At 42.4% G+C, this 57,671-nt stretch carries 58 protein-coding genes (1 of these 58 running past the window's edge); 36 read left to right on the top strand and 22 right to left on the bottom strand.

Annotation, left to right across the window (positions count from 1 at the left end):
• Positions 1-1,061, bottom strand: the 5' portion of a protein-coding gene (dnaN, locus tag ACE3G9_RS12230) for a DNA polymerase III subunit beta (RefSeq protein WP_449219263.1). It extends 40 nt beyond the left edge of the window; only the first 1,061 of its 1,101 coding nucleotides appear in the window; the start codon lies at positions 1,059-1,061; the stop codon falls past the left edge of the window.
• 62 nt (positions 1,062-1,123) lie between these two features.
• Complete coding sequence (gene dnaA / locus ACE3G9_RS12225) at positions 1,124-2,533, bottom strand: chromosomal replication initiator protein DnaA (RefSeq protein ID WP_417881369.1); 1,410 nt, start codon at positions 2,531-2,533, stop codon at positions 1,124-1,126.
• Positions 2,534-2,862: 329 nt separating this feature from the next.
• Between dnaA and ACE3G9_RS12220 the strand changes: the two genes are divergently transcribed.
• The 24 genes from ACE3G9_RS12220 to glmU all read left to right on the top strand — a co-directional run bounded on the left by ACE3G9_RS12220 (position 2,863) and on the right by glmU (position 24,973).
• A complete protein-coding gene (locus tag ACE3G9_RS12220) occupies positions 2,863-3,624 on the top strand; it encodes an amino acid ABC transporter substrate-binding protein (protein ID WP_417881370.1) in 762 nt (253 codons plus the stop codon).
• Between the two features lie 247 nt (positions 3,625-3,871).
• Positions 3,872-5,611, top strand: a complete 1,740-nt coding sequence (locus tag ACE3G9_RS12215) for an ABC transporter ATP-binding protein/permease (protein WP_449219262.1) — start codon at positions 3,872-3,874, stop codon at positions 5,609-5,611.
• 8 nt (positions 5,612-5,619) lie between these two features.
• Complete coding sequence (locus ACE3G9_RS12210; RefSeq protein WP_417881372.1) at positions 5,620-6,291, top strand: amino acid ABC transporter permease; 672 nt, start codon at positions 5,620-5,622, stop codon at positions 6,289-6,291.
• Positions 6,288-7,025 (top strand): amino acid ABC transporter ATP-binding protein, encoded by a 738-nt coding sequence (locus ACE3G9_RS12205; protein WP_417881373.1) that lies wholly within the window; start codon positions 6,288-6,290, stop codon positions 7,023-7,025. Before ACE3G9_RS12210 ends, ACE3G9_RS12205 begins: the two co-directional genes overlap by 4 nt.
• 221 nt (positions 7,026-7,246) lie before the next feature.
• A complete protein-coding gene (gene rpmH, locus ACE3G9_RS12200; protein WP_017024264.1) occupies positions 7,247-7,381 on the top strand; it encodes a 50S ribosomal protein L34 in 135 nt (44 codons plus the stop codon).
• A gap of 46 nt (positions 7,382-7,427) precedes the next feature.
• Positions 7,428-7,751, top strand: a complete 324-nt coding sequence (gene rnpA, locus ACE3G9_RS12195; RefSeq protein ID WP_417881374.1) for a ribonuclease P protein component — start codon at positions 7,428-7,430, stop codon at positions 7,749-7,751.
• A complete protein-coding gene (yidD, locus tag ACE3G9_RS12190; RefSeq protein ID WP_417881375.1) occupies positions 7,718-7,975 on the top strand; it encodes a membrane protein insertion efficiency factor YidD in 258 nt (85 codons plus the stop codon). The genes rnpA and yidD overlap by 34 nt, the downstream gene beginning before the upstream one ends.
• A 2-nt stretch (positions 7,976-7,977) precedes the next feature.
• Entirely contained in the window at positions 7,978-9,624 is a 1,647-nt protein-coding gene (yidC, locus tag ACE3G9_RS12185; RefSeq protein ID WP_417881376.1) for a membrane protein insertase YidC, read from the top strand.
• A gap of 122 nt (positions 9,625-9,746) precedes the next feature.
• The gene (mnmE, locus tag ACE3G9_RS12180) at positions 9,747-11,108 is read left to right on the top strand and encodes a tRNA uridine-5-carboxymethylaminomethyl(34) synthesis GTPase MnmE (protein WP_417881377.1); all 1,362 of its coding nucleotides are present in this window, start codon (positions 9,747-9,749) and stop codon (positions 11,106-11,108) included.
• A 13-nt stretch (positions 11,109-11,121) separates the two neighbouring features.
• Complete coding sequence (gene mioC, locus ACE3G9_RS12175; RefSeq protein ID WP_417881378.1) at positions 11,122-11,562, top strand: FMN-binding protein MioC; 441 nt, start codon at positions 11,122-11,124, stop codon at positions 11,560-11,562.
• Positions 11,563-12,100: 538 nt separating this feature from the next.
• Positions 12,101-13,996, top strand: a complete 1,896-nt coding sequence (gene mnmG / locus ACE3G9_RS12170) for a tRNA uridine-5-carboxymethylaminomethyl(34) synthesis enzyme MnmG (RefSeq protein ID WP_449219261.1) — start codon at positions 12,101-12,103, stop codon at positions 13,994-13,996.
• A complete protein-coding gene (gene rsmG, locus ACE3G9_RS12165) occupies positions 13,993-14,643 on the top strand; it encodes a 16S rRNA (guanine(527)-N(7))-methyltransferase RsmG (protein WP_417881380.1) in 651 nt (216 codons plus the stop codon). The genes mnmG and rsmG overlap by 4 nt, the downstream gene beginning before the upstream one ends.
• Positions 14,644-14,653: 10 nt before the next feature.
• The gene (locus ACE3G9_RS12160; protein ID WP_449219260.1) at positions 14,654-15,436 is read left to right on the top strand and encodes a ParA family protein; all 783 of its coding nucleotides are present in this window, start codon (positions 14,654-14,656) and stop codon (positions 15,434-15,436) included.
• 37 nt (positions 15,437-15,473) lie between these two features.
• Positions 15,474-16,358 (top strand): ParB/RepB/Spo0J family partition protein, encoded by an 885-nt coding sequence (locus ACE3G9_RS12155; protein WP_449219259.1) that lies wholly within the window; start codon positions 15,474-15,476, stop codon positions 16,356-16,358.
• A gap of 150 nt (positions 16,359-16,508) precedes the next feature.
• Positions 16,509-16,856: an ATP synthase subunit I gene (locus ACE3G9_RS12150; protein WP_417881383.1), complete on the top strand. Its 348-nt coding sequence runs from the start codon at positions 16,509-16,511 to the stop codon at positions 16,854-16,856.
• Between the two features lie 12 nt (positions 16,857-16,868).
• Complete coding sequence (gene atpB, locus ACE3G9_RS12145) at positions 16,869-17,645, top strand: F0F1 ATP synthase subunit A (RefSeq protein WP_417881384.1); 777 nt, start codon at positions 16,869-16,871, stop codon at positions 17,643-17,645.
• A 44-nt stretch (positions 17,646-17,689) separates the two neighbouring features.
• Entirely contained in the window at positions 17,690-17,932 is a 243-nt protein-coding gene (atpE, locus tag ACE3G9_RS12140) for a F0F1 ATP synthase subunit C (protein WP_017024253.1), read from the top strand.
• 50 nt (positions 17,933-17,982) lie between these two features.
• Complete coding sequence (gene atpF / locus ACE3G9_RS12135) at positions 17,983-18,453, top strand: F0F1 ATP synthase subunit B (protein ID WP_417881385.1); 471 nt, start codon at positions 17,983-17,985, stop codon at positions 18,451-18,453.
• 15 nt (positions 18,454-18,468) lie between these two features.
• Positions 18,469-18,999 carry a F0F1 ATP synthase subunit delta gene (gene atpH / locus ACE3G9_RS12130; protein ID WP_417881386.1) on the top strand — a complete coding sequence of 177 codons (531 nt, stop codon included), beginning with the start codon at positions 18,469-18,471 and terminating at the stop codon, positions 18,997-18,999.
• 13 nt (positions 19,000-19,012) lie between these two features.
• Positions 19,013-20,554, top strand: coding sequence for a F0F1 ATP synthase subunit alpha (gene atpA / locus ACE3G9_RS12125; RefSeq protein WP_417881387.1), 1,542 nt, complete (start codon positions 19,013-19,015; stop codon positions 20,552-20,554).
• An 82-nt stretch (positions 20,555-20,636) separates the two neighbouring features.
• On the top strand, positions 20,637-21,503 hold the full coding sequence (atpG, locus tag ACE3G9_RS12120; RefSeq protein ID WP_089138007.1) for a F0F1 ATP synthase subunit gamma: 867 nt from the start codon (positions 20,637-20,639) through the stop codon (positions 21,501-21,503).
• 69 nt (positions 21,504-21,572) lie between these two features.
• Positions 21,573-22,976: a F0F1 ATP synthase subunit beta gene (gene atpD / locus ACE3G9_RS12115; RefSeq protein WP_089138006.1), complete on the top strand. Its 1,404-nt coding sequence runs from the start codon at positions 21,573-21,575 to the stop codon at positions 22,974-22,976.
• Between the two features lie 69 nt (positions 22,977-23,045).
• Complete coding sequence (locus tag ACE3G9_RS12110; RefSeq protein ID WP_417881388.1) at positions 23,046-23,468, top strand: F0F1 ATP synthase subunit epsilon; 423 nt, start codon at positions 23,046-23,048, stop codon at positions 23,466-23,468.
• A 143-nt stretch (positions 23,469-23,611) separates the two neighbouring features.
• A complete protein-coding gene (glmU, locus tag ACE3G9_RS12105) occupies positions 23,612-24,973 on the top strand; it encodes a bifunctional UDP-N-acetylglucosamine diphosphorylase/glucosamine-1-phosphate N-acetyltransferase GlmU (RefSeq protein WP_417881389.1) in 1,362 nt (453 codons plus the stop codon).
• Positions 24,974-25,089: 116 nt separating this feature from the next.
• Here glmU and punC read toward each other — a convergent pair whose 3' ends face one another.
• Positions 25,090-26,277: a purine nucleoside transporter PunC gene (punC, locus tag ACE3G9_RS12100; protein ID WP_449219258.1), complete on the bottom strand. Its 1,188-nt coding sequence runs from the start codon at positions 26,275-26,277 to the stop codon at positions 25,090-25,092.
• A 146-nt stretch (positions 26,278-26,423) separates the two neighbouring features.
• On the opposite strand from punC, the gene punR reads away from it, so the two are divergent.
• Positions 26,424-27,323, top strand: coding sequence for a DNA-binding transcriptional activator PunR (gene punR / locus ACE3G9_RS12095; protein WP_449219257.1), 900 nt, complete (start codon positions 26,424-26,426; stop codon positions 27,321-27,323).
• 44 nt (positions 27,324-27,367) lie between these two features.
• On the opposite strand, the gene murQ is transcribed toward punR, so the two are convergent.
• The 6 genes from murQ to ilvG all read right to left on the bottom strand — a co-directional run bounded on the left by murQ (position 27,368) and on the right by ilvG (position 34,846).
• On the bottom strand, positions 27,368-28,267 hold the full coding sequence (gene murQ / locus ACE3G9_RS12090) for an N-acetylmuramic acid 6-phosphate etherase (RefSeq protein WP_417881392.1): 900 nt from the start codon (positions 28,265-28,267) through the stop codon (positions 27,368-27,370).
• Positions 28,268-28,382: 115 nt separating this feature from the next.
• The gene (ilvA, locus tag ACE3G9_RS12085) at positions 28,383-29,930 is read right to left on the bottom strand and encodes a threonine ammonia-lyase, biosynthetic (protein ID WP_417881393.1); all 1,548 of its coding nucleotides are present in this window, start codon (positions 29,928-29,930) and stop codon (positions 28,383-28,385) included.
• Positions 29,931-29,935: 5 nt separating this feature from the next.
• Positions 29,936-31,777 carry a dihydroxy-acid dehydratase gene (ilvD, locus tag ACE3G9_RS12080; RefSeq protein WP_449219256.1) on the bottom strand — a complete coding sequence of 614 codons (1,842 nt, stop codon included), beginning with the start codon at positions 31,775-31,777 and terminating at the stop codon, positions 29,936-29,938.
• Between the two features lie 201 nt (positions 31,778-31,978).
• Positions 31,979-32,914: a branched-chain-amino-acid transaminase gene (gene ilvE / locus ACE3G9_RS12075; protein ID WP_417881395.1), complete on the bottom strand. Its 936-nt coding sequence runs from the start codon at positions 32,912-32,914 to the stop codon at positions 31,979-31,981.
• A gap of 28 nt (positions 32,915-32,942) precedes the next feature.
• Positions 32,943-33,200 carry an acetolactate synthase 2 small subunit gene (gene ilvM / locus ACE3G9_RS12070; RefSeq protein ID WP_193000045.1) on the bottom strand — a complete coding sequence of 86 codons (258 nt, stop codon included), beginning with the start codon at positions 33,198-33,200 and terminating at the stop codon, positions 32,943-32,945.
• Positions 33,200-34,846, bottom strand: coding sequence for an acetolactate synthase 2 catalytic subunit (gene ilvG / locus ACE3G9_RS12065; protein WP_417881396.1), 1,647 nt, complete (start codon positions 34,844-34,846; stop codon positions 33,200-33,202). Before ilvG ends, ilvM begins: the two co-directional genes overlap by 1 nt.
• Before the next feature lie 438 nt (positions 34,847-35,284).
• On the opposite strand from ilvG, the gene ACE3G9_RS12060 reads away from it, so the two are divergent.
• Entirely contained in the window at positions 35,285-36,808 is a 1,524-nt protein-coding gene (locus ACE3G9_RS12060) for a YifB family Mg chelatase-like AAA ATPase (protein WP_417881397.1), read from the top strand.
• A 144-nt stretch (positions 36,809-36,952) separates the two neighbouring features.
• Here ACE3G9_RS12060 and ACE3G9_RS12055 read toward each other — a convergent pair whose 3' ends face one another.
• From ACE3G9_RS12055 to ACE3G9_RS12035, 5 genes are all read right to left on the bottom strand, one after another.
• Positions 36,953-37,552, bottom strand: coding sequence for a thiol:disulfide interchange protein DsbA/DsbL (locus tag ACE3G9_RS12055; protein ID WP_449219255.1), 600 nt, complete (start codon positions 37,550-37,552; stop codon positions 36,953-36,955).
• A gap of 32 nt (positions 37,553-37,584) precedes the next feature.
• Complete coding sequence (locus tag ACE3G9_RS12050) at positions 37,585-38,586, bottom strand: serine/threonine protein kinase (RefSeq protein ID WP_449219254.1); 1,002 nt, start codon at positions 38,584-38,586, stop codon at positions 37,585-37,587.
• A gap of 60 nt (positions 38,587-38,646) precedes the next feature.
• Entirely contained in the window at positions 38,647-40,029 is a 1,383-nt protein-coding gene (gene ccoG / locus ACE3G9_RS12045; RefSeq protein WP_449219253.1) for a cytochrome c oxidase accessory protein CcoG, read from the bottom strand.
• Between the two features lie 186 nt (positions 40,030-40,215).
• Complete coding sequence (locus ACE3G9_RS12040; protein ID WP_027695038.1) at positions 40,216-40,482, bottom strand: YihD family protein; 267 nt, start codon at positions 40,480-40,482, stop codon at positions 40,216-40,218.
• A gap of 109 nt (positions 40,483-40,591) precedes the next feature.
• Positions 40,592-40,717 carry a hypothetical protein gene (locus ACE3G9_RS12035; RefSeq protein WP_417881401.1) on the bottom strand — a complete coding sequence of 42 codons (126 nt, stop codon included), beginning with the start codon at positions 40,715-40,717 and terminating at the stop codon, positions 40,592-40,594.
• 207 nt (positions 40,718-40,924) lie between these two features.
• Between ACE3G9_RS12035 and ACE3G9_RS12030 the strand changes: the two genes are divergently transcribed.
• A complete protein-coding gene (locus ACE3G9_RS12030) occupies positions 40,925-41,710 on the top strand; it encodes a sporulation protein (RefSeq protein WP_449219252.1) in 786 nt (261 codons plus the stop codon).
• Positions 41,711-41,795: 85 nt separating this feature from the next.
• Positions 41,796-42,446 carry a PAQR family membrane homeostasis protein TrhA gene (gene trhA / locus ACE3G9_RS12025; RefSeq protein WP_417881403.1) on the top strand — a complete coding sequence of 217 codons (651 nt, stop codon included), beginning with the start codon at positions 41,796-41,798 and terminating at the stop codon, positions 42,444-42,446.
• A gap of 279 nt (positions 42,447-42,725) precedes the next feature.
• On the opposite strand, the gene ACE3G9_RS12020 is transcribed toward trhA, so the two are convergent.
• From ACE3G9_RS12020 to def, 5 genes are all read right to left on the bottom strand, one after another.
• Entirely contained in the window at positions 42,726-44,171 is a 1,446-nt protein-coding gene (locus ACE3G9_RS12020; RefSeq protein WP_417881404.1) for a TrkH family potassium uptake protein, read from the bottom strand.
• A gap of 15 nt (positions 44,172-44,186) precedes the next feature.
• Positions 44,187-45,608, bottom strand: coding sequence for a Trk system potassium transporter TrkA (trkA, locus tag ACE3G9_RS12015; RefSeq protein WP_417881418.1), 1,422 nt, complete (start codon positions 45,606-45,608; stop codon positions 44,187-44,189).
• 68 nt (positions 45,609-45,676) lie between these two features.
• Positions 45,677-46,957: a 16S rRNA (cytosine(967)-C(5))-methyltransferase RsmB gene (gene rsmB, locus ACE3G9_RS12010; protein WP_449219251.1), complete on the bottom strand. Its 1,281-nt coding sequence runs from the start codon at positions 46,955-46,957 to the stop codon at positions 45,677-45,679.
• A gap of 119 nt (positions 46,958-47,076) precedes the next feature.
• On the bottom strand, positions 47,077-48,057 hold the full coding sequence (fmt, locus tag ACE3G9_RS12005; RefSeq protein WP_449219250.1) for a methionyl-tRNA formyltransferase: 981 nt from the start codon (positions 48,055-48,057) through the stop codon (positions 47,077-47,079).
• 26 nt (positions 48,058-48,083) lie between these two features.
• Positions 48,084-48,596 (bottom strand): peptide deformylase, encoded by a 513-nt coding sequence (gene def, locus ACE3G9_RS12000; protein WP_417881407.1) that lies wholly within the window; start codon positions 48,594-48,596, stop codon positions 48,084-48,086.
• A 130-nt stretch (positions 48,597-48,726) separates the two neighbouring features.
• On the opposite strand from def, the gene ACE3G9_RS11995 reads away from it, so the two are divergent.
• Genes ACE3G9_RS11995 through ACE3G9_RS11980 form a run of 4 tightly spaced genes read left to right on the top strand, consistent with a single transcriptional unit; the run spans position 48,727 to position 52,179 of the window.
• Positions 48,727-49,878 carry a LysM peptidoglycan-binding domain-containing protein gene (locus ACE3G9_RS11995; RefSeq protein WP_449219249.1) on the top strand — a complete coding sequence of 384 codons (1,152 nt, stop codon included), beginning with the start codon at positions 48,727-48,729 and terminating at the stop codon, positions 49,876-49,878.
• A gap of 49 nt (positions 49,879-49,927) precedes the next feature.
• Positions 49,928-51,079 (top strand): DNA-processing protein DprA, encoded by a 1,152-nt coding sequence (gene dprA, locus ACE3G9_RS11990; protein ID WP_417881409.1) that lies wholly within the window; start codon positions 49,928-49,930, stop codon positions 51,077-51,079.
• A 24-nt stretch (positions 51,080-51,103) separates the two neighbouring features.
• Positions 51,104-51,574: a DUF494 family protein gene (locus tag ACE3G9_RS11985; RefSeq protein ID WP_027695029.1), complete on the top strand. Its 471-nt coding sequence runs from the start codon at positions 51,104-51,106 to the stop codon at positions 51,572-51,574.
• 14 nt (positions 51,575-51,588) lie between these two features.
• Positions 51,589-52,179 (top strand): DNA topoisomerase family protein, encoded by a 591-nt coding sequence (locus ACE3G9_RS11980; protein WP_449219248.1) that lies wholly within the window; start codon positions 51,589-51,591, stop codon positions 52,177-52,179.
• 98 nt (positions 52,180-52,277) lie between these two features.
• Here ACE3G9_RS11980 and ACE3G9_RS11975 read toward each other — a convergent pair whose 3' ends face one another.
• Together ACE3G9_RS11975 and purE are read right to left on the bottom strand one after the other, a co-directional pair.
• Positions 52,278-53,414, bottom strand: a complete 1,137-nt coding sequence (locus tag ACE3G9_RS11975; RefSeq protein ID WP_417881411.1) for a 5-(carboxyamino)imidazole ribonucleotide synthase — start codon at positions 53,412-53,414, stop codon at positions 52,278-52,280.
• 5 nt (positions 53,415-53,419) lie between these two features.
• Positions 53,420-53,905, bottom strand: coding sequence for a 5-(carboxyamino)imidazole ribonucleotide mutase (purE, locus tag ACE3G9_RS11970; RefSeq protein WP_417881412.1), 486 nt, complete (start codon positions 53,903-53,905; stop codon positions 53,420-53,422).
• Between the two features lie 202 nt (positions 53,906-54,107).
• On the opposite strand from purE, the gene ACE3G9_RS11965 reads away from it, so the two are divergent.
• From ACE3G9_RS11965 to ACE3G9_RS11950, 4 genes are read left to right on the top strand one after another with little or no spacing between them, the layout of a single operon-like run.
• On the top strand, positions 54,108-54,665 hold the full coding sequence (locus ACE3G9_RS11965) for a Sua5/YciO/YrdC/YwlC family protein (protein WP_417881413.1): 558 nt from the start codon (positions 54,108-54,110) through the stop codon (positions 54,663-54,665).
• A gap of 40 nt (positions 54,666-54,705) precedes the next feature.
• Positions 54,706-55,620 (top strand): oxygen-dependent coproporphyrinogen oxidase, encoded by a 915-nt coding sequence (gene hemF, locus ACE3G9_RS11960; protein ID WP_417881414.1) that lies wholly within the window; start codon positions 54,706-54,708, stop codon positions 55,618-55,620.
• A gap of 39 nt (positions 55,621-55,659) precedes the next feature.
• Positions 55,660-56,487: a shikimate dehydrogenase gene (aroE, locus tag ACE3G9_RS11955; protein ID WP_449219247.1), complete on the top strand. Its 828-nt coding sequence runs from the start codon at positions 55,660-55,662 to the stop codon at positions 56,485-56,487.
• 19 nt (positions 56,488-56,506) lie between these two features.
• Positions 56,507-56,767, top strand: a complete 261-nt coding sequence (locus ACE3G9_RS11950) for a DUF1488 family protein (protein ID WP_417881416.1) — start codon at positions 56,507-56,509, stop codon at positions 56,765-56,767.
• A gap of 11 nt (positions 56,768-56,778) precedes the next feature.
• Here the strand turns inward: ACE3G9_RS11950 and ACE3G9_RS11945 are convergent, their stop codons facing one another.
• Positions 56,779-57,318: a gamma carbonic anhydrase family protein gene (locus ACE3G9_RS11945; protein ID WP_417881417.1), complete on the bottom strand. Its 540-nt coding sequence runs from the start codon at positions 57,316-57,318 to the stop codon at positions 56,779-56,781.
• Between the last annotated feature and the right edge of the window lie 353 nt (positions 57,319-57,671).

Raw genomic sequence — 57,671 nt, 5'->3', positions numbered from 1 at the left:
TCTTCGATATTCTCAACCAATGCACTCGCATTAGCATCACTCATCGACATACGCACAGTTTGACATTTTAGAGTATTCAAAATATCCAACACGTAGCTCACGTTAAAACCAATTTCTAATGGCTCACCTTGGTAGTTCACATCAAGGTTTTCTTCTGCTTCTTCTTGCTCTGGGTTATTAGCAGTAATGCGCATTTCAGAGCCAGCTAAATTGACTCGTACACCACGGAATTTCTCATTTGATAAAATCGCCGCACGTGAGAATGACTGACGCAACGCTTCACAATCCGCTTCTAGCGTTTTATTACTTGATTGCGGCATGACGCGTCGATAATCAGGAAAACGACCATCCACAAGCTTAGAAGTGAAGGTAAATTCGTTTACATTGGCGCGAATATTAGAACTACCAATTTGTAATGTTACTTGCTCCTCAGGGCGGTCTAGTAGCTTAACTAACTCTAACACGCCTTTACGCGGTACGATCACTTGTTGTTGTGAGTACTCACCAACTAATGAGGTTTCAGCCACTGCCATTCGGTGACCATCGGTGGCTACTGAACGTAACGTAGTACCTTCAATTTCAAACAGCATGCCGTTTAGGTAGTAACGTACATCTTGGTTCGCCATTGAGAATTGGGTTTTTTCGACTAAATGGCGCAATTCACCTTGAGTCACGGTCACTTCGGCTTCACTAGTCCAGTCTTCAATATTTGGAAAATCAGACGCTGGCAATGTGGCTAATGAGAAACGACTACGGCCAGATTTAATCAATAAACGCTCATCATCCAGCGTAACATCAATCTGAGCGCTATCTGGTAGACCACGACAAATATCAAGGAACTTACGTGATGGAACGGTCGTGCTACCTGGTTCAAAGTTGCCTTCTAGTGCCAAGCGACAAACTAATTCCACTTCAAGATCGGTCGCAGTAATCGACAATTCACCATTATCAACTTTAATTAATAAGTTACCCAAAATAGGCAAACTTGAGCGACCACCAAGAGCACCAGACACCTGTTGCAAAGGCTTAATCAATTGAATACGTTCAATGGTAAATTTCATAATCTACTCTAAATAATCTAATTCTATTAAAAACACGGCCAAAACAGTACAAAGATAGCTGATTAAGAAGACAGGGTACGAATCAAGTTCGAGTAATCTTCTTTAATATCATGGCTTTCTTCTCGTAACTCTTTGATTTTACGACAAGCGTGTAACACCGTGGTATGGTCGCGACCACCAAAAGCATCACCAATTTCGGGTAAGCTGTGGTTGGTTAATTCTTTCGATAATGCCATCGCCAATTGACGAGGACGAGCAACTGAACGAGAGCGACGCTTAGATAATAAGTCAGCCACTTTAATTTTGTAATATTCAGCGACCGTTTTTTGAATATTATCGATAGTCACCAGCTTTTCTTGTAACGCTAGTAAATCACGCAGTGCTTCACGTACGAAATCGATGGTAATTGGACGCCCGGTAAAATTGGCATTGGCAATCACGCGGTTTAATGCACCTTCCAACTCACGTACGTTTGAACGTAGACGCTTAGCAATAAAGAATGCCACTTCATCAGCAAGGGTAATTTGGTGATCTTCAGCTTTTTTCATCAAGATCGCGACACGAGTTTCCAGTTCAGGAGGTTCTATCGCTACGGTAAGCCCCCAACCAAAACGTGATTTCAAACGATCTTCTACCCCGTTGATCTCTTTTGGATAACGGTCAGAAGTCAAAATGATTTGCTGGTTACCTTCTAACAAGGCATTGAAGGTATGGAAAAATTCTTCTTGCGAACGCTCTTTATTGGCGAAAAATTGAATATCATCGATCAGTAAAGCATCAAGACTACGGTAATAACGTTTAAATTCTTCAATCGCGTTATTTTGTAGTGCTTTTACCATATCTTGCACAAAACGCTCAGAGTGCATGTACACCACTCGAGCATCTGGCTTATTTTCAACAATCGCATTACCTACCGCATGTAATAAGTGAGTTTTACCTAGACCCGTACCACCATATAAAAACAGTGGATTATAAGAAACACCGGGGTTATCGGAAACTTGTTTTGCTGCCGCTAGACCTAACTGGTTCGATTTACCCTCTACAAAGTTATGAAACTTATGCTTAGGGTTAACATTAGAACGGTGATTAACATCTATTACCACTTCACGTTCACCGGTATCCCAAGATTTATCTAATGGGCGGCTTTTTTGTAATTGCGCGGGAGCGGATGATTCTGCAGCCACATCGGCAGCAGTTCTTTTCGGTAATTCAACCGTACTTTGAACAGGTTTACTACCCACTTCAAAATGAAGATTTGGCGTATCTGAACCACAAAACTCTTTCAATAAACGGTTAATACTATTGAGATACTTATCACGCACCCAATCCAATACAAAGCGATTAGGGGCAAATAAGGTGAGAGTATTGTCATTGAGTTCAGCTTGCAGCGGTCTTACCCACATGCTGAATTCAGTTGCGGGAAGCTCTTCTTGAAGCTGTTGCGAACACTGCAACCATAACGAAGACGACACATTAACCTCACACGAAATGAAATGATCTGAAAGGAGAGTAATTCTACAGCTATCACTATAAGATCACCAGCAATAGATCCTGAGATCAGTGAATAAGATCTAAGTTATTCACAGTTTTTTTTCGATCTATCCCGATTTTGTGCACGATCAAGTAATTCAAATATTTTAATAAGTCATTTTTGCTATTTGGGGATAAAGTTACCCACAAGGTTAAAACTAAGTTTTGCAGACTTAGCAACACCAATTGTTATGATTAATAACATCTTGTTCTTAGATTTATCAATAGGTGAATAACTATAATGGAACTCCAATAATCTGGAGAATGAAACATGAGCCGAATTTTAAATAAAATTGTTACTGCTACCGCGCTATTTTTTGCTGTTACCAACTTTGCTCAAGCTGCGAATCAAGAAGTAAAAGTCGGCATGTCAGGAACCTACTTTCCTTTTACTTTTCAAAAATTTGATAAGCTACAAGGTTTTGAAGTGGATTTATGGAATGAGATTGGTCAGCGCAACCATTATGATGTGGAATTTGTCACCGCCAACTTCTCCGGTCTTTTCGGTCTACTCGAAACGGGCCGTATTGATACGATTTCAAACCAAGTAACCATGACTGATTCACGTAAAGCCAAATACTTATTCTCAGATCCTTATGTGGTTGATGGCGTACAGATCACAGTGAAAAAAGGCAATGACTCGATCAAAGGTGTTGAAGATCTTGCAGGCAAAACCGTCGCGGTTAACTTAGGTTCAAACTTCGAACAAGTACTACGTAGTTACGATAAAGAAGGCAAAATTAATATCAAAACTTACGATGCTGGTATTGAACAAGATGTGGTTCTCGGTCGTTCTGATGCCTTCGTCATGGATCGCCTATCAGCACTACAACTGATTAAAGCTAGTAACCTACCACTACAGTTAGCTGGTCAACCTTTTGAAACCATCGAAAATGCTTGGCCATTCGTTAATAACGAAAAAGGCAAAAAGCTACAATCGGAAGTAAACACGGCATTAGCTGCGATGCGTGAAGATGGTACTTTGGCTACTATTTCTGAAAAATGGTTTGGTGCGGATATTACTCGCAAATAATCTAACCTTTTCTTTTAACCGTTTACTCCTCTAACCGCTTTCTATATTCCTGATACGTAAATCAGGAGTCAAGATAAGCGGTTTTGTATTTTAAACTGTTAAATTAATCAACCACCCGAATATTATAGTCTGTATCAAAATGTCACCTTAATTAGCACTAATGGCGGATTGAATGAACTCTGATTGTTTATGTCGGTCTTTAATGTCCAACTTGCTGAAATTACGTTTTTGAAAGGAACATCTTGATATGACGCTTCGTTTAACGTCCTCTAGCTTTTTAGGTAAAGTCTGGCAATTATCTAAACCTTATTGGCAATCTGAAGAAAAATGGATCGCTCGCGGTTTGTTATTGGCTATTGTAATACTCAACCTTGGCATGGTGTACATGTCAGTGGTTCTCAATAAGTGGAATTCTGATTTTTACAATGCTCTACAAGAGTTAGACAAAGATGCCTTCACCCACTTAATCCTAAAATTCTCCATCATCGCGGCGATTTTTATTGCTATTGCGGTGTATAGAATTTACCTCAATATGATGTTGCAACTGCGTTGGCGTCGTTGGCTAACCAATACCTATTTTAGTGAGTGGCTCAGTGATCGTTCGTACTTTCAATTAGAGCGCGGCAACCATCAAACTGACAACCCAGACCAACGTATTGCTGAAGATATCGACCAATTCACCGGAGATACCCTCAACTTATCTCTTGGGCTACTCAACTCAGTCGTCACGTTAGCGTCTTTTATTACTATTTTATGGGGCTTATCTTCTCCACTAAGCATTGATATTGCCAGTCATCATATTAATATACCCGGCTTTATGGTGTGGGCCGCTTTGCTTTATGCTGTGGTGGGTAGCTTTATCATGCACAAAATTGGTAAGCCGCTTATTGGTCTTAACTTTATGCAGCAAAAATTTGAAGCTAACTTCCGTTATTCAATGATGCGTTTACGTGAAAATGCCGAAGGCGTCGCGCTATATAACGGTGAAGATAAAGAACGTGAACTATTGGAGTTGCGCTTTACGGATGTGTGGAAAAATACCTGGCAAATCATGCGTAAACAAAAGCAGATTGTGGGCTTTAATAGTGGCTATAACCAAATCGCAATTATCTTCCCGATCATTATTGCCGCGCCAAGTTTTTTCTCCGGTGCTATCAAACTTGGTGGTCTAATGCAGGTCAATAATGCTTTTTCCCAAGTCATGGGCGCAGTCAGTTGGTTTGTCAGTTCTTATGCCAGTATTGCCAATTGGAAAGCCAGTGTTGACCGTTTAACCACTTATGACCAAGATATGATAGAGACCAAGCAACAATCAGCGCATTCCAAACTGTTAGTCTCTCGCCATCAAGATGATCATTTAGCCATTAATCAATGTACGATTAAATTACCCAATGGCACTACTTTAAGTAATTTGAACCAACTGACCTTACAAGCTGGTCAACATACTTTGATTTCTGGTAAATCAGGTATTGGTAAGAGTACGTTAATGAAAACCATTGCGGGAATTTGGCCGTTTTCGGAAGGCAACATTGAATTGGCCAAGCGTAGTTTGTTCTTACCGCAGAAACCTTATCTACCGACAGGTACATTACGTGAAGTATTGTGCTATCCGAATGTCGATATCAATATCAGCGATCAAGATATTGAACAATTATTGTCTGATTGCCAATTGGCACATTTCAGTCATAAATTAGATGAGACCGAGCAATGGTCACACACAATGTCATCGGGTGAGCAGCAACGTGTCGCGATTGTTAGAGCGTTAATACTCAAGCCAACATGGTTATTTTTAGATGAAGCGACCTCATCACTCGATGAAGAAACAGAAAACTATTTATATCAACTATTAGAAAGCCGATTGCCCGATACCACCTTAGTAAGTATTGCGCATCGCAGTAAAGTTGCCCATTATCATCAATATCGTTTGCACGCACAGGTCTCACAAGGTCAAGTCACCTGGCAATTTTCACCAATACAAGGACAGTAATCTTCAACATGAATTTTGATTTCAATTACATGCTCGACCTACTGCCGATATTATTTCGGTATTTAGGTACCACTTTGCAAATGGCATTGTGGGGTATGCTTTTCGCACTCATACTCTCGGTAGTTATTGCCAATATTCGGGTATTTAAAGTGCCGATATTGAATCAACTGAGTCAGCTATACATCAGTTTTTTTCGTGGTACGCCGCTATTAGTACAATTATTTTTGCTTTACTACGGGCTGCCGCAAATCTTTCCAATGCTGGTCGGTATGGATGCATTTACCGCAGCGATTATTGGTCTCACCCTACACTTTGCCTCTTATATGGCAGAAAGCATTCGTGCCGCAATTATTGGTATTGATCGCAGCCAAATGGAAGCCAGTATTTCGATTGGTATGACACCATTGCAATCCATGCGCCGGATCATCTTGCCACAAGCTTCTCGCGTAGCACTGCCTTCTTTAATGAACTACTTCATTGATATGATCAAATCGACCTCTCTCGCCTTTACATTAGGGGTAGCTGAAATTATGGCAAAAGCGCAAATGGAGGCTTCTTCTAGCTTTCGTTTCTTTGAAGCCTTCTTAGCGGTTGCCCTGATTTATTGGGGAGTAGTATTAGTATTAACACGCGTACAAACTTGGGCTGAAACTAAACTCAATAAGGCTTACCAACGATGATTCGAATTTCAAATTTACATAAATCTTTCGGTAAGACTGAAGTGCTACGCGGAGTGGATATTGAGATCCAAAAAGGTGAAATCATTGTCATTATTGGCTCCAGTGGTACCGGTAAATCGACCCTACTACGCTGTGTAAACTTTTTAGAAAACCCAGAACAAGGTGTCATCGAGATTGAAGGCACTAGAGTCGATACCCAAAACTACAGCAAAGGCGATATGCTCGCACTACGCCGTAAAACTGGCTTTGTATTTCAAAACTATGCGCTATTTGCTCATTTAACTGCTCGTCAAAATATCGCCGAAGGGTTAATTACCGTGCGCGGTTGGAAAAAAGACCAAGCGTTGGCCCATGCTCAGCAAATTTTAGATGATATTGGGCTAGGTAATAAAGGGGATAGCTACCCAGCAGCTTTATCAGGCGGTCAACAACAACGAGTAGGAATTGGTCGCGCAATGGCATTTGCTCCAGAGCTATTATTGTTTGATGAACCAACGTCGGCACTCGATCCTGAATGGGTAGGAGAAGTATTGTCTTTAATGAAGAAATTAGCCAAACAGCACCAAACCATGCTGGTCGTCACTCATGAAATGCAGTTTGCTCAAGAAGTGGCGGATCGTGTGATCTACATGGCTGACGGCAAGATTGTTGAGCAAGGTACGCCGGATCAAATATTTAAAGATCCGACTAATCCACAACTTATTAAGTTTTTAAATCAAGTTGGGATCCAATAGGATCCTTGCACTTGGTTTAAGAACCCGTATAATCCGCACACAGATTTTTAGGCCAACTGGCTTTTTATTATGCGATTTCCGCGTTTATTAAGCCCTGTAGCATTGACTCTTAGTCAGTCAATGATTACAATTCCGCCTCTTTGTTGAGAGGTGTCGGATAAAACATCTTACACCAGGTTTAACAAGAACCTATAAACTACTGATCAGTAAAGGTAATTACCATGAAACGCACTTTTCAACCTACTGTTCTTAAGCGCAAACGTACTCACGGTTTCCGTGCTCGTATGGCAACTAAGAATGGTCGTAAAACAATTAATGCACGTCGTGCAAAAGGCCGTAAGCGCCTTTCAAAATAATTCTTGAATTATTTTGACTAAGTCTACTTTTACTCGGGAGTTACGTTTGTTAACTCCCGAGCATTATCAAAACGTCTTTCAGCAAGCTCATCGAGCCGGCTCCCCTCATTTCACTATTATCGCTCGCAATAATACACTCTCCCATCCAAGACTTGGATTAGCTGTTCCTAAAAAACAAATCAAAACCGCTGTTGGTCGTAATCGTTTTAAACGTTTAGCCCGTGAAAGCTTTCGTCTAAAACAAGCTCAACTGCCAAATAAAGATTTTGTAGTGATAGCGAAAAAGAGTGCTCAAGATTTGAGTAATGACGAAATTTTTAAAATATTTGAGAAGTTATGGCAACGCCTATCTCGCCCTTATCGTGGTTAGCTATTAGGTTAATTTACCTATATAAAGGAATCATTAGCCCTTTAATTGGACCTCGATGTCGCTTTACTCCAACTTGTTCTACTTATGCTATTGAAGCAATTAAAGAGCACGGTTTTGTAAAAGGGTGTTGGTTATCTGGCAAACGTCTATTAAAATGCCATCCTTTAAATGCTGGGGGATATGACCCTGTCCCACTTAATCAAAAACACGACAGAGATAAATAACAATGGATTCTCAACGTAATATCCTGTTAATCGCTTTTGCTCTAGTCAGCTTTTTGTTATTCCAACAATGGAATAACAAAGATGCTCAACCGGCCCAAACTAGCGTGCAGCAGACTAAAACAAATACAGACAGTAGCCTACCGCATGACTCTGCTGAAGCGTCAGCTGATCCGTTAGCTCCTCAGCAAACAAAAACTCTACCAACCGCTTTCAACATTGAAGTAAAATCAGATGTGCTGACTCTAGCGATTACCCCTGTAGGTGGTGATGTGGTTTCAGCTAAGCTGAATAAATACAACGCAACGTTAGACTCGAAAAATTCTTTTGTTTTGCTAGAAAACAACAATGAGCATCAATATATCGCTCAAAGTGGTCTAGTCGGTCCTCAAGGAATTGATGTAAGTACTGCAAACCGTCCTCAATACCACACGAATAAAAAGTCTTATCAATTAGCTGAAGGTCAAGATGAATTACGTATTCCTCTTACCTATAGTGCAAATGGTATTGATTACACCAAAACCTTTATTATCAAACGTGGTAGTTATGCGATTGATGTGGTTTATGACATCAAAAACCATTCAGGACAAGATGCAACATTAGGTATGTATGCTCACCTACGTCAAACCATGATTGAAGGTAGTGGCCATATTGGTATGCCTGTTTATACAGGTGGTGCTTTCTCAACCTCAGACACTCACTACAAAAAATACAAGTTTGATGAAATGAAAGATAAAAATCTTAACATCAAACTAGAAGATGGTCAGGGTTGGGTAGCAATGCTACAGCACTACTTTACTTCAGCTTGGATCCCTCGTGACCAACCAGGCACTACTATCTACTCACGTGTGATTGGCAACACTGCTGATATTGGTGTTCGTACGCCAAATCTAGTGATTGCAAATAACTCTAGCGGCCAAATTACATCAACACTTTGGGCTGGCCCTAAACTTCAAGATGCTATGGAAGCCACTGCTCCACACCTTGATTTAGTAGTTGACTACGGTTGGTTATGGTTTATTGCTAAACCACTGCATTCACTCCTATCTTTCCTACAAGCTCACATTAGTAGTAACTGGGGGATTGCGATTATTTTACTGACTTTCATCGTTCGTGGTGCCATGTACCCACTAACCAAAGCTCAGTACACCTCAATGGCGAAAATGCGTATGCTGCAACCCAAGATTGCTGCAATGCGTGAGCGTCTAGGTGATGACCGTCAACGTATTAGCCAAGAAATGATGGCGATGTACAAAGAAGAAAAAGTGAACCCACTTGGTGGCTGTTTCCCTATTCTTCTACAGATGCCAATCTTCATTGCTCTATACTGGGCATTGATGGAATCGGTTGAATTACGTCACGCACCATTCTTTGGTTGGATCCACGATTTATCTGCGCAAGACCCTTACTACATCTTGCCAGTATTGATGGGTATCTCGATGTTAATCATCCAGAAGATGAGCCCAACAACCGTTACCGATCCAATGCAACAGAAAATGATGATGTTTATGCCAATCATTTTCATCTTCTTCTTCTTGTGGTTCCCATCAGGTCTAGTTCTTTACTACCTAATGTCGAACATCGTAACCTTGGTACAACAAACCGTTATTTACCGAGCGTTAGAGAAGAAAGGTCTGCACTCTAAGAAATAATCTTAGCCAGACGAAAGACTAAATAAGGCGACCGCATTGGTCGCCTTTTGCTTTTTTTGCTTTATAAATTCATAAGGCGAATTACAATTGAAAAAACTTCACCTTTTGAAATAGTTGGAATTATGAATACAGAGACAATTGTCGCTCAAGCTACCGCACTCGGCCGCGGTGGTGTTGGAATTATCCGAGTCTCAGGCCCCAAAGCCACTCAAGTCGCTTTGCAAGTACTTGGTCGAGAGATTAAACCTCGTTACGCCGAATATTTACCTTTTAAAGATGAAAATGGCGTTCAGCTTGATCAAGGTATCGCGCTTTATTTTCCAAACCCAAATTCATTTACCGGTGAAGATGTTTTAGAACTGCAAGGTCATGGTGGCCCTGTCGTTATGGATATGCTGATCAAGCGAATACTAAAAATTGATGGCATTCGTGCCGCTCGTCCAGGTGAATTCTCTGAGCGCGCATTTTTAAATGACAAGATCGATCTGACTCAAGCCGAAGCGATTGCCGATTTAATCGATGCTAGTTCAGAAGAAGCCGCTAAATCAGCTCTAAATTCTCTGCAAGGTGAATTTTCCCAACGCATTAATAATCTCGTCGAATCGTTAATACACCTACGTATCTATGTAGAAGCCGCCATTGATTTTCCCGAAGAAGAAATCGACTTTTTAGCCGATGGTAAAGTCAGTACCGACTTACAAACTATCATTGATAATTTAGCTTCTGTACGTAAAGAAGCCAATCAAGGCGCGCTGATTCGTGAAGGTATGAAGGTAGTAATCGCCGGACGTCCTAATGCGGGTAAATCTAGCCTACTCAACGCCCTATCAGGCAAAGATTCAGCGATTGTGACCGATATCGCCGGTACTACCCGCGACGTACTACGTGAGCATATTCATATCGATGGCATGCCTTTGCATATTATTGATACCGCAGGCTTACGTGAAGCATCTGATGAAGTAGAAAGAATCGGTATAGAACGCGCTTGGGAAGAAATTGAGCAAGCCGACCGTGTATTATTTATGGTTGATGGTACCACCACCAATGCCACTGATCCCAAAGAAATTTGGCCTGATTTTGTGGAACGTTTACCAGAAAATATAGGTATGACAGTGATCCGCAATAAAGCCGATCAAACCGGTGAAACACTCGGTATTTGTCATGTTAATAATCCAACATTAATACGTCTATCAGCAAAAACTGGCCAAGGGGTTGAATCCCTACGTGAACACTTAAAAGACTGCATGGGCTTTGCTGGCGGCAGTGAAGGTAGCTTTATGGCTCGACGTCGACACCTAGAAGCGCTAGATAAAGCGTCTGAACATCTGTCTATAGGCCAGCAACAACTTGAAGGCTATATGGCCGGAGAAATCTTAGCAGAAGAGCTGCGCATCACTCAGCAGCACCTAAATGAAATCACCGGAGAATTTAGCTCGGATGATTTATTGGGTCGTATCTTCTCTTCATTCTGTATCGGTAAATAATTAAAGGAATATTATGATCCACATTATTACAGGTAGTACCTTAGGTGGTGCTGAATATGTTGGCGATCACTTAAACGATCTGCTGCAAGCTCAAGGGTTAGAAACTAAGATCCACAACCAACCAGATCTTAGTGAAATAGAAGCTAGTGGGATTTGGTTGATCATCACCTCAACTCATGGTGCGGGTGATTATCCAGATAATATTCAACCTTTTATCGACACAATTAAATCAACACCACCGCGCATGTCAGAGGTCAAGTTTGCAGTAATTGCTATTGGTGATTCAAGCTACGATACCTTCTGTGGCGCTGGTAAAGACGCCCGAACGACGCTGTTAGATATTGGTACTCAAGAACTTTGCCCGCATTTAGAAATAGATGTCATCGAAACCCCAGTACCAGAAGAACCAGCAGAAGCTTGGTTAAATGATAATATGCCAGCGTTTATCGGCTAATCTTGATAATAGAAAACCAATTAAAAGCAGATCTCGGTCTGCTTTTTTTGGCTTTCTAGTCATGGTTAACTATTTTTTAGAGCTGGAAATCGGTTCATTAAAGTCATAAATCGAAAATGAATAAAACTGTTTGCTGTTTTTTTGAACAAATCATCTGTGGATAAACTACATTTTATCCTGTGATCCTAACAAAGTTATTCATTGGATAACTATTCTTTAAATATTACATGTGGATAACTAGCTATTTAGATCCCAGCTAATACAGCATTAGATCAAGGTTAGATCACAAGAAACGATCCGATCGAACTGCATGATCTTAATGATCATTTACTTCTTATCCACAAGATCGTATTCCCTTAATAGTAGATCTAATAAAAGATCTATATAAAGATCTTATATATATTAAGGCTCTTTGATCGTTTCTTAAAATAAACAAATTGATTCTCAGTTAAGATTAAAAAAGGTAGAATATTGCTCCTTTTATTTTCTAAGATCATTTTGCTTTGATCGTTTCATTTTTAACTCTTGAGGTCTGATCATGTTTTATCACGAAAACTTTGACGTCATCGTCGTAGGTGGTGGCCATGCTGGAACGGAAGCTGCTCTCGCGTCTGCTCGTACAGGCCAAAAGACATTGCTGCTTACTCACAATATCGACACTTTAGGTCAAATGTCATGTAACCCAGCGATTGGTGGTATTGGCAAAGGACACTTGGTCAAAGAAGTCGACGCATTAGGTGGATTAATGGCGCAAGCTATTGATAAAGCTGGCATTCAATTTAGAACATTAAACGCATCTAAAGGTCCTGCCGTTCGTGCAACTCGCGCTCAAGCCGATCGTGTTTTATATAAAAACGCAGTACGCACAACCTTAGAAAATCAACCGAATTTAAGCCTTTTTCAACAAGCTGTTGATGATGTGATCGTCGAGAACGATCAAGTCACCGGTGTGGTTACTCAAATGGGCCTTAAATTTAAAGCTAAAGCAGTGGTATTAACTGTTGGAACGTTCCTTGGCGGTAAGATTCATATCGGTATGGAAAACTTCTCAGGTGGCCGTGCTGGCGATCCTCCGTCTATCGCATTAGCTGATCGACTACGTGCTTTACCATTTCGTGTTGATCGTTTAAAAACCGGAACTCCACCACGTATTGATGCCCGTACGGTTAACCTTGACAGCCTAGAAAAGCAACATAGTGATAATCCAACACCAGTATTTTCTTTTATCGGCCAACAAAGTGATCATCCACAACAGATACCATGTTTTATCACTCACACTAATGAACAAACTCATGATGTGATCCGATCTAACTTGGATCGTAGCCCGATGTATTCAGGTGTGATTGAAGGCATTGGCCCACGTTACTGTCCGTCTATCGAAGACAAAGTAATGCGTTTTGCAGATAAAAATAGTCATCAAATCTTTATTGAACCAGAAGGCTTAACAACAACTGAATTATACCCAAATGGTATTTCAACCAGTCTGCCATTTGATGTGCAAGTGAAGATCGTTCAGTCGATGAAAGGATTTGAAAATGCCCAGATCGTTCGTCCTGGTTACGCGATTGAATATGATTTCTTTGATCCTCGCGATTTAAAACAAAGTTATGAAACCAAGTTTATCTCTGGTTTATTCTTCGCCGGCCAAATTAACGGCACTACGGGTTATGAAGAAGCGGCTGCTCAAGGTTTAATGGCCGGTCTTAACGCTTCGTTATTTACTCAAGGTAAAGAATCTTGGAACCCACGTCGTGACGAAGCTTACATGGGGGTTTTGATTGATGATCTATCTACCATGGGCACCAAAGAACCATACCGCATGTTTACCTCTCGTGCAGAATACCGTTTGCTGCTTCGTGAAGACAATGCGGATTTACGTTTGACTGAAAAAGGTCGTGAATTAGGTTTAGTGGACGATGCCCGTTGGGCACGCTTCAATCAAAAAGTTGAAAATATGGAGCTGGAACGTCAACGTTTAAAAGATATTTGGGTGAATCCTAAATCAACTAATATCGATGCTTTAAATCAATTACTTAAAACACCGATTGCGCGAGAAGCCAATGGTGAAGATCTACTGCGTCGCCCAGAAATGACTTATGAGAAATTAACCACTCTAGAAGTATTTTCTTCAACGATGGAAGATCCTCAAGCAACAGAGCAAGTTGAGATCCAAGTAAAATACGAAGGATATATTCAACGCCAGAAAGAAGAGATCGAAAAATCACTACGCCATGAAAATACCAAATTACCGGTAGAGCTTGATTATGCTCAAGTTAAAGGGTTATCGAATGAAGTGGTGGCAAAATTAAATAATGCTAAACCTGAAACGATTGGTATTGCTTCGCGTATTTCCGGCATTACCCCAGCGGCGATTTCAATTTTGTTGGTGCACTTGAAGAAACAAGGTCAATTAAAGAAAGGGGATGCTGCATGAATCCCAATTTGCTCAATCAGCCATTGAGAGACAAGCTAGATAGTTTATTATCTCAAATTGACCTTGAAGTTTCAGAATTACAACGTGATCAATTAGTTGGTTATGTGCAGATGCTAAATAAATGGAATAAAGCCTATAATTTAACATCAATACGTAACCCAATAGATATGCTGGTTAAGCACATTATGGATAGTATAGTGGTGAGTCCATATTTATCTGGTGAACGCTTTATTGATGTCGGCACTGGCCCGGGGTTACCAGGGATTCCTTTGGCGATAATGAATCCTGATTATCAATTCACGTTACTCGATAGCCTAGGGAAGCGAATTCGTTTTATTAAGCAAGTTTTGCACGAGCTAGCGATTAGTAATGTAGAACCGATACAAAGCCGTGTTGAAGAATTTCAACCTGAAGTGGGTTTTGACGGCGTGATTAGCCGCGCATTTGCTTCTATGATAGATATGGTCGAGTGGTGTCATCATCTTCCAAAACCTGAAAATGGTGTTTTTCTTGCACTTAAAGGTCAATTGCCTGAAGATGAGATTGCACAATTACCTGAATCATTAATGGTTTCTCAGGTGCATATATTGCAAGTTCCAGAATTAGAGGGTGATCGTCACCTAATCATTTTGGAAAAAAAGGGATAACGGGGTACTCGTGGGTAAAATCATTTCCATTGCGAATCAAAAAGGTGGGGTAGGGAAAACGACAACGTGCGTTAACCTTGCTGCGTCTATGGCTGCAACCAAAAGAAACGTCTTAGTTATTGATTTAGATCCACAAGGCAATGCCACGATGGCCAGTGGTATTAATAAGTATGATGTTGATTTTACCGCTTATGATTTATTGGTTGAGCAAACATCTTTTGATGAAGTTGTGTGTCGCAATACGCCTGCTGGCTATGATTTAATTGCCGCTAATGGTGACGTGACAGCTGCTGAAATTAAACTAATGGAAGTGTTTGCTCGAGAACTTCGTCTTAAAAATACCCTTGCTGATGTGTGGCGACAATACGATTATATTTTTATCGATTGTCCACCTTCGTTAAACTTATTGACTGTCAATGCGATGGCGGCTTCACATTCTGTTTTAGTACCAATGCAATGTGAATATTTTGCCTTAGAAGGCTTAACTGCACTGATGGATACCATTAGTAAGTTGGCTGCAGTAGTCAATCATGATTTAAAAATTGAAGGGATTTTACGTACCATGTTTGATCCTAGAAACCGTTTGTCTAACGATGTTTCTGAACAGCTTAAAAAACACTTTGGCGATAAAATGTATCGCACCGTTATCCCACGTAATGTTCGTCTAGCTGAGGCGCCTAGCCATGGTAAGCCCGCTATGTATTATGATAAATATTCTGCTGGCTCTAAAGCCTACTTGGCATTAGCTGGAGAAATTTTGCGTCGTGAAGAAGCGCAAGCGATAATGGCTTAACCCTCTCTTGAATTAAGAAATAAAGGAAAACCCTCAGATGTCTAAACGTGGTTTAGGTAAAGGTCTTGATGCTCTGCTTTCTACTAGCTCACAAGCTCGAGAAAAACAACAAAAAGTGGCATATAGCCAAGCACTATCTTCTGAAGGCCAACTGGCAGATATTTCTATTTCACAATTGTCCCCCGGTAAATACCAACCAAGAAAAAATATCCAACCAGAAGCGTTGCAAGAATTATCCTCCTCTATTCGCTCGCAAGGTATTATTCAGCCATTAGTTGTTCGTAAAATCAATGAATTACAGTATGAAATTATTGCTGGTGAGCGTCGTTGGCGTGCCGCTAAACTCGCAGGACTAACTCAAGTACCTTGTGTGGTTAAGAATGTTCAGGATCGTGCTGCCATTGCGATGGCGTTAATTGAAAATATTCAACGTGAAAATCTTAATGCCATCGAAGAAGCGCAAGCATTAGAACGCTTACAAAAAGAATTTGAATTGACTCATCAACAAGTCGCCGATGCGATTGGTAAATCCCGCACAGCGGTAACCAATTTGCTGCGCCTCAATACGCTTGATGAGTCTGTAAAGCATTGCGTTATATCAAAAGAACTAGAAATGGGACACGCTCGAGCCCTTTTATCTCTGGAGTTATGCGATCAAAGTAATGTTGCAAAAATTGTAGTTGCCAAGAAATTAACCGTTAGACAAACTGAAGCTCTAGTCAAAAAACATTTAGAACCAGTGGAAGTGAAACCCACTGAGGAAGATATTCCAGCGTTAGGTCTGGCGGAAAAGCTTTCTGAGCAATTTGGTACGAAGGTGGTGATTCGTCGTAATGCTAAAGGCAAAGGCAAGGTCACCATTGATTTTGACGATATTGAGGAGCTGGAAATGCTCCTTAACACAAAGTTAGTTAGAAATTAACCTTGTTACTATAATATCGCCAAACAATTAACAGAATGTGAAAATAATCATTTTACGCCTTGCTCTTCTCTGTATTAGAAACAAAGTAAGGTGTAATATGTTCTGCGCATACAGCTGAACCAAAAACAAATGTAATTGGGTGTAAATAGAATGTTTTTTTTAGTTTTAACTCAGTTTATTGTAGTTGGTGCATTTAGCTTGATCAGTTTGTATGTTCAGGGAGATATGGCGAGTCAATCTGCCATTTTTGGGGGGCTGGTGTACTGCATCCCGTATATCGTAACACGTTTGTATTTAAACAAGCCTGGGGCGGATACGGCAGTAAAAGTAATGGCGAAAGCCTATATTGGTTTAGCTTATAAGTTTGTAATCACCGTTGCTCTCTTTGTGTATTTTTTCAAGTACACAGAAGTGCATTTAATTACTTTCTTTTCAGGCTACATATTAGCTTTTGTTGTGCAATGCATTATGTCATTTGGTTTTATCAAACGTAATTAGACAGGATATCTAATGGCTGGTTCAGGTGAATTAACTCCTCAGGAGTACATCTCACACCATCTTACGAACTTACAAGCTGGTAGCGGTTTCTGGACGTTTAATATTGATTCATTAATATTTTCGATCCTTTTAGGCTCGTTAATGATGTGGATCTTTTACCGTGTTGGCAAAAAAGCCACGAGCGGTGTACCAGGAAAGCTTCAGTGCTTCGTCGAAATGGTCGTTGAGTTTGTTGATGCCTCAGTAAAAGATATTTTCCATGGGAAGAACGCATTAGTGGCTCCATTAGCGTTAACCATCTTCGGATGGGTATTTCTAATGAACCTAATGGATCTTATTCCAGTCGACTTTATTCCACATACAGCGACGCTTTTAGGAATTCCTTATCTACGTGTTGTACCTACCGCTGACGTTAACATTACGATGTCGATGTCACTTGGTGTATTTATCTTGATTCTTTATTACAGCATTAAGATAAAAGGTATCGGTGGATTTGCCAAAGAGCTTGGCTTACAACCTTTCAATCATTGGGCATTTATTCCAATTAACCTGATTTTGGAAGGCGTAACGTTATTGGCTAAACCAGTCTCTTTAGGCTTGCGTTTATTCGGTAATATGTATGCGGGTGAGTTGATTTTTATTCTGATCGCAGGGCTTTTGCCTTGGTGGTCACAATGGGTTCTATCCGTGCCTTGGGCGATTTTCCATATATTGATCATCACCCTGCAGGCATTTATCTTTATGATTTTGACGATAGTTTATCTATCCCAAGCATCAGAAGAACATTAATAAAAAATTTTTACATAACATTCAGATAAAACTTGGAGTTATAAATGGAAAACTTAAACATGGATCTGCTGTACATCGCTGCGGCTATCATGATGGGTCTAGCGGCAATCGGTGCGGCTATTGGTATCGGTATGCTAGGTGGTAAATTCCTAGAAGGTGCAGCTCGTCAACCAGATCTAATCCCTCTACTACGTACTCAGTTCTTCATCGTAATGGGCCTTGTGGATGCGATTCCTATGATCGCTGTTGGTCTAGGTCTGTATGTGATGTTTGCGGTCGCCGGATAACTTTTCATCCCGGTATTTGTTTTTAAATTGCAAACAAAGGAGAGTGTGCGGTGAACATTAACGCAACTCTGTTAGGTCAAGCGCTAGCATTCGTGCTATTTGTGTGGTTCTGCATGAAATATGTATGGCCTCCACTAATGGCAGCTATCGAAAACCGTCAGAAAAATATTGCTGATGGTTTAGCAGCCGCTGACCGCGCAGCTAAAGACTTGAGCCTAGCGCAAGCTAATGCTTCAGACAAATTGAAAGAAGCGAAAAAAGCTGCTGCTGAGATCATCGATCAAGCGAATAAGCGTAAAAGTCAAATTTTAGAAGAAAGCCAACTTGAAGCTCAAACTGAGCGTCAAAAGATCTTAGATCAAGGCCGTGCTGAAATTGAAACTGAACGTAATCGCGCGCGCGATGAACTTCGTAAGCAAGTAGCTATATTAGCTATCGCCGGTGCTGAGAAAATTCTGGAGCGTTCTATTGATCAGAACGTAAACCAAGATATTCTCGACGATATTACTGCAAAATTGTAACTAGAGGGGCAGCATATGTCTGATTTGACTACAATCGCACGCCCCTATGCTAAAGCAGCTTTTGAATTTTCGGTTGAGAAAGAGGCAGTAGACCAGTGGTCGGAAATGCTTTCTTTCGCTGCTGAAGTCGCAAGAAATAAAGATGTAGTTGGTTTATTGAATAAAGCGCTTGCCGCGGATCAATTAGCTGAAGTCTTTGTTTCAATTTGCGCTGAGTTTGACGAAAACGGTAAAAACTTTTTAAAAGTTCTTGCTGAGAATGGTCGCTTAAAGGCCCTTCCTGAGATTTGTGAAGAGTTCTCTATTCTGAAAAAAGAATTAGATAATCAAGTAGATGTGAGTGTTGTTTCAGCAAGCACACTAACTGAAACTCAATTAGCAGAAATCAGCAAAAAACTCGAGCAGCGTCTTGATCGTAAAGTAAAGCTGAATTGCAGTGTAGATGAGACTCTACTTAGTGGAGTTATTATTCGAGCCGGAGACTTAATAATCGACAACTCAACTCGCGGTCGTTTGAACCGTTTGAGTGACGCATTAATGTCTTAATGGGGATTGGAGCATGCAACTTAATTCCACAGAAATTAGCGAGCTGATCAAACAGCGTATCGAGAAATTCGATGTTGTGAGTGAAGCACGCAATGAAGGTACTATCGTCTCTGTGAGCGATGGTATTATCCGCATCCACGGTTTAGCCGATGTGATGCAGGGTGAAATGATTGAACTACCAGGCGGTCTTTACGCGCTTGCACTTAACCTTGAGCGTGACTCGGTTGGTGCGGTTGTAATGGGCCCGTATGCTAACCTTCAGGAAGGCATGAAAGTAACGGGTACTGGTCGTATCCTTGAAGTACCTGTAGGTCCTGAATTGCTTGGTCGTGTGGTAAACACACTAGGTCAACCAATTGATGGTAAAGGTCCTATTGATGCAAAACTCACTTCTCCAGTAGAAATGATTGCACCAGGTGTTATCGATCGTAAATCAGTAGACCAACCAGTACAAACTGGCTACAAGTCTGTTGACTCAATGATTCCAATCGGCCGTGGTCAGCGTGAGCTTATCATCGGTGACCGTCAGACTGGTAAAACAGCGATGGCGATTGATGCGATCATTAACCAGAAAGATTCTGGAATCTTCTCTATCTACGTAGCAATTGGCCAAAAAGCCTCTACTATCGCTAACGTAGTACGTAAACTTGAAGAACACGGCGCACTAGCAAACACTATCGTGGTTGTAGCATCGGCTTCTGAGTCTGCGGCATTGCAATACCTGGCTCCATATTCAGGTTGTGCAATGGGTGAATACTTCCGTGATCGCGGTGAAGATGCACTGATTGTTTATGATGATCTATCTAAACAAGCGGTGGCTTACCGTCAGATTTCTCTACTTCTAAAACGTCCACCAGGTCGTGAAGCATTCCCAGGTGATGTTTTCTACCTTCACTCTCGTCTACTAGAGCGTGCTTCTCGTGTAAGCGAAGAGTATGTTGAGAAGTTTACTAACGGTGAAGTGAAAGGTAAGACGGGTTCTTTAACCGCTCTTCCTATCATTGAAACACAAGCTGGTGACGTATCTGCATTCGTACCGACTAACGTAATTTCGATTACCGATGGTCAGATCTTCCTACAAACTGAGCTATTTAATGCCGGTGTTCGCCCTGCGGTTGACCCAGGTATTTCGGTATCTCGTGTAGGTGGTTCAGCACAAACTAAGATCATTAAGAAACTGTCTGGTGGTATTCGTACTGCACTTGCACAGTATCGTGAACTAGCCGCGTTTGCTCAGTTCTCATCTGATCTTGATGCTGCAACTAAGAAGCAGTTGGACCATGGTCAAAAAGTAACTGAGTTAATGAAGCAGAAGCAATACGCTCCATTCTCTGTATTTGACCAAGCATTAGTTATCTTTGCTGCTGAGCGCGGTTATTTAGACACGATCGAGCTAAACAAATTAGCTGATTTTGAAGCCGCTCTTCTATCGTACGCTCACGGTCAGTTTGCTGATTTCGTTGCTGAAATCAACAAGACGGGTGCTTATAACGATGAAATCGAAGCCACACTTAAGAAGTTGGTTGATGGTTTCGTAGCAACCCAGACCTGGTAATTCGTAGGTGATGTTTATGATTAATTTAAATCTTAGTTATCAGCATCACCAGTTAGCGAATGTCCATTAAAGGAGAGTAACGATGGCCGGCGCAAAAGAGATTCGTACTAAAATTGGTAGTGTTAAGAGCACACAAAAAATTACGAAGGCAATGAAAATGGTTGCGGCTTCCAAGATGCGTCGTACACAAGACGCGATGGAATCGTCTCGACCATATGCAGAAACAATGCGTAAAGTGATCGGTCATGTAGCCAATGCCAACCTTGAGTATAAGCACCCTTATCTTGAGGAGCGTGAAGCTAAAAAAGTAGGCTACATTATCGTGTCAACCGACCGTGGTTTATGTGGTGGTTTAAACATTAACTTGTTTAAAGCAGCATTAAACGACATGAAGGCATGGTCTGATAAAGGTGCAAGTGTTGAACTTGCAGTGATTGGTAGTAAAGCTACCGCCTTCTTCAGACATACTGGCGCTAAAGTATCTGCTCAAATTTCAGGTTTAGGTGATGAGCCTAGTCTTGAATCTTTGATTGGTTCTGTCGGTGTAATGCTGAAAAAATACGACGAAGGTGAACTTGATCGCCTATACGTAGTATTTAACCGGTTCGTTAACACTATGGTTCAAGAACCTAAGATCGATCAATTGCTACCTTTGCCTAAATCGGATAGCGATGACATGAAACGCACTCATTCTTGGGATTATATTTATGAGCCTGAGCCTAAGCCGTTATTAGATACTTTGCTTCGACGTTATGTTGAATCTCAAGTGTATCAAGGCGTGGTAGAAAATCTCGCATGTGAGATGGCAGCCCGAATGATTGCGATGCAAGCAGCAACAGATAATGCGAGTAATCTGATTGAAGATTTAGAACTTGTGTATAACAAAGCCCGTCAAGCGGCGATTACACAAGAGCTATCAGAAATCGTATCTGGTGCAGCAGCAGTTTAATTTTATTGTTAAATCAGGTTTCGTTATTTGAATGAAGCTTAGGTAAATTAATAGTTTAGAGGATTAACGATGGCTACAGGTAAGATCGTACAGATCATCGGTGCAGTAGTCGACGTAGAGTTCCCACAGGACAGTGTACCTCGTGTATACGATGCCCTGAACGTTGTTGACGCAAAAGAACGTCTTGTTCTTGAAGTTCAACAGCAACTTGGCGGTGGCGTAATTCGCGCAATCGTAATGGGTAGCTCTGATGGTTTACGTCGTGGTTTGGAAGTGGTTAATACAGGCGCTCCAATCTCAGTACCAGTAGGAACAAAAACACTTGGTCGCATCATGAACGTATTAGGTGATGCTATCGATGAGTGTGGTGAAATTGGCGCAGAAGAAAACTATGCGATTCACCGTGCTGCACCAAGCTACGAAGAGCAGTCGAACGTAACTGAACTTCTAGAAACCGGTGTTAAAGTAATCGACTTAATTTGTCCATTCGCTAAGGGTGGTAAAATCGGTCTATTCGGTGGTGCAGGTGTAGGTAAGACCGTTAACATGATGGAACTTATCAACAACATCGCACTACAACACTCAGGTCTATCAGTGTTTGCTGGTGTTGGTGAGCGTACTCGTGAAGGTAACGATTTCTATTTTGAAATGCAGGAAGCCGGTGTTGTAAATATCGAAGAGCCTGAAAAATCAAAAGTAGCAATGGTTTACGGTCAAATGAACGAGCCACCAGGTAACCGTCTACGCGTAGCATTGACTGGTCTAACCATGGCGGAAAAATTCCGTGATGAAGGCCGTGATGTACTACTGTTCATCGATAACATTTACCGTTATACCCTTGCGGGTACAGAGGTATCGGCTCTACTAGGCCGTATGCCATCTGCGGTAGGTTATCAGCCAACGCTAGCGGAAGAAATGGGTGTGCTTCAAGAGCGTATCACTTCTACTAAGAATGGTTCTATCACTTCTGTACAAGCGGTATACGTACCTGCGGATGACTTAACTGACCCATCTCCAGCGACAACGTTTGCTCACTTGGATGCAACAGTTGTACTTAACCGTAACATCGCAGCTATGGGTCTATACCCTGCGATTGACCCACTAGATTCTTCATCTCGTATGTTAGATCCACTAGTGGTTGGTCAAGAGCACTACGATGTAGCGCAAGGTGTACAGACTACTCTACAACGTTATAAAGAGTTAAAAGACATCATCGCGATCTTGGGTATGGATGAATTATCTGAAGAAGATAAGCAACTTGTATCTCGTGCTCGTAAGATTGAACGTTTCCTAACTCAGCCTTATCACGTAGCGGAAGTATTTACTGGTGACCCTGGTGTGTACGTTTCTCTAAAAGAAACACTACGCGGCTTTAAAGGTCTGATCGCTGGTGACTACGATGATATTCCTGAGCAAGCATTCATGTACTGTGGTTCGATTGACGACGCAGTAGAGAACGCTAAGAAGCTTTAAGTTTAACAGACAAAGACGTTTAAATTTAAACACTGAGTTTATTAAGCTATAAGCTAATTAGGAGGCAACATGGCTATGACTTTTCACCTAGACATCGTAAGTGCTGAGAAAAAATTATTTTCTGGTACTGTCGAATCTTTTATGGTGACAGGTAGTGAAGGTGAACTAGGTATTTACCCAGGACACACTCCACTTCTGACTGCTATTAAGCCTGGTATGGTGCGTTTAGTGAAACAACACGGCCACGAAGAAATTATTTATATTTCTGGTGGTATGGTTGAAGTTCAACCGGGTACTGCAACAGTACTGGCTGATACCGCAATCCGTGGTGAAGACTTAGATGCAGCTAAGGCTGAAGAAGCCAAACGCAAAGCTGAGGAAAATATTAAGAATCAGCATGGCGACATTGACTTCGTTAAAGCGAGCAGTGATCTGGCGAAAGCAATCGCTCAGTTACGAGTAATTGAATTAACGCGTAAATCACATCGTTAAGTTTTAGCGGTAATAGAGTAAGAATAAAAGGCGGCCTAAGGTCGCCTTTTTTGTTGTTTTTTTGTTAGTGCGTCTCAAACTTTGGTCAAAGTAACTACTTTTAAGGTAGAATCTTTGCAGATTAATCTTATAGGTAATGCTTTATGAATTTTAGTGCTGTCATTCTTGCTGCGGGTAAAGGTACTCGCATGTATTCTGAAAAACCTAAAGTCCTGCACCGCTTAGCTGGTCGTCCGATGGCAAAACATGTCATTGATACTTGTGCCAAAGTGGGTGCTCAAAATATTCATTTGGTTTATGGCCACGGTGGTGATCAAATGAAGGAAGCTTTAGGTGCTGAGCCAGTTAATTGGGTACTACAAGAACAACAACTTGGAACCGGCCACGCGGTAAATCAAGCGGCTCCCGATTTTTCTGACGATGAAAAAGTTCTTATTTTATATGGTGATGTCCCATTAATTTCTAGTGAAACCATTGAAAACTTACTCGATGCTCAACCAAATGGTGGTATTGCGCTACTAACGGTTATTTTGAAAAAACCAGAAGGTTACGGCCGTATTATTCGTAAAAATGGCCCAGTTGTGGCGATTGTTGAACAAAAAGATGCTACGGAAGAACAAAAGCTAATTAAAGAGATCAACACCGGCGTGATGGTTGCCACTGGCGGTGATTTAAAGCGTTGGCTCTCCGCGCTTAAAAATGAAAATGCTCAAGGCGAATATTATCTCACCGATATTATTGCCGCGGCCCATAAAGAAGGCCGTGCCGTTGAAGCGGTTCATCCTGTCAGCCCTATAGAGGTTGAGGGCGTTAATGATAGAGCCCAGCTAGCAAGACTGGAAAGAGCCTATCAGTCAATGCAGGCACAAAGACTATTAGAACAAGGTGTGATGCTGCGTGATCCAAATCGTTTTGATTTACGTGGAGAAGTACACTTTGGAATGGATGTTGAAATTGATGTTAATGTTATCTTAAAAGGTAAAGTTACCATTGGTAATAATGTCCAGATCGGTGCTGGCTGTATATTAAAAGATTGTGAGATTAAAGATAACGCTATTCTTTACCCTTATAGCATTGTTGAAGAGTCTGTTGTTGGTGAAGAATGTACTGTCGGGCCTTATGCGCGTTTACGCCCAGGTTCTGATCTGAAAAAAGCTGCTCACGTGGGAAACTTTGTCGAAATCAAAAATGCCACCTTAGGTGAAGACTCTAAAGCAGGCCATTTAACTTATTTAGGCGATGCACAAATTGGTGATCGGGTAAATGTTGGTGCCGGCGTGATCACTTGCAATTACGATGGTGCGAACAAGTTTAAGACTACCATTGGCGATGATGTATTTGTGGGTTCCGATTCTCAATTAATCGCACCTGTTACGATTGCCGATGGTTCAACCATTGGTGCTGGTACCACAGTAACGAAAGATGTGGCTGAGAATGAATTAGTGATCACACGAGCGAAAGAGCGTGTCATTGCTGGTTGGAAGCGCCCAACGAAAAAGAAATAGTTTATTTCGTTACTATTAAAAAGCCCACTCAAACTGAGTGGGCTTTGTTGTATCTAGCCTCGAGAAACGAGAAACGAGAAACGAGAAACGAGAAACGAGAAACGAGAAACGAGAAACTATACTTCTTCCACTAACTCCGCAGTCACTTCTACTTTTGATACTGAGAACAAGTAACCAGCTAATAAGCCAAGCGTACATAACACAGCAACAAAACCAGTGGTTGGCAGTGCTTGGCTGGCAAACGCCGCCACTAAAGCACTGGCTAAGCCACTGATACAAATCTGTAAGCTATTTTGCAGCCCCGCAGCGGTAGCAGGGCTGTTTTTACAACTGGATAGTGCACGATTGACTACGATTGGGTATAACGCACCATTCGCGACAGCAATAAAGCAGAACGGGATCAACACAGGCCAAATCGTGCTGATGTTCATTTGCGAGGCAATAAACATCACGATAGATGAAACCGTGAATAGGGCTAATAAAGCTTTTAATACCTTACTATCACCGAGTTTGGCGACATAACGTTTACCAAAGTAACCACCGGCCATAAATGCAATGGTTTGAGGAACAAAGCTTAAACCTATATCTTTCGCGTCATAGCCCATAGATGTCATGATTTCTGGCATACCGGTAAGGTAGGCAAAGAAACATGCTGAAGCCATAGCGAACATTAATACGTTACCTAGGTAAACGCGAGAGCCAAACAAGCCTTTAATATCTTGCTTGATAGACGTCTGTTTTGGTTCGACTGCTGGATCTTTTGGTTGAGCTAGTGTCATCCAAGTTAGCGCGGCACCAACTACAGTTAAGAAAATAAAGATGCTCGACCAACCAAAGTGGCTCATCAAGAAAACACCAAGTTGTGGTGCGATAGCAGGCGATAAAGCCACTAACGGCATAATCGAAGCAAACACTTGTTGACTAACTGAGCTTGAGTAGCGCTTAATCACCATCGCTTGCCAGATCACCGCTGGCGCACAAACCCCAATTGCTTGAATAAAGCGTAGAGTCAATAATTGCCATACTTCTTGGCTAAAACCTAAACCGAGTGAAGCCAAGGAAAACAGCACTAAGCCAGTGGCTAGTGTATTACGATGACCAAATTTATCAGAAGCTAAACCCCATAACAGCTGGCCAGAAGCCATACCGGCCAAAAAGATCGATAAAGATAAAGCAATTGATTCTGGACCAGTAGAAAAATGCGCTTCTAAGGTTTTGAATGCTGGCAAATACATGTCGGTGGCAACAAAGCCCAACATGGATAATGCAGCAAGATAAAATAATTGTGTTTTTGTGATATTCATAAAGCGACCATTCAGGATAGAAATTGACGTAATGCCAAAGATTAACCGCATTATAAATTTTTCTATCTGAGAAATTAAACGTTATAATTTTAACTCATCGTTCAATTTTTTTGATAGATAGAAAAATCAGCTAAGTGGAAGGGAATATGTATTCAAAGCAATCACTACAAATGCTCGATACCGTAGCGCGTATGGGCAGTTTTACTGCCGCGGCAGAGCAATTACATAAAGTCCCTTCGGCGATAAGTTATGCGGTTCGTCAGGTTGAACAAGAGCTTGGTGTGAAACTATTTCATCGATTAACTCGAAAAGTGCAATTAACCGAAGCTGGGGAACACTTTATTAAAGAAGCACGCCAGTTATTGCGTCAAATGGAAGAAGTGAAAGCGCAAACCAAACGAGTCGAAAGCGGTTACCATAAAACCGTTAAGCTAACTTTAGATAACATCGTAAAACTTGAGCAGTTAAAACCTTTAATTGAGGATTTTTATAACACTTTCGATTATGCCGAATTGCAGATCAATATGGAGGTGTTTAATGGCTCATGGGAAGCAATTTCTGAAGGGCGGGCAGATGTTGTGATAGGAGCTACTTCAGCGATTCCGGTGAGTGGTGATTATGGCGTTAAACCTATGGGCAGCATTGACTGGGCGTATGTGATGGCCGCCGATCACCCATTAGCGAGTCAAAGCGAATTAACCGATAACGATTTAGCCGCGATCCCAGCCATTTGTTTGGATGATACCTCAACTATTCTACCCAAGCGTCATACTTGGCATTCCGCGCAGCAGCGTCGTTTATTACTGCCTAACTGGTTTAGTGCGATTGAGTGTTTAAAAAATAAAGTTGGAATGGGGTATATGCCGCGTCACATGGCATCATTTTTTATCGAGCAAGGTGATTTAATTGAAGTGGACCTCACGGGTGATAAACCCTTAAGCGCTTGTTGTTTAGTGTGGCGTAAGAACCAAGACAATAAGCTGGTGGAATGGCTAATAGACTACCTTGGCGATAGCCAGAAAATGTATCAAGATTGGCTTAAATAATAGATTGTGTTAAGTACTACAGGATTGTCTGCAGTACTTTAATTTTACTGATTAAGTGCACTACGAATAAAGCCGTTATGTTGTGTTAAACGCTGTTTTGCTTGCTTAGCATCAATATCAGCTAGAAGCATCAAAATAGCGGTTTTGCAGTGACGGTCACATGCGTTCAGTGCTTGTTCCGCTTGCTCAGTTGTCGCGCCCGTTGCTTCCATCACAATATTGGTTTGGCGCTGAATGAGTTTGGCGTTAGTGGCTTCTACATCCACCATTAGGTTGCCAAAGACTTTCCCACTGCGAATCATCGCGCCAGTGGTTAACATATTCAGTACTAGTTTTTGTGCGGTACCCGCTTTCATGCGAGATGAACCAGTCACCACTTCAGCACCGACAATCGGAGTAATTACGATTTTGGCTTGTGCTTCCATTGGGCAACCCGGGTTGCAAGCCAGTGATACCGTAGTCGCGCCTACTGAATTAGCATATTTCAAACCGCCAATCACATAAGGCGTACGGCCACTGGCGGCGATTCCCACTACCACATCTTTGTTGGTTAGATTTAGTGACTCAAGATCTGACTGACCGAGTTCGAGATTATCTTCGGCATTCTCGACCGCTTTTAAAATAGCTTGATAACCACCCGCAATTAAACCGACTACTAGGTCTGGGTTGCTTCCATAAGTTGGCGGGCACTCACTTGCATCAAGAATACCGAGTCGACCAGAAGTGCCTGCGCCCATATAAATCAATCGACCACCAGAGGCAAACGCTTGGGTGATCACATCGACTGCTTGAGCAATTTTGGGTAGTTCTGCTTTTACCGCCAGAGGGACTTTTTGATCTTCTTGGTTAATGATGGTCAGCATCTCTTGTGTTGAAAGAGTATCAATCTCAGCACTGGCAGTATTTCGGCTTTCCGTCACTAAGTGGGTTAAATCAATTTTCATTGTATAAACCTCATTATATTCAATGAGTATAAAATACAGAGTGGAGGGGAAAATAGGAAGATATATAAAATGATAGCGGCTTAGTTTTTATTGTAAGCCGCATCAATTTTTCGTATTAACTTAAAAAGAACTTATACGACGGGCTGTCATTTTCATCTTTATATTGGTAACCCAACTCTTTTAAATGAGCTGAAAAGCGTTCTAAGTCGGAATCTTCTAGCTCAAAACCACATAACACTCGGCCATAATCTGCACCATGGTTACGGTAGTTAAATAGGCTAATGTTCCAATGAGTGCCTAGGGTGCTGAGGAAGTTCAGTAGTGCGCCAGGGGATTCCGGAAACTCAAAGCTGTATAAACGCTCTTTTAATGGTTTGAGTGGCTTTCCGCCCACCATGTATCGAACGTGTAGCTTGGCCATTTCGTCATCAGACAGGTCTGCTACTGGATAGCCGCCATGGCGTAAATCTTCAACAATATTATCTAACTCTTGTTGACCATCTTGCAGACGAACACCGACAAAAATATTGGCTTGCGTATCATCGTTATAACGATAGTTAAACTCAGTTACGGCACGGCCACCGATTAGATGACAAAATTCAAAGAACGCGCCTTTACGCTCAGGGATAGTGACTGCTAACAAACCTTCACGTTTTTCACCTAGCTCGCAGCGTTCTGAAACATAGCGTAGTCCGTGGAAGTTGGTGTTGGCACCAGAGAGCACCGTACCAAGTTGCTTACCTTGTAGCTGATGTTGTTCAGTAAACTTCTTCAAACCGGCTAAAGCGAGTGCACCAGAAGGTTCCGCAATGGCGCGAGTATCTTCAAAGATGTCTTTGACTGCCGCGCAAATTTCATCGCTCGAAACCGTAATGTGTCCATCAAGGTATGCTTGGCAGACGCGGAAGGTTTCATTGCCTATGATTTTTACTGCCACACCATCGGCGAACATGCTAACGCGATCAAGTGGCACAGGTTTACCTGCATCGAGTGCGGCTTTTAAACAAGCAGAATCTTCCGGCTCAACCGCAATCACTTTAATCTCGGGCATTAATTGTTTGATTAACACTGCCACACCGGCTGCTAAACCACCGCCACCAACAGGCACAAAGATATAATCTAAATGGCCGTTTTGTTGCAGCATTTCCATACCGATCGTACCTTGGCCAGCGATCACTAATGGGTGATCAAAAGGTGGTACATAGGAATAGCCATGTAATTGGGCTAAACGTTCAGCTTCGGCTTTGGCTTCATCAAAGTTACTACCGTGAAGTAATACTTCACCACCAAAGTTACGTACTGCGGTAACTTTGATATCTGGTGTCGTGGTCGGCATCACGATAATAGCTTTGATATTGAGTAAATGACCAGATAGCGCAATACCTTGAGCGTGATTACCCGCCGATGCCGTAATCACTCCGGCTTGTTTTTGTGCTTCGGTTAAACTGGCGACCATATTGTAGGCGCCGCGCAGTTTAAAAGAGTGAACTGGCTGGCGGTCTTCACGCTTGATTTGTACTTTATTGCCTAAGCGTTCCGATAAGCGGGTCATTTCTTGAAAAGGAGTGACGATCGCTGCTTCATAAATGGGGGCGCGCAAAATGTGGCGCAGGTATTCTGCGCCAGTATGTGGCAAATTGAGCGGTTGGGATTCATCTGGCATCAGGTTTACTCCTCAAGCTTAGATTTATCACGTACCGCGCCTTTATCTGCGCTGGTGGCTAACATCGCGTAAGCTTTTAATGCAAAAGATACACTGCGATCTCGAGCGGCTGGTTTCCAACCAAGTTGATCTTGTTTAGCGCGGCGTTCTGCTAATTCTTGCTCGCTCACTTCGAGTTCAATGGTACGGTTAGGAATGTCGATGGTAATCGTGTCACCTTGGTTTACTAAACCGATAGTACCGCCATTGGCTGCTTCTGGAGAGGCGTGGCCAATCGATAAACCTGATGTACCACCAGAGAAGCGTCCATCAGTTAATAGCGCACATTCTTTGCCTAAGCCCATTGATTTTAGGTAAGTAGTTGGGTAGAGCATTTCTTGCATACCCGGGCCACCTTTCGGGCCTTCGTAACGAATAACCACTACATCGCCGGCTTTGACTTTGCCACCTAAAATGCCTTCAACTGCATCTTCTTGGCTTTCAAATACGACCGCTGGGCCTTGGAATTTTAGAATGCTTTCATCAACCCCGGCTGTTTTTACGATACAGCCATCAAGTGCAATATTACCGCTGAGTACTGCAAGACCACCATCTTGGCTAAAAGCGTTTGCTTTGGTGCGAATACAGCCATTTTCACGGTCATCATCGAGCGTATCCCAGCGGCAATCTTGTGAGAAGGCTTTAGTGGTACGAATACCAGCAGGGCCTGCGCGGAAAAATTTCTTCACCTCTTCCGATTTCGTTTGCATGATATCGTATTGAGCTAATTGCTCAGACATAGTGAGGCCAAGGACTGTTTTGGTTTGATTGTTGATAAGACCTGCACGATCCAGTTCTGCCAAAATCGCCATAACACCACCAGCACGGTGAACATCTTCCATATGGTATTTTGGAGTAGAGGGAGCCACTTTACAGATGTTAGGAATTTGACGAGACATTCGATCGATATCCGCCATCACAAAGTCAATATCACCTTCTTGAGCTGCCGCTAATAAGTGCAGAACCGTATTGGTTGAGCCGCCCATAGCGATATCGAGTGCCATAGCATTTTCAAAGGCATCTTTATTGGCAATATTACGTGGCAATGCAGAGTCATCATCTTCGAGGTAGTAACGTTTCGTCAGTTCAACAATGCGTTGACCTGCTTTAAGGAAGAGTTGTTCACGGTCAGCGTGAGTGGCCAGCATAGAGCCATTACCTGGCTGGCTTAAGCCTAGCGCTTCTGTTAAGCAGTTCATTGAGTTGGCGGTAAACATGCCTGAACATGAGCCACAAGTTGGGCAAGCAGAGCGCTCGACTTTTTCACTTTGTTCATCAGACACTTTTGGATCCGCACCTTGGATCATGGCATCCACTAAATCCAGTTTGATCAGTTGATCTGAAAGCTTAGTTTTACCAGCTTCCATTGGTCCACCAGAAACAAAGATTACTGGAATATTTAGGCGTAAAGATGCCATCAACATTCCTGGAGTGATCTTGTCACAGTTAGAGATGCAGACCATGGCATCAGCACAGTGAGCATTAACCATATACTCTACAGAATCAGCAATCAATTCACGCGATGGTAGGGAATACAGCATGCCGCCGTGACCCATAGCGATACCATCATCCACCGCGATGGTGTTAAATTCTTTGGCGATACCACCGGACTTTTCAATTTCAGCGGCAACCAGTTGGCCCATGTCTTTTAAGTGGACGTGACCGGGAACAAACTGAGTAAATGAGTTAACTACAGCGATAATTGGTTTACCGAAGTCTTCTTCTTTTACACCGGTGGCACGCCATAAAGCACGTGCGCCAGCCATGTTACGGCCGTGAGTGGTAGTGGCGGAGCGATAAATAGGCATAGTGTTAAATCCTTTTAATCTCTCCTTCGTACTTGAAGTTGCAGCTTTGTTAACTGCGTTCATTCGTCCCCATTTCTTAAAAAGAAGTCTTAGACGAGCTAAGCCCCAGGGGATTTATTCAGTTGTTGTTTCGTTGCAACTTCAATTACTTTGGAGATAGAGTGATATATTTAAATTCTATAAAGTGAGTTAAAAAGTCATTTATTTTGTAGGGTATACTGGATCTAACCAGCCCCATTTGTCTTCGGTAGTACCGTCAAATAAGCCGAAGAAGCTTGATTGAATATGCTCGGTAATTGGACCGCGTTTGCCAGCGCCAACCGTAATTTGGTCGACACTACGTACAGGTACAATTTCAGCTGCAGTGCCAGTCATAAAGATTTCATCGGCAAGGTAGAGTGCTTCACGAGCAATATTGGCTTCTTCAATTTCATAACCGAGCTCTTTGGCTAGGATAACAATTGAATCACGAGTAATACCCGGCAGAATTGAGCTGGTGGCAGGAGGTGTGACAATCTTGCCATTCTTCACCACGAAGATATTTTCACCCGCGCCTTCTGAAATATAACCATTCACGCTCAATGCAATGCCTTCATCGTAACCATGACGACGAGCTTCACCACCGACCAATAAAGAAGAAAGGTAGTTACCACCGGCTTTGGCCGCGGTTGGAATGGTGTTTGGCGCAGCGCGGTTCCAGCTTGAAATCATTGCATCGACACCATTAGCCAAAGCTTCTTCACCTAGGTAAGAACCCCAAGGGAAAGCGGCAATGATCACTTCCATTTCTGAATCGACTGGTGGGCAAACCCCTAGACCAACATTACCGACAAAACCTAATGGACGAATATAAGCAGAATCTAACTTGTTAACGCGTAGAGTTTCACGACAAGCTTCCATCATTTCTTCTACTGAATATGGAATTGGGAAGCGGTAGATTTTTGCTGAATCTTTCAAACGATCCATGTGCTCCTTATGGCGGAACACAATTGGACCATTTGGAGTATTGTAACAACGAATACCTTCAAATACCGAAGTACCATAGTGCATAGCATGCGTTAAGACGTGGACATTAGCCTCAGCCCAAGGCACCATTTTTCCATTAAACCAAATAAAATCTGCGGTATTTGTAGCCATCTCGGTCTTCCTTTTCAATTCGATGTTTTTATTCTTCTACTAAATGTGTTTGCAGCAGTTGAGTTTCGACGGTGCGAATGTCCCATAGCTTCTCAATCTGATTGATCAAAATCGTGATAGGTCGGTTGCTATCAACAATGATTTCCACTGTTGCAACATTACTTTCGTGGTTCACGGTGGCGATCACTTGTCGGATTATAAAACCACGATGTCGAATCACGCGCAACACTCGCTCTAACAATACGGGTTTGTCGTCTGCTTTTATGTTTAATTGATATCTGTCCATTAGGTGTTCTCCAACATATCTTGGTTTGCGGCGCCCGGTGGCACTAATGGCCAAACATTTTCTTCTTCTGAAATTAAAACGTGTAATAAGTAAGGCGTTTCACTGGCGAGCATCTCTTTTAATGCTGGCTCAACTTCTTCTTTGCGAGTAATCGTTTTACCCGGAATATCAAATGCTTTAGCTAGCATGATGAAATCTGGGTTGTCATCTAAAACAGTTTCACTGTGGCGACCATCAAAAAATAGTGATTGCCATTGACGAACCATGCCTAAACGTTGGTTGTTTAGCAGCACCATTTTTACTGGAATTTTGCGACGCTTTAATGTTCCAAGCTCTTGGATGTTCATCATAAAAGAGCCATCGCCAGTGATCAGAATTGACTCATCATTTGGACGTGCAACTTTAGCCCCCATTGCTGCTGGCAAACCAAAGCCCATGGTACCAAGACCAGCTGAGGTGATGTAGTTTTGTGGCGCGCGCGGTTGGATATGTTGAGCTGCCCACATCTGGTGTTGGCCTACGTCAGTCGAAATCATCGAACTGTCTGGCATCATATCTGACAGTTGTTTCAACAATTTTGGCGCATAAATCAAATCACCCGGGTGATCGTAGCGCCATTTGAATTTCTTTCTTAAACGGTCGCAATGTTCGTTCCACTCAGTAACATCATTACTCACTTCCAGTTGCGGCAGTAGTAGGTTGAGATCGCCGCGTAATGGCGCGTGGGCATGACGAAGTTTATTAAATTCGGCTGCGTCAATATCTAAATGAATCACTTTGGCGTGTGGCGCAAAGGTATCTAGCTTGCCGGTTACTCGGTCATCAAAACGCGCACCGACTACTATTAATAAGTCACATTCTTGCACGACTAGGTTAGCGGCTTTGGTGCCATGCATGCCAAGCATACCTAGGTAGTGTGGATAATGACGCTCAATGGTGCCTAAGCCTTTTAGAGTGCTGACGGTTGGGATTGGGTTTAACTTTAAAAACTCACGTACTGTATCGGTTGCATGAGCGAGTTGAACACCGCCGCCGACATATAAAACAGGCTTATGACTATTAGATAAAACTTGCTGAGCTTCTTCGATGGCTTGTTGAGTTGCAACTGGAATCGAAGGGGGAGTAAATTCAGGCAGTATCTTGGTTGGCGCTTGAGCTAATTGAACATCTTTAGCGATATCGACTAATACTGGACCGGGGCGACCAGATTTGGCTAACTCAAAGGCTTCAGAAAGAGTGGGAGCGAGATCGTTGATATCCGTCACTAAGTAACTGTGCTTACAACACGATAGTGACATACCGATTACATCCATTTCTTGGAAAGCATCGGTACCGATATGAGTGCTGGCAACTTGTCCTGTGATGGCAACAATCGGGATCGAATCCATGAGGGCATCGGCAAGACCGGTAACTAGGTTAGTGGCACCGGGGCCGGATGTAGCCATACAAACGGCAACGTCTTGTGTTGAACGAGCCATCCCGATCGCTGCCATTGCAGCACCTTGCTCGTGACGACATAAGATATGTTCGACATCGCCATCATATAGGGCATCGTAAATTGGCATGATTGCGCCACCAGGGTAACCAAATACGGTTTTTATACCTTCTTGCTGTAGTGCGCTGACTACTAATTCTGCTCCATTCATCGTTTAGTCTCCTGCGCGTTTTGCGGTTTGTCTTCCATGTATTGTGTCTGCATGAGGCGTATTCCTTGTCCTACTTTATTGGTATTAATTTATTATTATTGTCATGACCAATGGTAAATTTTTATGTTTAAAAAGAGATAAAAAAAAGCCCCCGACTTAAAGTGCGGGGGCTTGATAGTGTTTGGTGTTACTTATCGCTCACTAATCCCCGCGCGGACCGAATAATGACCACGACTAGGAGAATAATCAGAGTGTGAATACGAGCGATAGGGTTCATTCCAATTCCATTTGAAAGCGTAACGTAATCTGTAGTATTAGTGGTATCACATAAATTGATCATATTACAAGCAAAAACTCACACTTTTTTCACCATATGGCTTACTTCAAAGCTTGTATACAGGAGTACCTAATCAAAATATAAAAGAAGTGGATAGATAAATGGAATTAGCAATCATACATAGTCGAGCCTGTGTGGGGGTAGAGGCGCCAGAGGTGACCGTTGAGGTTCACATAAGCAACGGTATGCCGGGATTTTCTTTAGTCGGACTTCCAGAAACCACGGTCAAAGAAGCTAAAGATCGGGTGCGTAGCGCAATTTTAAATTCAAACTTTGAATTTCCTGCCAAAAGAATCACGGTCAATTTAGCGCCGGCCGATTTACCTAAAGAAGGAGGTCGTTTTGATCTGCCGATTGCATTAGGTATTTTGGCTGCTTCTCAACAAATCGCAATTAATAAACTCGACAGCCATGAGTTTGTCGGTGAATTGGCTTTGTCTGGAGAACTTAGAAGAGTTAAAGGTGTACTTCCCGCAGCATTAGCTTGTATTAAACAACAGAGAACCTTAGTCGTCCCAAAAGATAATGGCGATCAAGCAGCGCTCGTTGGCCAAGAAGTGCATAAATCAGCGACTACCTTATTGGAAGTGTGTGCTGATCTATGTGGTCAGCAAACCATGGGATTATTTACTACTGACAACGTACAACCTAAGACAAATAATGATCGTGACTTACAAGATATTATTGGTCAGCAGCAAGGTAAGCGGGCACTCGAAATTGCCGCGGCAGGTTCGCATAACTTGTTATTTTTAGGCCCACCGGGAACCGGAAAAACCATGTTGGCTTCTCGTTTATGTGATTTGTTACCAGAGATGAGTGATGATGAAGCGTTAGAAAGTGCTTCGGTGGCCTCATTAACGGAATTAGAAATTAATCATCATAACTGGAAAAATAGGCCATTTCGCTCTCCTCACCATTCTAGTTCAATGGCAGCGTTAGTCGGCGGAGGCTCAATCCCAAGGCCAGGAGAAATTTCATTAGCGCACAATGGCTTGTTATTTTTAGATGAAATGCCGGAATTTGACCGCAAAGTGTTAGATTCGCTGCGTGAACCTTTAGAATCGGGTGAAATTATTATTTCTCGTGCTGCCGGAAAAACCCGTTTCCCAGCTCGATTTCAATTGGTTGGTGCACTCAACCCGAGCCCAACTGGGTATTATGAAGGTTCACAAAGCCGCGCTAATCCACAAACTATTTTGCGCTATTTGAGTCGTTTATCTGGTCCATTACTGGATCGTTTTGATATGTCGATTGAAATTCCTGCATTACCAAAAGGAACGTTATCGCAAGGTGGTGATCGCGGAGAACCAACGCAAGTAGTCAAACAGAGAGTCTGGCAAGCTCGTCAATTGATGTTAGCGCGCAGTGGTAAGGTCAACGCGTTATTAAACAGCCGTGAAATTGAGCAAGTATGTAAACTTGCTAAAGCGGATGCGGAATTTTTAGAACAAGCGCTCCATCAATTGGGATTATCGGTGCGTGCTTATCATCGTATCTTGAAAGTCGCCCGTACTATTGCTGACTTATCACAAGCAGAGTGGATTGAAAAAGCCCATTTAGCGGAAGCGTTAGGTTATCGCAATATGGATCGCTTATTAAAGCAGTTAACGGCACAAGCGGTATAGAGTTTTAATGCTAGGTTTTTGATTGTAGGTAAGTTTATAATTATAAATAAGTTTTAGTGATTTAATGTAGGTTTTATCTGCACTGAAAACAAATAAAAAACGGGAAGCCAATTCGCTTCCCGTTTTGTTTATGAGTCGGTTTGATTACTTCTTCAATAAGAAATCAATTAAATCAAAGTACTCATTAATATCTTTAATTTTGCTCGCATCAACAACGTACTTGTTGTTTACCACAACGGTTGGAACACCAGAAAGGCCGCTATCTTTAAAGGCTTTATCAAAGCGACGTACCATTGAATCAACCGCAAAGCTGTTATAAGTACCATCAAAATCAGCCGCAGATACCCCGTTATCTAGGAAAATTTGGCGTAATTCAGCTTCATCTTTTGGCGGATTACGTTGTACATGAATGCGGTTAAACATAACTGGAACCAGTTTGTCTTCTACATCTAGAGAAACCATCGTCGCGTAAGCTTTACTCATTGGCTTGCCCATATTGCCACCCATGAATGAAACCGGCACTTTTTCAAAATCGGCATTTCCATCAAGATGTTTTTTTAGTGCGCCAATCATAGGTTCGAATTCATGACAGTGTGGGCAGTAGAAAGAGAAAAACTCAGTCACAGTTGGTGAGCTAGCAGCCGGTAGGTCAATCACTTTGTAGTAATCACCTTCAGGAAATCGTTCTGCTTGAGCAGCAAAACTCAATACCAGAGCAGCAAACAGGGTAAAGATTTTTTTCATTGTAGAATTAACTCCATTTCATTTTAGGTGAGTTACCATTGTGGTGTTAACGATAACGTCGGTTCTTGCAAAGCTGAAATTTGTTCTTTAAATGCCAGTACTTGATTTTCCCAATATTTTGCATCGTTAAACCAAGGAAATGCAATCGGAAAAGCTGGATCATGCCAACGTTTTGCCAGCCAAGCCATGTAGTGGACCATTCTAAGACCGCGTAAAGGCTCAATCAGTTTCAATTGATTAGTATCAAAATGTGAAAACTCGCTATAAGCTTCAAGAATAATATCGAGCTGCATTAATTTTTCTGAACGTTCACCACTGAGTAGCATCCATAAATCTTGCACTGCCGGACCATTACGCGCATCGTCAAGATCAACAAACATTGGGCCATCACGCCATAAAATATTGCCGGGATGGCAATCACCGTGTAAACGGATGAGTTGCTTAGGTTCAAACCAATGTCGTTCTAATTGTTCGATCAGCATATCAAGGTCGCTGAAAAAGCTTTTCTCTAAATAGCTTGGAATAAAGCTTGATTGTTGCAGTAATTGACGCGGTTGGTATAAGTATTCATCTAGGTTGATAGTTGGACGATGCTCAAATGATTTAGCTTGGCTGACTTGATGAATACGCCCCATAAAGCGGCCTACCCATTCCATTTGATCGAGATTATCCACTTCAAACTGACGGCCACCAACACTTTTAAATAGCGCAAAGTAGTAGCCTTGGTATTGATGTAGCGTCATGCCATTAATCACGCAAGGAGGAGCAACTGGAATATCTTGTTCCAGTAATTCTTGGGTGAATTGATGTTCTTCTATGATTTGCGCTTGTGACCAACGTTGTGGGCGATAAAATTTCACTACATAACGTTTTTTATCTTCATCGATAAATTGGTATACCCGGTTTTCATAGCTGTTAAGAGCCAGTAAACCCGATTCGGCTCTGACACCAATACTTTCTAAGGCATACCACATAAAGTCGGGCGTTAAGGCTTCAAAGTTGAAAGCCATGGTTGGCGCATTATCGTTATTCATATAATAAAAAGGGCCAATTACTTAGCCCTTCCTTATGTGATTGTTAACTTGTTATGTGAATTAAAGCTTCTTAATAAAGCGACTTTCTACATTTAGGTTAAACCCGCTATCGTCGCTGAGTATAAACTTAAACTTGATGATCGGCGAGCTTAACTCATCAGGGTTCACCGCTAGAGTGAGTGGTTTACTCACCAATTGACCAGCAGGAACTTGAATGGTTTGGCTGCCATACCATTTCACATCGGTTAACCCTTCCACATCAATATGATATTGCTGAGTTTGCTGGGTTTTGTTTAGGATTTTTAAGGTGTAGGTATTTTCTATCCAACCTTGATTATCCACTCGATACATTTGGTTGCGATCACGCAGCACACTCATATTAACCGGATCGACTGTTGTCACTTGACTGATAAACAGCCCTAGCATTAAGACGAGAGTAATTCCATAGCCAATTAATTTAGGACGCATGATTTTGGTTTTGTTGCCCGCCAGTTTATGTTCGGTGGTGTAACTGATTAAACCGCGAGGGTAGCCCATGCGATCCATTGTTTGATCACAAGCATCAATACAAGCGCCACAGTTGATACATTCATATTGTAAGCCGTCACGAATATCGATGCCGGTTGGGCACACTTGTACGCATAAGTTACAGTCGATGCAATCTCCTAAACCAGCGGGTTTTTCTGCTTTACGTGAGCGTGGACCTCTTTGTTCGCCGCGCTTGGCATCGTAGCCGACGATGTAGGTGTCTTTATCAAACATTGCCGATTGGAAGCGCGCATAAGGACACATGTGCAAACACATAATTGAGCGCATCCAGCCGGCGTTACCATAAGTGCAAGCAGCAAAGAACCATACCCAAAATGCAGGCCAAAAGCTTAATTCAAAGGTGGCAAATTCACTAAAGAGTTCACGGACGGGAATAAAGTAACCGACAAACACTAAACCAGTGATAATCGAAATAGCCCACCAAGCAATGTGCTTTATGGTTTTACGCAGCATAAGATTGGTTGTGTATTTACTATTATCTTGTTTGCGTCGTTTGTTAGCTGAGCCTTCTAGTTTTTCTTCTAACCAGATAAAAATAAAGGTCCATACAGTTTGTGGGCACAGGTAACCACACCATACTCGCCCTAAAAAGGTGGTGATAAAAAATAAACCAAAGGCTGCGATCACAAAAATGATGGCCAATAAGGTTAAATCTTGTGGAAAGAAAGTCGCGCCAAAGAAAACAAATTGCTGTTTGGGTAAATCAAATAAAATGGCTTGGTGACCTTGATAGGTGATCCAAGGTAGAAAGGCAAACAATACCATTAGGAACCATCCGCCATAACGCCGCATTTTTTGAAATGTCCCTTGGCTTTTTCTTACATATATTTTGCCATTAGCATCCCGGTTGGTGTTCGGGGTTATGACTTTGACATCAATTCTATCTTGGTTCATTGCAGCTCCCTTGGTCCGACATAAAGATACGTTGCCTTTATTTAGTTATGCGGAAATTATTGTGCCACAGTATATCTGATTGAATTGTGATGAGGTGTAATGAGGATCTAGCTTTGAGATTATTATCATTGAAAATGTACTAAAAAGCCAAGTATATACCCAAGTGACTTGGCTTTCCGGTCATCATTACTCAATAATACCACGTGCACGTAACAGTGCGGTTTTAAAGTCATCTTCTTGATCTTTTGCTAGGCCAGGAATCATTTCTTCTTTACCACTATTACGCATTTTGAGATGGTAGATCAGAACATCATCAGTAAGGTCTTCTAATTTGCCTTGATAGCCCGCTTCTTGACTAAGCTTAACGATGAACTCTAGTAGGTTTAGATCAGGATCTTTTTGCCATTCAGGGTGGAGTAGTTCAATTAATTCATTAACGCGATGGCATTTCATTTTTTCACCATAGATAAAGTAAGGACTATTGCAGTACGGTAGCAAATTATAAAAAAAGCGCAGCACCTAAATGATGCTGCGCTCTTGAGATATCGAGTTTTGAGCCACATTACTTTTGCTCTGGAGCTTCTACTGGCGCTTTGGCTGTTTTCGCTACAGGAACCGTAGCAAAACCGTGGCGGCGACGAGAAGCTGAACCGCGAGAAAATGAAGCTCGAACAGGAACAGGACGCATATAGTTATTGCCTATAAAAACGCACATCCGTGGCTATTGTTACCTGATCCAATCATTATGTATTTTGATTGTTTGTCCTAAATTTGACCAGTAATCGAATAATTTTTCGACTATGTAATAGTATAGTCATAAAGAATTGCTAAAGCGATATCCTTTTTATCGCTAAGTGAATAAATTGACAGGAATTTAAAAAAACGAGGAGCAGGTATGTCGTTTTTTAAGAAAACATTAGCGAGTTTAGGTATTGGTTCGGCGCGCGTCGATACGATCTTAAAGCAAGATGTGATCTATCCGGGGCAAACCGTGTCGGTTGATGTGCATGTTTATGGTGGGGCAACTGAGCAGTCGATCGATAATATTTATCTAAAACTGTGCTGTCGTTATCGTGCTGAGAGAATTAATCCTGAAGGGCGCAAAGTAGAAGGCAATAAAGTAGCGCAAACTTATGTGTTGGATAAGTGGTCTTTACCTGAAGCATTCGATATTAATCCACATCAAGATAAAGTGTTCTCGGTTGATTTACAGGTACCTTGGAACACCCCGATCACACTAGGGGACTCTAAGGTGTGGCTAGATACCACTTTAGATATTGCCTTAGCATCTGATCCTAAAGATACCGATATTTTAACCGTGCGCCCAGATCCATTGGAAGATGGTATTTTTTCTGCTTTAGAAGAAGCGGGACTGCGTATTCGCCAAGTTGAGTGTGAAGCAGTGAAGGGCTTTGATTTACCATTTGTGCAAGAGTTTGAGTTTGTGCCAGTCCATGGTGAATTTCATGGTCGTTGGCGTGAATTGGAAATTGTTACTTATCGGACTGAACATGAATTGAAGATCTGGTTTGAAGTGGATCGTCAAAAGAAAGGTATGGGCGGCATGCTATCAAGCTTCATTGGTAGTAATAAATTGAAGCGTGAATTGGTTTTGCAATATGATGAATCACCGCTTGAAGCGGGTAAGAAGGTGCTGGAGTTTTTAGAGCAAAGCACTTAATTGCAATTATGATTATTTTGGGCTTACACTTGTAAGCTCAATATGTCAAAATAGATACTTCATTGTGTGCTTTAGAGGGTAGGCCATGTCGTCTGCAGAATATACCGCTCGTGAAGAACTCGCCAACAGTATTAGCCATGGCCTAGGGGTAATATTGGGTGTCGTGGCTTTAGTGGTGTTGTTAATGAAGTCTTATGCCAACCATGCAGACACCATGACTTATGTCAGTATGGCAGTGTATGGTACGAGTGTGATAGTGCTGTTTTTAGCTTCCTCGTTATATCATTCAATTTCTTCCCCTAAAGCTAAGCGTTGGTTAAAAACCTTAGATCACAGCGCAATTTATTTATTAATCGCCGGAAGTTATACCCCATTTTTGTTGGTTGGTCTGCGTACTGATTTAGCGATTGGATTGATGATCGTAATTTGGTCGATCGCTCTTTTAGGCGTGATCATGAAGGTTTCATTTGTCTATCGCTTTAAGGCTTTTTCGCTGATTAGTTATTTGATTATGGGTTGGTTATCGCTGGTAGTGGTTTATCAATTGGCGACGCATTTAGATATTCGAGCCGTTATCTGGTTGGTCGCTGGCGGAGTGATTTATTCACTAGGAGTATTTTTCTACACCAACAAACGAATTCCTTATAACCATGCGATTTGGCATCTATTCGTACTTGGTGGCTGTATTTGTCACTTTATAAGTATTTATGGGTACGTGGATCCAGTAACAAGGTAGTTCAGTCGATTGAGGCTGTGTGCAATAGTTGCATGACAATAGCGATATGAGAATCCAGTAGCGATATAAGAATAAAAGTGACGAGCTGATTAGGCTTGCCATTTTTGTCCCTGTGAGATATGTAATACCAATCGCACTAGTTATATGATCATTCTTGCTTGTTAAAAGCCTCGATAACTGTGTTATACCTTTCGTTTATAAAGACGTTGATTGTAGAGCAACTACTTATCGAAAATTTATGTCTTGTTCTAATAGATAATGAATTGTATTGGTATAAAGTTAAGTGCGCCAAAAAGCAGGGAAGAAAATCACCAAGATAGTCAGAATTTCCAAACGACCCATTAACATGCCAAAGCTGAGTAACCATTTAGCCGCATCTGGCAGAGGCGCAAAGTTACCGGTTGGCCCAATAACACTGCCCATTCCTGGGCCAACATTGGCGACCGCGGTCATGGAAGCACTGATACTAGTAATAGGGTCTAAGCCCATAGCGCCTAATGCTCCCGCGATAAAAATTATCGTCAGAATAAAAGTTAATACAAAGGCAACCACTGAGCGGACGATGTCATCGTTCACTGGGCGTTGATTATAGCGCTGGACAAATACCCCGGATGGATGAATTAATCGCATTATCTGTTTATTGAGCAGAGTGGCGGCTATTTGAAAGCGGAAAATTTTGATACCACCAGATGTGGAGCCCGAACAGGCCCCGACTAACATTAAGAAAGCAAAGATGACTGATGGCAATCCACCCCAAGCGGTAAAGTCATCTAAGCCAAATCCGGTGGTAGTTAAGACTGAAATAATATTGAAGGTTGAAATTCGAATCGCATCTAAAAATGAATAATGGTTACGGAAGGTCATCCATAACGCAACCAACAAACTAGTGGTCACCACTAAATAAAAGAAGCCGCGTACCTGAGCATCAAGGAATAGTGCTTTGGGGGTTCTTTTGCGCAGAGCGGTGACAAACAATAAGAAGGGCAAACCGCCTAAGAACATGAACAGAGAACCTATCCAATGCGCGCCATTCGAAAAGTGATTCATTGAACGATCGCTGGTGGAATAACCGCCTGTTGAAAGGGTAGTAAAAGCATGGTTAATTGCATCAAATAATCCCATACCAGTGTATAGATAGCCAAGAATACATAAAAAGGTTAGCGTGATATAAACCACCACAATGTTCTTTGCGACATTTTTGGCTCTCGGGCTACTTTTATCGGACCAATCAGAAGATTCGGTTTGGAACAGTCTCATCCCCCCAACGTTTAGCATAGGTAGAATTGCTACCGCCATGACTATAAAGCCAACGCCACCAATCCATTGTAGGGTAGAGCGCCACAGTAGAATGCTGGGTGACATATTATCTAAGCCACTTAATACCGTAGAGCCTGTGGTTGTGATGCCTGACATGGTTTCAAAGTAAGCATCAGTAAAGCTGATATGGTTTATAAAAACAAAGGGTAGAGCAGCAAAACAGCTTGAGACACTCCAGACTAAGGTGGTGATCAAGAACATATCACGCACCCCGAGACGGAAGTTTTTGGTACGCCCAAGTGACAGAAAAACAAACGCGGCAAAGTGGGTAATTAATAAAGATTGACCAAATTCAATAAAACCGTCGGTACCGGTAAAAAATGCCATCAGAGTTGGTACGTACATAAATAGTGCGATTTTTGATAACACTAATCCGAGTACGAACGATATGGGACGATAGTTAACCATGCGACTCTCTTACTCTTATAAAAAGAATGGGCTTGGTTGGAATAAGCGTTCTACATCCGGCACATATTTTTTATCGACTAGGAACATCACAACGTGGTCATCTTGTTCGATAATCGTTCTATCGTGAGCGATCAGTACTTCTTCACCACGGACAATTGCGCCAATGGTCGTGCCTGGTGGTAGTTTAATATCGCCAATTGCTTTACCGACTACTTTTGAGGTGGATTCATCACCATGAGCGATTGCTTCAATCGCTTCTGCAGCACCGCGGCGTAATGATGATACGTTAACAATATCGGCGCGACGAACGTGAGTCAGTAGTGCTGAAATCGTCGCTTGTTGTGGAGAAATTGCCACATCAATAGCACCGCCTTGTACCAAATCAACGTAAGCACTGCGTTGGATTAATACCATCACTTTTTTGGCACCGAGACGCTTGGCTAACATCGCAGACATGATGTTGGTTTCATCTTCGTTGGTTAGCGCGATAAATACGTCAACTTGGTCGATATTCTCTTCATTGAGCAGTTCTTGGTCTGCGGCATCACCACAGAATACGATAGTGTTTTCTAACTCTTCAGATAACTGTTCTGCGCGTTGGTAACTACGTTCAATCAATTTAACGCTGTAGTCTTTTTCAAGGCATTTAGCGAGGCTTGAACCGATATTACCACCACCGACGATCATGATACGGCGGTAAGTTTTTTCAAGGCGCTGTAGTTCACTCATTACTGCACGAATATGGTTACTTGCCGCGACGAAGAATACTTCATCATCGGCTTCAATAATGGTAGTACCTTGTGGGCGAATTGGGCGTCCTTGGCGGAAAATTGCAGCTACACGAGTATCAATGTGAGGCATATGTTCACGTAATGTCGATAACGCATTACCCACCAGCGGGCCGCCATAGTAGGCTTTTACTGCCACTAGGCTGACTTTTTTCTCGGCAAAGCTCACCACTTGCAGTGCGCCAGGGTAATGAATCAGGCGTTCAATATAGCTGGTAACCAATTCTTCTGGGGCAATCAGGTGATCGACAGGAATGGCACCGGATTGAAACAGGGCATCTTTTTCGGCTAAGTATTCTGGTGAACGAATGCGGGCAATTCGGCTTGGAGTGTTAAATAAGGTAAACGCCACTTGGCAAGCGGCCATATTGGTTTCATCTGAATTGGTCACTGCCACCAACATATCAGCATCTTGTGCGCCGGCTTCACGAAGGGTATCAGGGTGGCTGGCATAACCATTGACCACACGTAAATCATATTTATCTTGTAGCTCTCTGAGTCGATCAGTATTGCGGTCAATAACGGTAATATCGTTGTTTTCACCCACTAGGTTTTCCGCTAGTGTGCCGCCAACTTGTCCTGCACCAAGAATAATGATTTTCATAATATTTAGTGAACCTTGAGTTAACCTTGCAAAGTGGTGAGGGATTGTCACCACAATATTGAGTTGATGTGCTTCGGGAATGAAGTCACAGTCTCAACAATTTTTTATTTATATTATGCAGTCTTACGTAAGACCGCGTAATAGAATCCATCCATATTTTCTTCACCAGGAAGAATTTGGCGACCCGGATTGTCTCGCTCTGAACCCACTAATTCGACATTGTTAGTGCGGCTCAAGAAGGCGCTAACTTGTTGGACGTTTTCTTGTGGTGTTATGGAGCATGTTGCATATACTAAAGTACCGTTTGGCTTAAGTTGACGCCACATTGCATCGAGTATTTCGCTTTGTAGTTCGGCTAATGCTTCAATATCACTACCACGACGTAGCCATTTAATATCAGGATGGCGACGGATCACACCGGTAGCAGAACATGGTGCATCTAATAAAATGCGATCAAACTTCTCACCGTTCCACCATTCTTCTGGGTAACGGGCATCACCACAAATCACTTCCGCCTGAAGCTGTAAACGCTCTAGGTTTTCATGCACACGTTTTAAGCGGTTGTCATCGCAATCAATCGCGACGACTTCTGTGTTGGCAGTGTGTTCTAAAATATGCGCAGTTTTACCACCCGGCGCGGCGCAGCAATCTAAAATCAATTCGCCATCTTGCGGCGTTAAGTAGTCAACGGATAACTGAGCAGCAGCATCTTGCACTGATACCCAACCGAGATCGAAGCCCGGTAGTGTCATCACATCACAAGGTGACAGCAAACGTAGTGCATCTTGTGCTTGTGGGTGAATGTCCGCTTCGATGTCGTCTCGCTTTAGTAATTCTAGATACTGATCACGAGTGTGATGTTGGCGATTGACTCGCAACCACATTGGCGCTTTGCTGTTATTGGCTTCAACAATTTTTTGCCATTGTTCTGGGTAGGCTTGCTGTAATAATTTTAATAACCAGCTTGGATGCGCATATTTACCCGCATTGTGGCTAATTGCATGCGTATCGAGTTGCTCTTGATTGCGTTGGTAGTTACGTAGTACCGCATTAATCAAACCACGTAAACGCGGGCCTTTTAATGCTTGAGCACCTTCTACCGTTTCACCAACAGCGGCGTGTGGTGGAATGCGCATAAAGCTTAATTGATAAATACCAATCAAAATTAAATGATGAAAAACGCGTTGTTTGCCTTTCAGCGGTTTATCCATGAGTTCGTTAACGATGGATTCTAGGCGTGGAAGATAACGCAATGCACCGTAGCACATCTCTTGTAATAGCGCGTGATCTCTTGGGCGAATACTTTGCTGTGCAGTAGGAAGCGCAGAAGAGAGCGAATAACCTTGGTCTACAACTTCAAATAATACTTTTGCAGCAGCGGCACGAACGTTCATGATGTTTTCTCTTGTCGATAACTTACAAGTCGCAAGTTAGATAAATCAGTTACATGGATAAAATAAACAAGGCACATCGCTGCGCCTTGCTTGGTTGGTTATCGTCGTTTAGCGAGCGATTAACCTAAAATATTGCCGACTTCAAACCACTGGCTGCGAGCATTCAAAATGTCTTGTACCGACAATGCTTTTTTACCTGGGATTTGTAGTTGTTCAAGTACTAGGGTGTCTTTACCTGTCGCCACATAGATGCCAGTTTTATCCGCGCGAATAATTTGCCCTACCGGATGGTCTGCTTGTTGCGGCTCGACTCGTGACTGCCATACTTTGATGTTATGTTGCTGGTCATTATTATCGGCAATACTAAAGAAGCTCATCGGCCATGGATTAAAGGCACGAACGCAGCGTTCAATATGCTCGGCGTCATCTGCCCAATTTATCTTGGCTTCTTCTTTGCTGAGCTTTTTGGCGTAATTGGCGTAGTCATCATTTTGTTTTTGCGGGAAGATTTGCCCTTGGCTGATATCTTCTACGCATTCAATCAAGGCTTTCGGGCCAAGCTGCGCCAGTTTTTCATACATAGAGGCACTGGTATCTGTGCTTTCAATTGGCATGGTGGCAATTTTCAACATGTCACCGGTATCTAGGCCAATATCCATTTGCATGATGGTGACACCAGTTTCTGCATCACCAGCCCAAATGGCACGCTGAATCGGTGCTGCGCCACGCCAACGAGGTAGAATTGAGCCGTGTACGTTAATGCAGCCTAAGCGCGGAGTATCCAGAACGTCTTGTGGTAATAACAAACCATAAGCGACAACGATCATCAGATCGGCATTCAATTCTTTGAGTTGCTGTTTCGCCTCATCAGATTTGAAGTTTTCAGGTTGGAATACAGGGATATCGTGCTCTAGTGCTAATTGCTTCACCGGACTCGCGGTGAGTTTTTTTCCACGACCAGCAGGGCGGTCTGGTTGAGTATAAGCGGCGACGATTTGATATTCAGATGCAGAAGCTTTTTGTGCAGAAAGTAACGCCGCCAAGTGACGGGCGGCGAAATCTGGCGTACCTGCGAAGACAATGCGTAAAGACTGGCTCAAGGTAACCTCATTAATGATTGGGGTAATTATTGTTTCTTCTCATTAAAGCGTTTGATTTTTTCAAGCTTATCTTTAATGCGTTTACGCTTTAATGGTGAAAGATAATCAACAAACAATTTGCCCATTAAGTGGTCAAGCTCATGTTGCACACAAATGGCTAATAAATCATCCGCTTCAAATGTGAACTCTTCACCGTCGCGATTTAATGCTTTTACTGTGACTTCCGCTGCGCGAGGTACTAATGCACGAGCGCCGGGAACCGAAAGGCAACCTTCTTCAATGCCATCTTCGCCACGTTTTTCGATGATTTCTGGATTAATCAGCACGATTGGCTGATCACGCTCATCAGAAACATCAATGACTACGATACGCTGGTGGATATCTACTTGGGTTGCCGCAAGACCGATACCTTCTTCGTCGTACATGGTTTCAATCATGTCATCAACGATCTTTTGAATTTCAGGAGTCACCTTTTCAACCGGTTTTGCTACCGTGCGAAGGCGATCATCTGGGAATGTTAATACTTGTAATACAGACATATACACTCTAAATATTGAACTGTGCCGAAAACAGCTTAAACCTAATTGCTCCAATTCTAGACATTTTACAAGGCAAATGACAGCATCCAATCACATTAAGCGACAAAATATCGACCAAGGAATCCAGGTCATGCCTAAAGTTACACAATTTATAGTGAAGTTATTCGTCTTTTTTGTGGTGAGTTTTTCAGTGATTGCCGCCACTCAATCGACTCCGCCTTTAGTCCTAAAAGAGAGCGCGCCAAACACCTATGTGGTGAAAAAGGGCGATACACTGTGGGATATATCCGCGTTATTTCTTAATAGTCCGTGGTTATGGCCGCGTTTATGGCAGGTGAACCCTGACATTGACAACCCGCATTTAATTTACCCAGGCGATAAGCTGACGTTGACTTGGCAAAATGGCCAGCCTTTGTTGAGCTTAAAGCCAATGAAAAAAATCAGACCGCAGGTGCGTAAGAGTCATAAACAAGCAATTTCTACTTTATCGGACGGGTTAATCTCACCATATTTAAAGTCGGATCAGTTATTGACTGACCAACAACTTGAAGAAGCCTTGCGAGTACTGGGCACCAGTGAAGGGCGTAAATTCTTAAGTCGCAATGAGCGCATTTATATTGACGGTAAAGTGACTCATCCTGATTGGGCAATCTATCGTTTAATCGATAAATATCAACGTAGTGGCGATGATGTGGATGCTATCGCTTATTCATTACGTTTAGTCGCCAAAGCGCAATTAAAAGAATCGAATGATAAAGCCAGTGCGTTACAGGTCGTTAGTCAACAGCAAGAGATTTTGCAAAATGATATTGTATTACCAGTGATTGGTGATGACTTAACCTTATCGACGATATTTCAACCTCGTCCAGCTCCGGTTGGTTTGGTCGCCAATATTAAAGGTTCAATAGAAGATCATCACTTTATGGCAGCTAACCAGGTGGTGGTGATCGATCGTGGTACTGATGACGGCTTAACTCAAGGTAGTAGTTTTAATTTAGCTAAGCAAGGTGCGGTGGTTTATGGCAGTAAAGGTGATTACCGCTATGAAAAAGAAATCGGTGTTAATGGCTTTAGTTCTGCAGATTTACCGCCGGTTTCAATTGGTCAAATGGTGGTGATTCGTCCTTATGCTAAATTCAGCTTAGCTTTCATCACTCAGAGCTTAGAGCCGGTTGGCGTCAATTCTCTGGCGGTGTCTCCACTAACCGAGCAACCGGTGATTGAAGGCGTTGATGCGCAAGCGAATCATACAGCGGTACCACAGGCTGATAACGCTTCTTAATGGTGCAAATTTTTATTATAGAAACGTTTGATTATGGAACCGCTTGCAAATGAATGATGCTCAACTGGCGGCTTGGTTAACGCTGAGTTTTACCCCAAAACTGGGTGGAGTGGCGCTGGCCCGCCTGATGAGCGTCGACGCTCCACAAAACTTGGTTGGCTACTCGGCACAGCAGTGGCAAAAGTTAGGGCTGAAAGCTAACCAGATTGACTATATTCAACACAAAGCCGAGCCAGAGGTCGAGCGATGCTTACACTGGCTCGCACAATCTTCACAGCATCATATTCTAACGCCATTAGATGAAAACTATCCTCATCTATTAAGTCAAATGTCCTCGCATCCTCCGGTATTGTTTATCAAAGGGGAATTAGCGGCGGTTAATTCCGCGCAATTTTCTATGGTCGGTAGCCGTCACGCAAGCTTGGATGGTTTGAAGGCATCGAAAGAATTTGCTTATCAATTGGCTCAAAATGGTCTCACCATTACCAGTGGTTTAGCGTTAGGGGTAGATGGTCATGCCCATGATGGTGCTTTATTGGCACAAGGGACGACCGTAGCAGTGTTAGGCTCTGGTGTCGATCAGATCTACCCTTCACGACATAAAGGCTTAGCAGAACGAATTTTACAGCAAGGTGGTGCTTTGGTCTCTGAGTTAAGGCCGGATGCAAAACCTCGCGCGGAAAACTTTCCTCGTCGCAATCGAATTATTAGCGGTTTATCGCAAGGTGTGTTGGTTGTAGAAGCGGCAGAGCGTAGTGGCTCGCTAATTACCGCACGTTATGCACTAGAGCAAAATCGAGACGTGTTTGCTTTGCCAGGTTCAATCTATCAGCCGGGGTTTGCCGGAACTAACCAGTTATTAAAGCAAGGGGCGATTCTAGCGTTGAGCCCACAAGATATTTTGGATGAATTAAATCCGGCGTTATCTCGGTCTTCTTATGTATATCAACCGGTACAAACTCAGCTAAACTTAACACAACAGGCGACGTCGGAAATAACAGTTAATCACTCCCAACCATTGCCATTTCCCCAACTGTTAGCTAACGTAGGAAATGATCCAACACCAGTTGATATTTTGTCTCAGCGTACCCATATCCCGGTACACGAAGTAATGATGCAAATATTAGAGCTTGAGTTAGCTGGACATGTTATTTCTGTTCCTGGAGGTTATATTCTTAATAGTGGGAATAAACCAAGATAAAGTGTTGCCGCGGAGGGTAAAGCTATGATGGACATTCTTATGTACCTGTTTGAAACCTATATTCATAGCGATGCAGACCTCATGATTGATCAAGACGAACTTGAAGATGAGTTACTGCGGGCAGGCTTTCACCAACAAGAAATTTATAAAGCATTAAACTGGCTCGAAGGGTTAGCTGCCTTACAACAAGGTGAACGCCTCGATATGGCGACTGGCTCGGCTAGTTCGACGCGTATTTTTACCCAAGAAGAAATGCTGCGCTTAGATGTGTCTTGTCGTGGTTTTTTATTATTCCTTGAACAAGTCCAAGTACTGACTACAGAAACTCGCGAAATGGTGATTGACCGTGTGATGGGCTTAGAAACCCAAGAGTTTAGTTTGGACGATCTTAAGTGGGTGATCTTGATGGTACTGTTTAATGTACCGGGCAATGAAAATGCTTACACTCAAATGGAAGAGTTACTCTACTCGACTGAACAAGGTTTAGTACATTAATTTGCGTGCTGCTAATGAATAACAAAATCGACCAACAATTATTTTCCGCCCATGAACATGCGTTAGAGCATGAGTCTTGCCCTAAGTGTGGTGAAGAACACCAAGGCAAATTGCAATTACGACATGGTAAGCACGGGCCATTTTTGGGTTGTGTGCGTTATCCTGAGTGTGATTTTATTCGACCACTTCATCAAAACGATGGCCATATCATAAAAGAACTGGGTGTACCTTGTCCTGAGTGTGGTGGTAATGAGTTACCGGGAGAGTTGGTGTTAAGGCAAGGGCGCTATGGCATGTTTATTGGTTGTAGTCGCTTTCCTGAGTGTCATCATATTGAATCTTCCACTCCGCAACCTGAACAAGCGTCAGAATTGAACCTAACTTGTCCTGAGTGTAAAACGGGTAAATTAGTTGAACGTCAATCTCGCTTTGGAAAGAGCTTTTATGCTTGTGATGCTTATCCAAAGTGTAAATTTTCAATCAATTCACTACCGCTTGAAGGTGAGTGCCAACAGTGTGGCTTTCCCTTGTTAATCGAAAAACGTTTAGCTAATGGTATTAAAATTCAGTGTGCTGATCGTAAGTGCCAGCATACTCAAAGCTAGATAGTTAAAGCTTGTTTAGTTTTTATATAACATATCTTTAACATAAGAAGACCCGCCCCCACTCATTTGTCTGATGCGGGTCTTTTTTGTAGTCGTATTTAAAGCTTAGCGACTCGGTCTTTCAGCTCCGGAAACGCGGCTGGATCTAATACTGAGACCAATTGGGTTAGGGCTTGTTTCATTTCTTGGTGAGAGTCAGCACCAACATTAATGTGCCCCATCTTACGGCCTGGGCGCTGCTCTTTTCCATACCAGTGAATATGACATTGCGGCATCGAAAGAACAGACTCTGGCAGACTATCTTGCCCGAGAATATTGACCATTGCGGTATGACGAATTGCTTGAGTGCTTCCTAGTGGTAAATTGCACACGGCGCGTAAATGGTTTTCAAATTGACAAACTTCAGCCCCTTGTTGCGTCCAGTGACCTGAGTTATGTACTCGTGGCGCGATTTCGTTGACCAGCAATTTGCCTTGGACATCGAAAAATTCAATCGCCAATACACCTACGTAGTCGAGTTGATCAGCAATCGCCGTAAACATTTCAGCGGCTTGAGATTGTAATTCTGGATCATCAATGGCGACCGATAGGCTCAATACACCATTAACATGAACATTTTCAGCAAGAGGGTAGATCGCGACTTCACCGTTTGCACGGCGAGCACCGACTAGCGACACCTCTCTTTCAAAAGGCACAAATTCTTCCGCTACCACCGCTTGATGAGGTGTCGCTTCGATAGCCGCCGAGACTTTTTTCCAGATCTGATCGACTTGCTTCGCATCGGTTAAGCGCCATTGTCCTTTTCCATCGTAACCACCTAGTGCTGTTTTCAGCACCATCGGAATGCCGACAAATTCAATCGCTGCATCAAGATCTGCACGTTTCTCAATAATCGCATATTTGGCATTAGCCGCTTTCGCATTATCAAGTAGTTGCTTTTCGATACGGCGATCACCACCAGCTTTGATGGCTTGGGTTGTGGGTAGAAACTTACCGCTTTTTTCACAAATATCGAGCACTGAATGCGAGATGTGTTCAAACTCAGCGGTAATCACATCTGCAGAAGCAATCGCATTATTTATCCCATGACCAATGACATTTTGGGTCAGAGGATGAACAATTTGCTCACTACCGACATCAAATGCTGAGATGTTGATGTTTAATGGTGCACCGGCTAAAGACATCATTCGTGCCAATTGGCCTGCACCTAGTACTAAAACGTGTTTGTTTGCCATGAATATTAATCCTCAGCTGGATTCGGATTTGCCAGTACGGTATCAGTTTGCTCTTTACGGAAGGCTTCTACTTGAGCCATTACACTTTCATTATGAGTACCGATAATTTGCGCCGCTAGAATACCTGCATTGGCGGCACCCGCTTCACCAATCGCGAGAGTACCTACTGCAATCCCTTTAGGCATTTGGACAATTGAGTATAGTGAATCAACGCCAGATAGCGCACGAGATTGAACCGGTACACCAAGTACTGGAAGACTTGTGTAAGCCGCGGTCATTCCTGGGAGGTGAGCCGCGCCACCTGCGCCAGCAATAATCACTTTAATGCCTCGTTCTTTTGCGCTTTCTGCGTATTCAGCTAATAGGTGAGGAGTTCGGTGAGCCGATACTACTTTTGTTTCGTACGGTACATTAAAACGGTCCAGCATTTCTGCGGCAAGTTTCATGGTTGGCCAATCAGATTTTGAACCCATAATGATTCCAACAGTCATCGAACACTCCTTAACGACTCAAGCTATTAATACAATAATTGTCGCCATTATACTGTGAAATCGCGACAAGGAAAACGTTTGCGTCAGCTTGTTTCTATATTCTGATCTGAATAAATGACATTGAGATGAAAAAATTTTAGTCATCGGCGATAAGGTTTTATACACTGGCGCTATTACCGTTTGTACAGGGAAGAAAATTATAGTGAATAATTTTGAATTTGTTGTTGAGTCTTTGCAACAAGGAGAAGTCATCGCTTATCCAACCGAAGGTGTATTTGGGGTCGGTTGTGATCCTGATAATATATCTGCCATCGACAAGTTGTTAGCGTTAAAGAAGCGCCCGGTAGATAAAGGATTGATTTTGATTGCGGCTAATTATCAACAGCTATTGCCTTACATTGATGACTCTCAGTTAACTGATGAACAACTGCAAGCGGTGCAGTCTACTTGGCCTGGCCCTGTGACTTGGGTAATGCCAGCTAAAGTGGGGATTTCATCTCATCTCACTGGACAGTTTAATTCAATTGCGGTTCGTGTGACAGATCATCCTTTAGTACAACAACTCTGTTTAGCTTTTGGTAAGCCAATTACTTCAACTAGTGCTAACTTGACTGGGTTAGAGCCTTGTCGCACTACGGAAGAGGTTGAGTGTCAACTCGGTGATAAGCTGGTGGCGATTCTACAAGGGCAAGTGGGCGGAAGAACTCAGCCAACAGAAATTCGTGATGCCAAAACATCGAACGTATTAAGACAAGGTTAGCTTTTAAACAAGGCTAATATTAAATAAGAGAAGTAGGTTGATGGTTAATAGTACTCAACAAGTTGATAAACACGCGGTCAAAATCTTTTTGATGAGCTTACAAGATTCGATTTGTGCTCAATTGGAAGCGGTCGATGGCAACCAATTTATTGAAGACGCTTGGCAAAGAGAGCTGGGCGGTGGTGGCCGTAGCCGGGTGATTCGAGATGGTCAAGTGTTTGAGCAAGGCGGAGTCAATTTTTCTCATGTGTTTGGTGATAAGATGCCAGCTTCGGCAACCGCTCATCGACCGGAATTGGCGGGCCGTCAGTTTGAAGCGATGGGCGTGTCATTAGTTATCCATCCTAAAAACCCTTATATTCCGACCTCTCATGCGAATGTTCGCTTTTTCATTGCCGAGAAAGAAGGTGAAGCACCGATTTGGTGGTTTGGTGGAGGGTTTGATTTAACGCCGTTCTACCCTTTTGAGGAAGATTGCCAGCATTGGCATGATACTGCCAAAGCGATTTGTGCGCCATTTGGTGATGATGTCTACGATGAGCATAAAGCTTGGTGTGACAAATACTTCTTCTTGCCTCATCGTAATGAAACTCGTGGTGTCGGAGGATTATTCTTTGATGACTTAAATCAATGGGATTTTTCGGTCTGTTTTGATTATATGAAATCAGTGGGTGAAGGGTTTACGCAAGCCTATTTACCCATAGTGAATAAAAGACAAGACCATCAATATGGCGAACGTGAACGTCAGTTCCAGCTATATCGCCGTGGTCGTTATGTTGAATTCAACCTAGTTTATGACCGAGGTACTTTATTTGGCCTACAAAGTGGTGGGCGTACTGAGTCTATTCTCATGTCAATGCCACCGTTGGCGCGTTGGGAATATGATTATTCTCCGGAAAATGATTCAGCAGAAGCCAACTTATATCAAAACTATTTACAGCCACGAGAATGGTAGCGGTTATTTACTCTTTAAGGGCAAGGAAAGGGCCTATTCATGCAAACACTCGATCAATACGCGGTATTCGGTAATCCGATAAAACACAGTAAATCACCTTTTATTCATACTTTGTTTGCTCGTCAAACTAATCAAGCAATGGAATATGGCATTGTTGAAGCGCCTGTTGATAGTTTTAAGCAAGCCGCTCGTGAGTTTTTTGCTGCAGATGGTAAAGGTTGCAATGTTACCGCACCGTTTAAGTTAGATGCCTATCAATTTGCTGATCGCTTAACAGAAAGGGCAGAGTTAGCACAAGCGGTGAATACATTAAAGAAGCTTGATGATGGTTTGATTATTGGTGATAACACTGATGGTGAAGGTTTAGTTCAGGATTTACTGCAAAATCACGCCCAACTTAAAGGGGCGAGAATTTTACTGCTTGGTGCCGGCGGTGCGGCTCGCGGGGTATTAAAACCATTACTTGATCAGCAACCGCAACATATCGTGATAACCAATCGTACTTTAAGTAAAGCTGAAGAGTTAGCAGAAACCTTCATGCCTTATGGCTCTATCTCGGCACAGTCGATGCAAAGTATTGATTCTGGCTTTGATATTATCATTAATTCTACTTCAGCGGGGCTGACTGGTGGTCTACCAGATATCAGCACCGCGATCTTCATGTCACATAGTGTCAGTTATGATATGAGCTACGGGGCCGGTAAAACACATTTTACGGATTGGGCAAAACAGAACGGTGTATCTCATGCCTTTGATGGTTTGGGAATGTTAGTCGGACAAGCGGCTGAAAGCTTTATGTTATGGCGTGGATTACGTCCGAGTGTACGTCAGGTGATGAGAGAGATACGCCGTAATTTAGAGAGTTAAAGAAATAGAGTGCTAAATAATGAACCAAAATATCCTTTTTTCGGATCGCTGTGAGTGGGACGATAAGCGTCAGACGGTTGTTTTCCAAGCTCAACAAGCTGGACAGCTTATAGATTGTATCGCTTCTCTAGGCTTATTATCTCAATTAGATGATACAAAGGTGAGCAAAGAAAATGCATTAATGGCTTTTGAGCGTGTTCGTTTCGATCTTGAAGATTTAGCAGAAGAAGCAATAGAGGACGAGAAATTTAGCCCAACAGGTGAAATCGTATTGGGCTAATTGTATGATGACTATTTTACTTCGGTCAGGTAGTCATTTTTATTAATCACATAATTATCGGCAGACTTAAATAAAAATGCTGCTTCTTCATCTTTAAGTGGTCTGGCTTGTTTTACTGGGCTGCCCACATATAGGTAACCACTTTCTAAACGCTTACCGGGTGGAACTAAACTACCGGCTCCGATCATGACGTCGGAATCAATAATCGCACCATCTAAAATGATAGCACCCATGCCAACCAATACTCTGTCATGAATCGTACAGCCGTGTAACATGACTTTATGACCTATAGTGACATCGTTACCAATTATAAGAGGAAAGCCGTCTGGATTATCTACGCTCTTATGGGTGACATGTAAAACAGACCCATCTTGGATATTAGTTCGTTCGCCAATGTGGATATGATTCACATCCCCACGAGCCGCCACTAATGGCCAAATACTAGAATCATTACCAATTTGTATTTCTCCTATTAAAATTGATGACTCATCTATATATACATTTTCCCCAATGAGAGGGGATATACCTTTATAGCTACGAATATGGTTCATTTTTACTCCTTATCTTGTTTAATTATGGCGAAATACCACAAGCAAACTACATAAAATGGCCCTTTTTGATTCAAAAATAACCAAACGATCAAAAAAAGCAAAAAAACATAAAAAACCCCTTGCTAATGTGAGTCAGGTCTCTATAATGCGCCCTCACTGACACGGAGCACGCAGCCTAGCTGCAGCAACGAGTCAGAGGTCAAAACCTTATCAAAAAGGTTAGCGAAAAAAGTTTAAAAAAGTGTTTGACACGAGCTTTTAAATCGCTAAAATGGCCGCCCTGTTCAACGAGACGCACTAAGCGATTTCAATAAGAACAACGCTCTTTAACAATTTAAACCTATCAATCTGTG

This window comes from Vibrio sp. E150_018 (assembly GCF_053544035.1).
The sequence above is the reverse complement of the archived record's forward strand: the minus strand, read 5'-3'. Positions and strand labels throughout refer to the sequence as shown.

Coding starts and splice junctions, on each gene's coding strand:
- ACE3G9_RS11945 (WP_417881417.1), bottom strand. CDS start 57,318: ATGAACCATATTCGTAGCTATAAAGGTATATCCCCTCTCATTGGGGAA.
- ilvM (WP_193000045.1), bottom strand. CDS start 33,200: ATGGACAGATATCAATTAAACATAAAAGCAGACGACAAACCCGTATTG.
- ACE3G9_RS12150 (WP_417881383.1), top strand. CDS start 16,509: ATGTTTTTTTTAGTTTTAACTCAGTTTATTGTAGTTGGTGCATTTAGC.
- yidD (WP_417881375.1), top strand. CDS start 7,718: ATGGCAACGCCTATCTCGCCCTTATCGTGGTTAGCTATTAGGTTAATT.
- atpB (WP_417881384.1), top strand. CDS start 16,869: ATGGCTGGTTCAGGTGAATTAACTCCTCAGGAGTACATCTCACACCAT.
- mnmG (WP_449219261.1), top strand. CDS start 12,101: ATGTTTTATCACGAAAACTTTGACGTCATCGTCGTAGGTGGTGGCCAT.
- mnmE (WP_417881377.1), top strand. CDS start 9,747: ATGAATACAGAGACAATTGTCGCTCAAGCTACCGCACTCGGCCGCGGT.
- ACE3G9_RS12050 (WP_449219254.1), bottom strand. CDS start 38,586: ATGAATAACGATAATGCGCCAACCATGGCTTTCAACTTTGAAGCCTTA.
- ACE3G9_RS11980 (WP_449219248.1), top strand. CDS start 51,589: ATGAATAACAAAATCGACCAACAATTATTTTCCGCCCATGAACATGCG.
- ACE3G9_RS12035 (WP_417881401.1), bottom strand. CDS start 40,717: ATGCGTCCTGTTCCTGTTCGAGCTTCATTTTCTCGCGGTTCAGCTTCT.
- ACE3G9_RS12215 (WP_449219262.1), top strand. CDS start 3,872: ATGACGCTTCGTTTAACGTCCTCTAGCTTTTTAGGTAAAGTCTGGCAA.
- ilvA (WP_417881393.1), bottom strand. CDS start 29,930: ATGCCAGATGAATCCCAACCGCTCAATTTGCCACATACTGGCGCAGAA.
- purE (WP_417881412.1), bottom strand. CDS start 53,905: ATGACTGTTGGAATCATTATGGGTTCAAAATCTGATTGGCCAACCATG.
- atpH (WP_417881386.1), top strand. CDS start 18,469: ATGTCTGATTTGACTACAATCGCACGCCCCTATGCTAAAGCAGCTTTT.
- ACE3G9_RS12220 (WP_417881370.1), top strand. CDS start 2,863: ATGAGCCGAATTTTAAATAAAATTGTTACTGCTACCGCGCTATTTTTT.
- ACE3G9_RS11975 (WP_417881411.1), bottom strand. CDS start 53,414: ATGGCAAACAAACACGTTTTAGTACTAGGTGCAGGCCAATTGGCACGA.
- yidC (WP_417881376.1), top strand. CDS start 7,978: ATGGATTCTCAACGTAATATCCTGTTAATCGCTTTTGCTCTAGTCAGC.
- ACE3G9_RS12030 (WP_449219252.1), top strand. CDS start 40,925: ATGTCGTTTTTTAAGAAAACATTAGCGAGTTTAGGTATTGGTTCGGCG.
- atpA (WP_417881387.1), top strand. CDS start 19,013: ATGCAACTTAATTCCACAGAAATTAGCGAGCTGATCAAACAGCGTATC.
- ACE3G9_RS12210 (WP_417881372.1), top strand. CDS start 5,620: ATGAATTTTGATTTCAATTACATGCTCGACCTACTGCCGATATTATTT.
- ACE3G9_RS11950 (WP_417881416.1), top strand. CDS start 56,507: ATGAACCAAAATATCCTTTTTTCGGATCGCTGTGAGTGGGACGATAAG.
- dprA (WP_417881409.1), top strand. CDS start 49,928: ATGAATGATGCTCAACTGGCGGCTTGGTTAACGCTGAGTTTTACCCCA.
- punC (WP_449219258.1), bottom strand. CDS start 26,277: ATGAATATCACAAAAACACAATTATTTTATCTTGCTGCATTATCCATG.
- ACE3G9_RS12055 (WP_449219255.1), bottom strand. CDS start 37,552: ATGAAAAAAATCTTTACCCTGTTTGCTGCTCTGGTATTGAGTTTTGCT.
- ilvG (WP_417881396.1), bottom strand. CDS start 34,846: ATGAATGGAGCAGAATTAGTAGTCAGCGCACTACAGCAAGAAGGTATA.
- atpE (WP_017024253.1), top strand. CDS start 17,690: ATGGAAAACTTAAACATGGATCTGCTGTACATCGCTGCGGCTATCATG.
- hemF (WP_417881414.1), top strand. CDS start 54,706: ATGGTTAATAGTACTCAACAAGTTGATAAACACGCGGTCAAAATCTTT.
- murQ (WP_417881392.1), bottom strand. CDS start 28,267: ATGAAAATTGATTTAACCCACTTAGTGACGGAAAGCCGAAATACTGCC.
- ACE3G9_RS12060 (WP_417881397.1), top strand. CDS start 35,285: ATGGAATTAGCAATCATACATAGTCGAGCCTGTGTGGGGGTAGAGGCG.
- rpmH (WP_017024264.1), top strand. CDS start 7,247: ATGAAACGCACTTTTCAACCTACTGTTCTTAAGCGCAAACGTACTCAC.
- ACE3G9_RS12205 (WP_417881373.1), top strand. CDS start 6,288: ATGATTCGAATTTCAAATTTACATAAATCTTTCGGTAAGACTGAAGTG.
- trhA (WP_417881403.1), top strand. CDS start 41,796: ATGTCGTCTGCAGAATATACCGCTCGTGAAGAACTCGCCAACAGTATT.
- mioC (WP_417881378.1), top strand. CDS start 11,122: ATGATCCACATTATTACAGGTAGTACCTTAGGTGGTGCTGAATATGTT.
- atpG (WP_089138007.1), top strand. CDS start 20,637: ATGGCCGGCGCAAAAGAGATTCGTACTAAAATTGGTAGTGTTAAGAGC.
- glmU (WP_417881389.1), top strand. CDS start 23,612: ATGAATTTTAGTGCTGTCATTCTTGCTGCGGGTAAAGGTACTCGCATG.
- def (WP_417881407.1), bottom strand. CDS start 48,596: ATGTCTGTATTACAAGTATTAACATTCCCAGATGATCGCCTTCGCACG.
- atpD (WP_089138006.1), top strand. CDS start 21,573: ATGGCTACAGGTAAGATCGTACAGATCATCGGTGCAGTAGTCGACGTA.
- aroE (WP_449219247.1), top strand. CDS start 55,660: ATGCAAACACTCGATCAATACGCGGTATTCGGTAATCCGATAAAACAC.
- ACE3G9_RS12020 (WP_417881404.1), bottom strand. CDS start 44,171: ATGGTTAACTATCGTCCCATATCGTTCGTACTCGGATTAGTGTTATCA.
- rsmG (WP_417881380.1), top strand. CDS start 13,993: ATGAATCCCAATTTGCTCAATCAGCCATTGAGAGACAAGCTAGATAGT.
- ACE3G9_RS12040 (WP_027695038.1), bottom strand. CDS start 40,482: ATGAAATGCCATCGCGTTAATGAATTAATTGAACTACTCCACCCTGAA.
- ACE3G9_RS11985 (WP_027695029.1), top strand. CDS start 51,104: ATGATGGACATTCTTATGTACCTGTTTGAAACCTATATTCATAGCGAT.
- ilvD (WP_449219256.1), bottom strand. CDS start 31,777: ATGCCTATTTATCGCTCCGCCACTACCACTCACGGCCGTAACATGGCT.
- ACE3G9_RS11995 (WP_449219249.1), top strand. CDS start 48,727: ATGCCTAAAGTTACACAATTTATAGTGAAGTTATTCGTCTTTTTTGTG.
- ccoG (WP_449219253.1), bottom strand. CDS start 40,029: ATGAACCAAGATAGAATTGATGTCAAAGTCATAACCCCGAACACCAAC.
- ACE3G9_RS12110 (WP_417881388.1), top strand. CDS start 23,046: ATGGCTATGACTTTTCACCTAGACATCGTAAGTGCTGAGAAAAAATTA.
- punR (WP_449219257.1), top strand. CDS start 26,424: ATGTATTCAAAGCAATCACTACAAATGCTCGATACCGTAGCGCGTATG.
- rsmB (WP_449219251.1), bottom strand. CDS start 46,957: ATGAACGTTCGTGCCGCTGCTGCAAAAGTATTATTTGAAGTTGTAGAC.
- ACE3G9_RS12155 (WP_449219259.1), top strand. CDS start 15,474: ATGTCTAAACGTGGTTTAGGTAAAGGTCTTGATGCTCTGCTTTCTACT.
- ilvE (WP_417881395.1), bottom strand. CDS start 32,914: ATGGCTACAAATACCGCAGATTTTATTTGGTTTAATGGAAAAATGGTG.